Origin of the sequence: Paenibacillus sp. FSL R10-2734, from assembly GCF_037963865.1 — a bacterium.
Lineage (GTDB): Bacteria > Bacillota > Bacilli > Paenibacillales > Paenibacillaceae > Paenibacillus_AQ.
Genome location: NZ_CP150170.1, coordinates 3,459,993 through 3,517,663 on the forward strand (window position 1 = coordinate 3,459,993; position 57,671 = coordinate 3,517,663).

Consider the following 57,671-nt stretch of genomic DNA (forward strand, 5'->3'; position numbering starts at 1 on the left):
TGGTAGATCTGCTAGCTTCTTGAGTAACTGTCCACCCCACATTCCGGGAGCGAAGAAAGGCTTCACGCGCATAGGCGCTTGAGCAATGTCAGCGATTATAAGTCGAAGCGTCCAAGTTGTTGTTAGCTTCGGTTCGTCGTGGTTATTCATATCGATATAAAAATGGATGGAGTCTAGTACTTGCTTCCGGTAGGTTTCTAGAATCGGCCATTCAACGAACAGACAAATCTTATATTTCTCGACCTCATCCAAATTAGAAGCGAGTCCGAAGTTCAACAGATGAGATTTATGCTCAGCTTGTTGATATTCACGAGATACATCAAGAAAATAGCTGACATCATAGGCATGATTACCAAGCCAGAATGCACCAGGCCCGTAGGTTAGAATGACGGTTGTACGATCTTCAGCGATTGTGATTTGATCCACGTATTGTGAGGCCTGATCTTGAGCATCAGGGGAGAAATAATCGGTGATGGTTGCATCGGTAAAATATCCAAACGCACGATTATCGGTAATATTTCGATCAAAGAAGGTTCGTAATTCTGCATCGGATTTCAAATATTGACGGGTAGGGATGATCACCACCTGGTGATCATGCTGTTCAAGTTCTTGCTGTAGTCTATCCACAAGATCTGCAAAATGAGCACCGTGCGCACCGTCTAACGCAACACGAATGATAGCTTGAGGATTGTGATTTACGTATTGAAGAAGAGGGGGAATAATCGCTTCGTACCCTATTTGAATACCTGGTTGCGTGAATGGAGCAGCGGTACCTGGGTCAAAATATGAATGGAAGCGAACGGGATTTGTAGGACGTTTCTCGAACATGAATGGGTCACTCCTATACATATGAATTATATTCATTGTAAGGATTAATCCATGGGATTTCTTTAGAAAAAGCCCCCTCATTTTTGCACAAATCGGACATGCACAATAAATTAATCTACCTTTTCCCGTCCATTACTGAATTGGGATTTACGGAACTCCGCAGGGGATACGCCTAATAATTTGGTGAATACACGTGTAAAGTAATGCACTGTATCGAATCCAGTACGATTAACAATGTCTTTAATTGTATAAATACTATGCAGGAGTAAGTCTTTGGCTAGTTGAACACGTCGTTCCTGAATATAATGAATAACAGTCTGTCCGAGCTGCGCTTGAAAGATCCGGGACAAGTGACGAGTGGATAGATTCATCTCAAGTGCAATTTGATCGATCGGATCGGTGACATCATATTATCTTCAACATAGCGCTTAGCACGATTTAAATGTCGTAGCTGTTCATTCTCTTCTTCCGTACTCACGCTAGATTCTTTCGTGAATATTTGAAGGAATGAGTAAAATAATGATAGGGATATATAGTAACATGCCTGTTGATTAACCATTCCTAAAGCTCTCAATAAACTTGGAGGCTAGTGATGACAGGTATTTATCCTTAATCCAGACAGCGGCCACCCGAGTGCGCAGTGACTCACTACTGATTTCTTTATAGATCAAATTACTATTACTAGTTAATTCGAAAGCAGATTTGGGGATGATTCCGATGCCAAGGCCAGCATTAGCCCAGAGCAAAGTTGTTCTTGCATCATCGTTCATACAAAAGATTAGTGGATCAAAGCCATTCTCAAGACATGTCTCTCGGATGAGCTGTTCGAATCGGCGGTAGATTATTAGTGGTTTATCTTTTAACTCACCGATTTCAACAAAGGTTTCATCCGTATTCCAATCATAGTCTGGTGTCATTACGGCAATCATTGGCTCAGCTTGAGTGTAAAGGCATTCTAAATTTGTTGCGTTAAAGGGAGTACGGACGATACCGACTTCAACAATTCCCTTGTTCAATAGGTCGATGATTCTGAAGGTATTCCCTTCATGAATCTCAAACTTAACACCTTGATATGTTTTGTGGAACTCACATAGTCGATCTTGGAGCAGGGTAGCTCCGGAGGAAGAAACGGTGCCAATGGCGAGAGTGCCTTTTAAGCCTTTGACATAATCATTGAGTTCACGGGCGGTGGAGTCTGCCAGCTCCAGAATTTGCTGTGCTCTGTCGCGTAGAATGGCTCCAGCTTCGGTAAGCTGCACACTGCGCGGACCTCGTTCTACTAGCTTTACGCCAAGCTCTTCTTCTAGTAGCTTCAGCTGCTGGCTGAGCGGAGGCTGAGCCATTTGCAGCTTTCGAGCTGCAGAAGTGATCTGTCCTTCCTCAGCAATGGCCATAAAATATTTAAGCTGTCTAATATCCATTAAATAATCCTCCGAAATTGAGATATGTTAATCGTATGGGAGCGATACGAATCCAATATTATTAATATGCGAGTACATATGCCATAATCATAACTGTTCTTATACATATTTCAAGTGGTTAAATATTTCTTATGTTGGGTGTGGATGACGTTGTTCAAAATTGCAGTTTATTTAAAACCATACAAAAAAGAAGCAATTATCGGTCCGATCTTTAAACTAATGGAAGCGATACTGGAGCTGATTCTACCTACCATTGTTGCGTTAATCATCAACAACGGTGTTGGAAATCATGACAGTGCTTATGTTTACCGCATGGGTGGCCTTATGGTGCTGATGTCACTCCTTGGCTTCGGTTGCTCCATGGTATGCCAATACTATGCGGCCCGAGCATCTCAGGGGTTTGGAACGACACTTCGTAATAAGATGTTCCAACATATTACATCCTTATCGTTCGCAGAGCTGGACACTTTTGGTACGCCTACGCTGATTAATCGGATTACTAATGACGTAAATCAGCTGCAGATTGCAGTTGCCATGCTGATTCGTTTGGTTGTTCGTGCGCCGTTTATCTGCATCGGAGCTATCTTAATGTCCATGATCTTGGATTTCAGGTTATCGCTAATTCTAATAGCAGCAACGCCGATTTTTGGGATTATTTTATATTTTATTATTACTCGTAGTGCGCCTCTGTACCGATTGTATCAACAGAAGCTGGATGCACTTGCGCTCGTGCTTAGTGAGAATTTGTCGGGGATTCGCGTTATTCGTGCCTTTGCCAAAAGACGTACGGAAAAAGAACGCTTTGATGTCTCATCTGATGATTTGACGTTAACAGCGATCCGGGTCTCGCGGATATCCGCTTTGCTTGGGCCTATGACGACACTTGTAGTCAACGCCGCGATCATAGCTATTTTATGGGTAGGCGGAATTCATATCGATGGTGGTCGATTGTCTCAGGGGGAGATCATTGCCTTCATCAATTACATCACTCAAATTTTGCTTGCACTTATAGTGGTCTCCAACTTGGTCATTATTTTTACAAAAGCATCATCTTCTGCCAATCGTGTGAATGAAGTGCTGAGTGTGCAGGTATCCGTGTCCGAGGAAGGAAATGCTGTGATTGCTGAACCCGATCATACTGTTCCTGTCATATCATTCGATCATGTATCGTTTGGATATAATACGACAGGCGAATCAGCATTAGAGAATATATCGGTAGTCATTAACCGCGGAGAGACTGTGGGGCTGATTGGCAGTACGGGTTCTGGTAAATCTACTTTTGTAAATCTGATTCCACGTTTTTATGATGCGCTTCTAGGTGAAGTTAAGGTGGATGGAGTGAATGTCAGAGATTATAAGCTGCATCAGCTTCGCGAGAAAATAGGGATTGTGCCGCAAAAGGCAGTGTTGTTTACAGGAACAATCGCTGAAAATATTCGTTGGGGCAAGGAAGATGCAACCGAGGAAGAAATCATGCAGGCAGCCTCAGTTGCGCAGGCGGAAGAGTTCATACGTAAATTACCCGAGGGCTTAAATACGCAGGTATCTCGTGGTGGACTGAATTTATCCGGGGGACAAAAGCAACGCTTGACCATTGCTCGTGCAGTGGTAGGTAAGCCTTCAATACTAATTCTGGATGACTCCTCAAGTGCGCTGGATTTCGCTACTGATGCGGCACTACGCAAGGCACTCAAAGAGAGCAGCCAGGAAATGACTGTACTCGTCGTCTCGCAGAGGGTTAGCACTGTAAGGCAAGCGGATAAAATTATGGTATTTGAGGATGGGCGGATCGCCGGTGTCGGAACCCATGAGGAGCTGATGCGTGGTTGTGTAGAGTATAAAGAAATTTGCCTGTCCCAGCTATCTAGTGAGGAGTCGGGCCAATGAACAACAATATTTGGAAAAGACTATTTGTATACACAGGACATTATAGAAAAATAGCTATAGGTGCGGTTATATGCGTTTTTCTAAGTGTGATTGCGAGTCTGATCGGGCCGCTGCTCATCGGTAGAGCTGTCGATTTTATGATAGGACCGGGACAGGTAGATTTTAACGCTGTTCTTAGACTGCTTTTAATTCTGGCAGTAGTGTATATCGTCGGCAGCTTTTTTGGATGGCTCCTTACTTATTTAACGAATCGAATTGCATACCGGACTGTTTATGACTTACGTCGGGAGCTTTTTGATAAATTAAATGTTCTACCGTTAAAATTTCACGACAATCACCCGCAAGGGGACAGCATCAGCCGGTTTGTGAATGACATGGATGCGGTCTCTGACGGTCTGCTGCAGGGCTTCTCCACACTCCTTACGGGGATAATCACCATTGTTGGGGCAATTGTGCTAATGCTGTACATTAGTCCTCTGATGACCTTGGTAGTTCTCCTGTCAGCACCTGCTACATTTTTTGTGGCAAGATTTATTACGATGCGCTCTCAGAAGATGTTTAAAGAGCAAGCCAAGATTCTGGGTGGTCTCAACGGATATGTGGAGGAGATGATCGGCGGACAAAAAGTGGTCACCGCTTATCATTATGAAGAACGTGCAATGTCTCAGTTTGAAGAACGTAACGAGACGTTGTATCAGACTGGGGTGAAGTCACAATTTTACGGTTCCTTGTCCAATCCGACAACACGTCTGGTCAATAATGTTACATTCTCTGTTATTGCAATGATCGGAAGTATTATGGTAATTCGGGGTCATTTTACGGTAGGGGATCTGTCCAGTTTCTTGATCTTTTCCAACTTGTTCGCTAAGCCGTTTAATGAAATTACAGGTGTGATTACACAGCTTCAATCGGCAACTGCCTCTGCGCAGCGGATCTTCGCCATTCTTGATCTAACGCCAGAACAACCCGATAATACAGACGCGAAGGTTATGCATACAAGCCAAGGTACCATCACGTTTGAAAAGGTATCCTTTGCTTATAGTCCAGAACGTCCTTTGATTAACGATTTCAGTCTAGAAGTGAAACCAGGTACCCGAGTCGCGATTGTAGGACAGACTGGTGCCGGTAAGACGACGCTGGTAAATCTGCTCATGCGTTTCTATGATGTGGACCAAGGTTCAATCAAGATTGATGGTGTGGATATCAAGTTGATTACCCGTGACAGTCTACGACGTAATTTTGGGATGGTGCTGCAGGATACTTGGCTTTTTGGAGGCACGATCAGGGAAAATATCGCTTACGGTAAACCTGAGGCTACAGAGGAAGAGGTCATCGCCGCCGCTAAAGCTGCGAATGCCCATGGCTTTATTAAACGCCTGCCTGAGGGGTATGACACGAAGATCAGTGGCTCAGGGGATAACCTATCACAAGGACAGAAGCAGCTGCTTACAATAGCACGAGTAATGCTCGTAGATCCGCCGATGCTTATCTTAGATGAAGCTACTAGTAGTATTGATACGTTAACTGAAGTGCGGATTCAGAAAGCTTTTCTGACTATGATCGCTGGTCGAACCAGCTTTGTGATTGCCCATCGATTGTCAACGATTCGAGAGTCGGATCTCATTCTTTTCATGAAGGATGGAGATATTGTGGAGAGTGGTACCCATGAGGGGCTACTAGCCGGCGGTGGATATTACGCCAGATTATATAATAGTCAGTTTGCGACAGCGTAGACCTAGGATTATAAAATAAGAAGTATTCAAACCTAGTATTAGGGGCGAGTGCTTCTTTTTTAGTTGTCATGGCATTTACTGTCCCGAAAATGAAACCTTAGGTGGTTCCCTTCGTATCCTTAAATATGCAAATATTAGGGAGGGAATTCATTACAATGTCAATGTTTAAACGAATGCTCGCGAGTGCCGGAATTGGAGCGGCTAAGGTAGATCTCATGCTCCATCAAGATTTCGTGAACGCAGGTGATACGATCAGTGGTGTCGTCCGAATTCAAGGTGGCCGAGTGGATCAGCAGGTCGATGACGTCTACGCATTCGTTAAGACGCGTTACTTGAAAGAGCTGAACGATAAGAAGATGGAAGTGGAAGCGACGGTATCCAAATTCCTGTTAGCAAGTAAATTTAAAGTAGTGGCGGAGCAGGTCTATGAATTTCCCGTCTCATTCCAGCTTCCGGCGATAACGCCAGTGACCTTAGGTAGATCGCCGGTTTGGATTCAAACCGGACTTGATATTAAAGAGGCAATTGATCCAAAGGATCAGGATTATCTTCAAGTAGGCCCTCATCCATATTCCGCTATTATTCTGGATGCGATGAATCAGCTTGGGTTCCGTATTCGTGAAGTGACTTGTGAATATGCACCTCGTTATGGCAGGATCAATGGCTTAGATTTCGTTCAAGAATTTGAATTTGTTCCTCCCTCACAGTTCCGAAATCAACTAGACGAATTAGAAATCGTTTTCTTTCCAGATGAGGATGGCATTGAATTGCTTTTGCAGATCGATCGCAAGGCACGTGGTTTAGCTGGTTTGTTCGCCGATGCGCTTGATACAGATGAGAGTTTTATGAAAATACGATTCGATCACAATCAGCTTGCTGACGGAGCTGGCTATGTTGCAGATCAACTACTCGAAACGATTCGTAAGTACGTATAAACGAATAGAGTTACATTACTGTAAAAGAGGGACTCACCCCTCTTTTTTTTGTTTTTTTATAAGAGAAAATTATTTATTTGAGAAAATGAACGTTATGGACAGGTTAAGCGTATTATAGGTAAACTTTCACGGAAAACCACAAGCTTCTATTATGAAGAACGGAAAGGGAGTACCAAGATGTTGACTATAAAACATTTTACCAAGAGCTATAAGGGCGGTAAGAAAGCAGTGAATGATTTGAATTTAGTAGTTGAGAAGGGCGATATTTATGGCTTCATTGGTCATAACGGCGCAGGGAAAACAACGACTATCCGGGCAGTTGTAGGTGTTCTTGACTTTGAGGAGGGGGATATTGAAATAGGTGGGTTCTCCATAAAAAAAGATCCTTTAGCCTGCAAAGCGATTACTGCGTATATTCCGGATAATCCGGATCTGTATGATCATCTTACGGGTATCCAGTATTTGAATTTTATTGGTGACCTCTTTAGTGTATCGAAAGCGGATCGGGAGTTATTAATTAAGAAATACGGTGATGAATTTGAGATTACATCGCATTTGGGGGATTTGATCTCCTCGTATTCGCATGGTATGAAGCAGAAGCTCGCTATCATCTCTGCGCTTATCCACCAACCTAAGTTGTTAGTTCTGGATGAACCCTTTGTTGGACTTGATCCAAAAGCCGCACACACGCTTAAAAGAATCATGACGGAGATTTGCAGTCAGGGCAGTGCGATCTTTTTTTCGACGCATGTACTGGATGTGGCCGAAAAGCTCTGCAATAAGATTGCCATTATTAAAGCGGGAGAGCTGGTCACCCACGGCAAGACAGAAGAGGTAAAGGGAGATAGCAGTCTTGAAGATGTATTCTTGGAGTTGATTAAGCATGATTAATATATGGAGATTAACTAAGATACAGCTGATCTCATCCTTTGGATTAAACAAAGCTTTGCATACGCGTGATGTTAAAGAAAAACGCAAAATGCTTTTGCTTCGCATCGGTATTCTAATTGGTATTGTTGTGATGGCAGTGGCTTCATTTGGATATAGCTTCATGATCGCGATGACCCTTGAACAGATCGGCCGGCCAGAGCTGCTGCTTGCGATTATGATGGCTGTTACTAGCCTAATTGGTTTTTTTACAACGATCTATAAGGCGAGTGGTGTATTATTTGGCTCCAAAGATTACGATCTCATTATGTCTTTGCCTATCAAAACGAGCCATATAGTAGCAAGCCGAGTGGCTCAGCTCTATGTGTTAAACCTATTCTTCTCTTTGATGGTGATGGTACCTGCAGGCGTTGTATATGCTATAAAGGTGAATCCCGGTGTATTATATTATTTGTATTTCATGTTTACTCTGTTATTTATTCCGTTAGTACCGATCATTGCTGCAACGATTATAGGGGCATTGATCAGCTGGATTTCCTCACGATTTAAAGGAAGTCGCATAATAACCCTCATCCTAACATTTGTTGTGATTATCGGTATGATTGTTGGATCAGGTCAAATAAATGGAAATAATCCACAATTACTTGTGGATTTGAGCACACAAATTGCTGATCAGATATACAGCTTATATCCTTTGACGCTTATGTATGTAAATGCGGTTTGCTCGTATCAGCTGGACGCCTTAATACTGTTTATTGGGCTTTCGCTGATTTCTTTTATGCTGTTTACCGTGGTATTAGGCAGCAAATATAAAGCGATACACACAGGTCTAACGACCTCTTTTTCCAGCAATAAGTATCAAATGAAGTCGCTTGAAGTATCATCACCACTGTACACATTGTATAAAAAAGAGCTGCGTCGCTATTTCAGTTCTTCTTTATATGTGCTTAACACGAGTATTGGTATGGTGATGTTACTTGTGATGGCGGTCGCCTTGCTGTTCGTTAGTGCAGAGCAACTAGGACAACTTGTTGAGATCCCAGAGCTTTCAAATTATCTGAATCGACTGGCTCCACTGTTTGTTTCCTTTTTTGTAGCTATAAGCTGTACGACATCAAGTTCTATTTCGCTTGAAGGTAATAATATTTGGATTTTAAAAAGCGCACCTGTGCCGACATTAACGATATTGTTAAGTAAAATAGCAGTGAATCTTACGATTACTGTCCCGATTGTGGTTGTCAGCAGTGTGCTCCTCATGATTTCCCTAGGTACGGGATGGATGGAAAGCTTGCTATTACTGGTTATTCCCGTCCTATATGCTTGTCTTACAGCCATGATAGGTGTGATCGTTAACTTAAAACTGCCTAAACTAGAGTGGACAAATGAAGTAACGGTAGTCAAGCAAAGCGCATCTGTTTTAGTGACGATATTGTTAGGCTTTATAAGCTTATTAATTCCATTTGGTTTGAGTCTACTTCTAGCCGATCTAAATGGTAATCTCGTATTGTTAGGTATTGGAGTGTTGATATTAGTGGTGTGTAGTGCGATTTATCGATATATTCAATCCAAAGGGGAGCTTTTGTTTCGGGCTCTATAAATAGCTAAGCTGTCCCAAAAGCCATAGAGATGGCTACTTGGGACAGCTTTGTTTTTAACTAGAATTAACGTCGCCGCTGAGTAACACGCTCCGCTTTTCCACAATCAGTCCGTTCTCTCCACTGTTTAGGAGGAAATAGTCTCTTCAATCTAAAAAAACAAAAAATCGCCCGTTTTGGTAAAGTGGAGGTAGCAGATATTAATCTAAATCTGCCCCACAACTCGCAGATTTGTGCATGAAAAGAGAGGACAAACTATTCCGCAAAAAATATACTTATTTTAAGGAGCTGATTTTATGGAATGGATTGAAAGGCTAAATAAGGCTATTAACTACATAGAAGAACACATCACGGAGGAGATTGATTACGAACAAGTTGCAAAAGTAGCGTGTTGCTCGACTTATCATTTTCAAAGAATGTTTGCGTATATGGTAAATGTTCCTCTTTCCGAATATATTCGCCGCAGACGTATATCATTGGCAGCCGTCGATTTGCAGGATGGTAAGAAAAAAATCATCGATGTAGCTCTTAAATATGGTTATACTTCCCCGACTGCATTCAATCGGGCGTTTCAAAGTATACATGGCGTTGCCCCATCCGTTGTAAAAGATGAAGGCGTTTCATTAAGGGCATTTCCGCCTATCAGCTTCAAAATTACAATTAAAGGAGTGGATGAAATGAATTATCGAATTGAACAGAAAGAATCCTTTCGCATTGTTGGAGTAGCAGAACCGCTTCATAAAGAGATCGAGAAGAATTTTGAAATCGTGCCGCAAATGTGGGAAAAGGCCGCTATGAATGGAACTATCGAAAAATTAGTATCCATGATGGACAGCTCACCTATGGGGGTGTTAGGGGTAAGTCTTTGCAATGATTTTGAGGATTGGCGGCACTTCATCGCTGTTGCCAGTACAAAGACGATAGATAACACACTGGAAGAATATATTGTCCCGTCTTTTACATGGGCGATATTCCCCGGAGAAGGCAAGGCTCCGCAAGCTATACAGGAGTTAGAAAAACGAATTGTGACCGAATGGCTTCCCACTTCCGGATATGAATATGATAACGGACCAGATATTGAAGTTTATATAAGTCCTGACCCGCAGAATGCGAAATTTGAAGTATGGATACCGGTAAAGAAAGTGAAATGAATGATAAACACGACCTGTAGTAAGGTACCCTGTTATTCTTGATAAGAAAAGGAGGGATCGAATGAGTTACAAAAAAATAAAAGAACAATAGCAACATTTGTGTCAAGGAAAAGCGGAATGAAACTGCGCATTTACCCCGAACATATCAGCCAATATACCGAATTTTTGTGTGCTTTACCCAATGAGATAAAAAAGGAGATAAAAAAATCGTCCGTGTGTAAGCGGTTAATAAATTCAAATGATTGCAACCCCAAGTGTGTTATGGGATATGATTTTTTTATGGATAATGAGCATTATCAAAAATGTCGCTATATGGCATTTATGCCAACTTTAAGTGAGGAAAGCAATCAATACATTAAATCTTTTTTAGAGCATGAGATTAACGCACAGTAAAGAAACGTTGTAACTGATAATTTCGAATATGAATGGGCTTCAGAAAGTTAATCTTATATCATTCTACCAATATTTTGGCAATGTTTATTGATTCTATCCTTGGTATAATTCGAAGATTATATCCGAGGAGGATCATCTCGTGAACAATAGATTTGGTAGGTTTGCAGTCATAATAATCGTTATAGTGCTTGTAGCTGGAATATTTATTCAGCATATATCGGCCGATGACGAGGCGCCTTTTAAGGATATAAAGACTAGTTATGCTAAAAAAGAAATCATAGATTTATATCACAGGAACATATTAACTGGCACAACGTCGACAAGCTTTTCACCTACTCAATCGATTACTAGAGCGGAATTCATTACGGTACTTGACCGTCTGCTAAAGCTTGATCCGGCAGTTAGTCCAGTCTCTCCATATACCGACGTAGCTAAGAGTGCTTGGTACTACGGCTGGATACAGGCGGCTGTTCAGCTTGAACTGGCTAACGGCACGTCGGCAACTACCTTTGCCCCAGCAAAAGCTGTTACTAGGCAGGAAGCGGCCATCTGGATGACTAAGGCTTTAAAGCAAACTAGCCATATTGCCGCTCTAACCTCGTTCAATGATCGAAATGAAATTGCTAGTTGGGCAAGATCAGCTGTTGCTACTGTAAATGATCTAGGTTTAATGAAGGGGGATAATAGTAAAAATTTTCGCCCATCCGATCCTATAACTAGACAGGAAACAGCGGTCCTCATTGACCGGGTGCTGCAGCATGATGGCTGGGCAGCAGAGCTTGAAGACGAGCCGGAGAATCACATCGTTATAGGCTGGCAATATGGTCAAACGAGGGCACAATACGAGAACACTGTTCTGAAATCCAACGTCAACACGTTATCGCCACGGTGGTACTATGTAGGAGCAAAAGGTGCAGTAACAGATTCGACGGACGCCTCTCTTATAACATGGGCAAAGAAAAATAACAAAAAAATATGGGCGATGGTTGGCAATCGTTCGGATCAAGAAGCGACTCATCAAATGTTGTCGAGTACAACCACAAGGAATACAGCAGTAAATCAACTAGCAGCTGTAGTGAGCAAGTATGGATTAAATGGACTAAATATTGATTTTGAAAATGTAGCGCCTAATGACCGTGAGTATTTGACCTCGTTCATTACACTATTAGCTGCGAAAATGCATGCCCTTAACGCTACGCTGTCGATAGACGTATCTCCCGATCTAGGAACGGATTGGACGGAAGCTTTTGACTACGCTGCACTAGGGAAGCAAGTGAATTATTTGGTGATGATGGGTTATGATGAGCATTATGATGGAAGTAAGCTTCCGGGGCCTAATGCTTCGATTCCTTATGATCAACATGCTGTGAGTACAGTACTAAAAGTCGTACCTAGCCAGAAGGTTATATTGGCACTGCCTTTATATAATCGTGATTGGACGTTGAACCCGAATAGTACGGTTTCATCTTCAAAGTATATCTCGCTCTCGGAGCAAAATCAGATTATTAGTAACTACGCAACGAAGCCCGTATGGAATGAATCTTTAGGACAATATGTTGCTAACTATTGGAAGCAGTCTATAAAGCATACGATCTGGATTGAAGATGGGCGTTCATTAATAGCTAAATATGACTTGACCGTTAAGAACAATCTAGCTGGGGTTGCTTATTGGTATATAGGTGGGGAAAGCTCAGATATATGGCCTAGCCTTAGAAATGCAGAGGAATTTTATGATTATACCTTTTAAAAAAAGAAAGACTGGATGCTGATAGCCACATAGCTATGTTGCTTTCCAGTCTTTTTTATTTGGTTAATATCGCCAAAATGGCAGGTATCACATTCGAGTGACGTATTTTTTGAAGTTTTTCACTTTAATAACTTTGACATTTTTGGCTAAAAGCTTCTTGTCGCTAACGATCCAGGTGTGATCTTTAGAGTTTTTTCTGCGAATTGCAGCGAAGTTATACTTATTTCCTGCGTAAATTTTAAAGCCATGAGCTGCGCAATCAGCACAAAATTTAACGCATTCACCTCTGTTCCGATCTGGAAAAGAAATTTGATCGAACACCTTGCGTTTAACGAGTAAGGTCGCACCTTGAACATTGGTTACATATTTATTCTCCATACGGAGGTAACGAAGCAAAAGTAACTTCTTATCATTCAAATACATATAGTGAGCCCGTTTTCCAACGATATCTGCTTTAGTCTTATGGAGTATTTGCATACTATCAGTTAAGTAATTGGTAGCGTAGTAGTCGTCATCATCAAATTTAGCAATATAACTATAATTCGCTAGTTGTACACCAAAATTCAAACAATAACCGAGGGAATGATGTTCCGGTACTTTAAAAACCCACACATTCTTATGTTTTTTTGCAGCAGCTGTATAGTCATCTATCTTCAAGCTATCATTATTTATGATCACGATAAGCTCTTTAAGCTTGAAATTTTGTCGTCGATAGTTATCAAACAGTGTATTTATACAGTCAGCTCGTTTCGTACAAGTTAGTATAGATATACCAGATGGGGTGGATTCAGCTGCCCTTTTCATACCTTGATCTTTGGACTGCGTCCAACAAATGCCTTGTAATTTTTAATATTGCGGATGATTTTATGGTTTGCTATTAAAGTTTTATCACTGATGATCCAAGTGTGCTTTGAAGAGTTCTTTCTACGAATAGCGACGAAGTTATTCTTACTCGCAGAGTAAACCTTATAACCTTTCTTTCTACTTCTGCTGCAAAAAAGATCATCCTCACCCACGTTTTTATTAGGGAATTTTACTTGTTCGAATACTCTGCGTTTGAAGACGAGTGTAGCGCCAGGGAGATGAGTAACCGTTTGATGTTCATCATGTGGGAACCGAAGAATCAAAGTCTTAGAACCACTTAAATACATATAATGAGCCCGTTTTCCAAGAATATCAGCATTCGTTCTATTTAATGTCTGGAGACTTTCTGTCAAATAATGAGGGGCATAATAATCATCGTCATCGAATTTGGCGATTGTAGGGTATTTGCATTTCGTAACGGCAAAGTTTAAGCATGAACCCAGAGTTTGATGTTCAGGTTTGCGAAATATCTTTATATTTTTGTGTTTTTTAGCTAAGTGTTGGTAGGGGAGTAGTGGGATTGTATTATTATTGATAACGATGATGAGCTCTTTTTGGGCATATCGTTGTCTGCTGTAATTCTGAAGTAGGTTGTTTAAATAATTTTGACGATTCGTACAGGTGATAATGGAAACACCGTTCATTTAACCAACCCCCATATGCGTTTTTTGGGAAAAGTATAATAATACGATATGTCCAAGTTAGGATAGAGTAACGGCATATCCACCTCATGGATGCAAAAATGGATTTCTTTGAAGAATAGAAAACCCACAGTTATTGCTGTGCTCGTATTACCGTAGAAGCCCTCTGCATATTATTCGATTACGGGGTGATTTAACTAACTCACAGGAGAGTATAAACTGATTGCCGAATTACAATTAAAGAAGTTATCGATATTTAGTAGTGATTGGAGGAAATATGAAGAAAAATGACTGGATTAAAGTACTTTTGATAGTGTCCCTATTGGGGAATTTCACCTTACTTATGAATAATCAACGTACGAACAGACATCAAGATTTAGAAAAAAAATATTTGAAAACTTATATTTACCGAGATCTAGCTCAGCTTGAAGCAACTATACAGTATCAAATAGATAACAATTGGAAAAGTGAAACTCTTGTCATCCAGAAACTAGATGATGCCATTGAATCAGTTCTCCTAAACATAGGAACGGAAAAAGATGATGATAAGGACGCTCTCCTTTGGAGTTTGCTTGATTACATTAATAAATTCAAGGTTGGTGACGAAATTTTGGATGTTAGACTAAACGATGAGCAACGTACCAATTACATCTTTTTAGGCGAGAAGCTGCGCTCTAACGGGTGGACGTTTGATAAAGGATTTGACACGAACTGGAATGCATTTGCATCCAAAGTAAAGAAGCTTATAACGGAGTCGACGATTCAAGATTCATAAAGACAATGAAACAGATCCGGATATTTGGATTCTGGATTAACCGACGAATGGACTCGACCCTGTGGGGATTGAAGAAACGCGGGGAACTTTATTGGAGATTAATCGCGAACGTAATACTACAATCGTGCTTTCAAGCCATATTTTATCCGAACTGGAGCAGATCACGACCAAGATCCTATTCATCGACAACGAGAAAATCATTCAGCTGAAATCGTTTTTATTCTAGGAAGAAGAAAGCTTGACATATACGTCTCACAATTGACAAGTTTAATAAGATTTATTAAAAAAAACGAGTAGGAGGGGGCGATTAGCCCCTTACTACTCGTTTGGCCGTTTAAACTTCGACTTTTCCAATCCCTTATGTTCACGCATCGCTCTCATCTGCCTTGCATGTCTTACATTACGCCGACGTTCTCTCGTTTTGAGTTGGCTCAACATAATGAGCAACCCCAAGGTGCCTAGCACATAAGAAACCATATGATTCGCTTCATTCCACATGTTTGCAGCAGTCAGAAAAGATACCGCTCCAATGATTGTGGCAATAATTCGCTTTGTATTCTTATTTTGCGTATCTATCAATTTTTGCTCAAAGGAGCTCGATAACTTTACCCGTAAATTTCCGCTGTCCATTTTATCTACTGCAGAAATAAACTTCTTTGTCGTAGGAAGGATTTCTTTGAGAAGATTCTTGCCTTCATCTACAACAGTGGAAAAGACAGTTCCGCTTAGATCGTCAAGCACAACCTCTTGGATGTAAGGCTTAGCGATCCCAATCAAATCAAGCTTAGGGTCCAGTCCTAAACAAAGTCCATACACCGTGACCATTGCTTTTCCCAAAAATGTTGTATTTGCCGGTAACTGAAAGGGCTGAGAATAGAGAAAATCACGTAACTCTTCAGCATTGTCACCTGAGGTCACGAAACTAAGGTCAAACTTATCACCGTTGATTTGTGCAAATAATAACGTAAGATTCCTTGAGAACACCTCTAAATCTGCATTTCGTCTTAAAAATCTCAAACGAGTAAGGGCGTCGATGGCGCCGTGAGCATCTTTTAAATACACTGCCATTAAAAGTGCTACCATTTGCGCCTTCATATCATCAGCAATTCGTCCGACCATTCCATAATCGATTAATGCTATGGTGCCATCAGGCTGCACGAGAACATTTCCTGGGTGTGGGTCTGCGTGAAAGAAGCCTTCTACTAGAATCTGTTCTACGAAAATTTCCAGCAATGACTGCGCTAATTTAGTCCGATTTACACCCCAAGCATCAAGCTGGGCAAAATCGTTAATTTTTACACCTTCCAAAAACTCCATGGTTAACACTTTTGAAGTTGTATATGACCAATGAATGCCTGGAACAACGATATCATCCCGATGGATAAACTGCATTTGAAATTGTTCGGCATTTCGCCCCTCTTTTTGATAATCGAGCTCGTCCATAACGGTATCGTGAAACTCATCATACACAGCATCGAGGTCCATGAAGTCTGCAATCTTTGTGCGGCGTTTTAATAATCGAATAGCAATTTGTATGGATTTAGAATCAATGGCGATAATATCCTCGACCCCAGGACGCATAACTTTGACTGCGACTTCTTCACCTGTTCGTAATGTCGCCCGATGTACCTGTCCTAAGGAAGCCGCTGCGATAGGGGTTGTGCTAAATTCAGCAAAAATCTCGCTAATGGATACACTAAGTTCTTTCTCTACCTTTTGCTTTATCTCGGAAAAATCTACTGAATCTACTGAATCCTGCAGCTTTGACAATTCATCAATAATTTCCTTCGGCAAAATATCTACTTGCGCACTAACATGCTGCCCAAGCTTGATAATTAATCCACCCATATCCATAGCGGTATTCGTAAAATACGTAGCCTGTTTTCGATATAATGCTTTTGTTTTCGCTTCAAAGCGCCGCCCTGAAATAAAATGCTTTTGCTTGCCCAGCCACCAGAAATCCCAAGCAAACTTAAAAATCATTCGCATGGTTCTTCTGAATCGGGAATCCTTCATCAATTTTAAAAATTCACTCATTCTTTTTCATCTACCGCAGGACCTTTATCATCGACCTCAGGTTCATTATAATTATCGTCATCTTCAGAAATAGTAGTGTTTTTATCAAAGATCGCTTGGGCCATACTTTCAAACTTTTTCGAAGCACCCATAAAGAAATCCGCAAATTTGTTGAACATTTCTGCTTTGACTAGAATTACAGCACCCTTGCGCTTATTCCCGAAAACTATAAATTTCTCACCTGGCTTGATATCAAGTTCTTCCCTTGCTTCTCTAGGAATAACAATTTGACCTCTCTCACCCATTGATGTTGTTCCTAGCACTTTACCATGCCCAAATCCATGACTATTTTCCTTTTTATGATGCATCTTAAATCTCTCCTTTAATAAGTAATCTACATATTAGTATGATATTTCATACTAATCATATTTTCAGTGATGTTTATCCTCTCATTTGTTATATATAGGGAGAAGAAAATAATAGAATAGTGTTGAATAATGGAAAGTATCGTTGTATTATATTCATATCGAAAAACTAGGAATTAAAGGTGGGATAGATTTTGTTACAAATGACTATTACAGGTATTATCTGTGGTGCCTTACTCGGATTTGTGATGCAGCGTGGTCGTTTCTGCTTAACTGGCGGATTCCGAGATATGTATCTAGCGAAAGATAATCGCATATTTTATGCTCTTCTTATTGCAATTGCCGTGCAGAGTGTTGGCGTATTTGCATTAATTGGTGCTGGTGCATTTGAATATTCGGCAAGTCAATTGCCATTATTTTCTGTTATCATTGGTGCGTTTATTTTCGGAATTGGAATTATTTTAGCGGGCGGCTGTGCGACCGGAACTTGGTATCGTGCAGGTGAAGGGTTAATCGGAAGTTGGATCGCGTTAGCTATGTATATGTTAATGGCAGCTATCATGAAATCAGGTCCCTTAGCTAGCTTTACAACAGCAGTGCGTAAGCCAGTCGTTGGAACGGATTCCATAGCGGATACATTCGGCATTAACGTTTGGTTTATAGTGATTCCATTTGTTGCGCTAGTGGCGTTTATTATTTACCGTGAGCTGAAAAAACCAAAAGTGAAAATCCCACAATTAAAACCAAAGAAAACAGGATTAGCGCATATTTTATTTGAAAAACGTTGGAACCCATTTGTTACAGCGCTTCTAATCGGTTTAATTGCTACGTTAGCTTGGCCGTTAAGTGCAGCTTCTGGCCGTATATTTGGTTTAGGGATCACAACACCGTCGGCGAACATTCTACAGTACTTAGTATCAGGGAATGTTGATTTGATCAATTGGGGTGTATTTTTAGTACTTGGTATTTTCTTAGGTTCATTATTTGGTGCAAAAATGAGCGGCGAATTCCGTGTACGTGTGCCTGATGCAAAAACGAGCGTACGTAGTGCCTTAGGTGGTTTATTAATGGGCTTCGGTGCAAGCTTAGCGGGCGGATGCTCAATCGGTAATGGACTAGTTATGACAGCGATGATGACATGGTCAGGTTGGATCGCATTAGTGTTTATGATTTTAGGTACTTGGACAGCATCATACTTTGTGTTTGTTCGTCCAGGAAAACAGCGCGCAGCAGCATCAACAGCTGTAAATGCATAAAAAGGAGATTTTATCATGAAAAAGACAATAGAAGTATTGGGTATGGTATGCCCATTCCCATTAATCGAAGCAAAAGAAGCCATAAAACAATTAAACTCCGGTGATGAGTTAGAAGTACAATTCGATTGTACACAAGGGACAGAATCAATTCCTCGCTGGGCAGTTGAAGAAGGTCACGAAGTAGTTACGTATGAACAATTAGGCGAAGCTTCTTGGACGATTACAGTTAAGAAAAAATAATGTTCATTGCTCATTCGTAGAAATGCGGGTGAGTTTTTTTATATTGGTTGAGAAAGATCTTTTGTCATGAACCCAGATTCGGTGAAGATTTATTTATGAAAAAGTCGTATGAGTGTTGAGTTCAGTAGCCAGTTTTTAAAAAGATCAAGCGGATAACTATGCTTGAGCTTTTCTTTATGCATATTATTTATGAAAAAATCGAATCATTGCCGAGATTTCCTCTAAAGGTTCTTTTTGACCATTTTTTATCCACATCCCCCAAATCTCAAAAACACCAGTACTCATAAAATCAATCCATTGGCTTCGTTTAGCACCTGTCCAGTCTGGAAAGAGAACGATCTTATCGTATAGTAGAGTGATATGGCGTTGAATATTTTATACAGCAACTGTATATACTCACTTTCAATCGCCGTTTGGAAATCATCCGAAAGAATCCGATGATGGTAGAACGCTCTGCACATGTGTATTCCGAGGCGAATGATCTTCAATAATTCCCTCATATGATCATGGAATCGTATTCTTGTTCAGAGTTAAAGAGGTCAATGAATCGAGCTACGAGACATAGTGTGGAGACCGTTGCGGAGTTCTTGGCTGGATTCTCAGAGGGGGCTTATGGTGCTACGGTTGATCCGGCTAGTCAAATTTTAGCGGCAGAGGCAATCATTGAAACAGGTAATTTATATCTCTGGTTTGTCGATAGTCCCCCTGTTTCAATGGCTAACATTGCACATCGTTCTCCTAGACATGCTAGAATCAATGCAGTGTATACTCCGGCTATTTTTCGTAAGAAAGGTTATGCAAGTGCAATTGTAGCAGAATTATGTTCGCTCCTTGAATCGGAGTGTTTAGAACCGATGTTGTATGCCGATTTGAAGAACCCAGATTCGAATAAGGTTTACCAAAATATTGGTTTTGTAGGAAGAGGCAAAGTTATTGACATCAAATTCAAGTAAAGTGAAGAGAAGTTGTACTTAACTTGCCGTTCCAGACAGCGCGGAGAACCGTATCATAAGTAGGGCGAAATTTGCGAGTCACGATACCGGCTCAAGAAGCCGGCTACAGGAGATGCAGTCCCCTTTTATTTCTTCAATTGAACGCTTTGTACAGTTGACATATCATGGACCAATTTACGCTGCCAATGGTTTGTCTTTAAGCTCCTATCCCTTCAGTGAGCCGGACGTGATGCCGTTAATGATATATTTTTGCATGAAAATGTAGAACAGAATGAGTGGTGCAACCGCTAGGAGCATCATCGGGAAGAAATTCGTCCAGTCGGTTGAGAATTGCCCAATATTGCGGAACACTTCTAAGAGTAATACCCCCTTTGAGCGAGATTGTAAGAACAACAAGGGCGTCATGAAATCATTCCACACACCAAGCGTATTCACAATCGCTACAGTGGCAATCACCGGCATAAGCAGCGGGAACACAATCTGCAAGAATGTTCTCCAAACCCCACAGCCGTCTACTTTTGCTGCTTCTTCCAGTTCCAATGGAACGGTAGCGCCGATAAAGCTTTTAATTAAAAAGATAGAGAGCGGGAGGTTGTAACAAATTTCTATTAGAATAACGCCTGTGTGGGAATTCATAAGCCCAAGCTGGGATACCTGTTTATAAAGTGCCAAGATCCCCATTTGGTACGGTACCATCATTCCAACCATGAATAAAAGGAACACGAGGCGATTGAAGTGGTTCGTGCGTCGTACCAAGCTGTATGCAGCCATCGCAGAAAACATGACAATACCCGCAACGGAGAAAATCGTAATGAGAAGGTTGTTTCCCAACACATGAAAGTAATTCATTGCCTTGAAAGCGCGAACGTAGTTGTCAAACGTGATGTTAACTGGAAGGCCCATCGGATGAGAGACTGCATCAGCTGGGGTCTTAAAAGTCGTGATGATCAAATAGTAAATAGGGATCAAAAAAATCGCAGCTAAAACGATCAAGAGAATTTCCGTAACGGCAGACCCTTTTGTATATCGATTCATGATTACCGCCGCTCCCACATTTTGATTAGTGTAAAGTGAAGAAAGGTAATGAAGCCAACTAGGATCACGAAGACGATACCGAATGCGGCTCCGTAACTATAGAAACCTTCACTGAGCCCTTTTTTGATCATGAGTGATACGATCGTTTCCGTAGAATACCCCGGGCCACCTCCAGTCAAGGCATAAACAATATCAAATACCTTCATACCGTTTATCATCCCCATAACCGTATTGAAAGTGATCGCTGGAAGCAGTAGAGGAAGCGTGATATAACAGAACAATTGCCACCCGTTCGCTCTGTCTATCTTCGCCGCCTCATAATAATCTGTTGAGATGCTCTGCAAGTTGGCCAAATAAATAACCATTGTGTAACCCACCCACTGCCATACGGAGGCGATGATGACTGAGTAGAGTGCAAGACGCGGATCTCCGAGAAAATTGATGCGTTCAAAGCCAAGAGAAACTACAAGTTGATTAATTAAGCCGAAGTCGGAAGGTGAGTACATGAAATTCCAGAGAAAACCGATAACCAATACGCTGAACACCGCAGGAAGGAAGAACGCCGCCCGCAGCAGATTTTTTGTTTTTAATTTTTTATTGAGAAATACCGCTAATGGAATGGCTAGCAAATTCTGTCCGAGCATCGCGAGTACTGCATAGATTAAAGTGTTGCTAATACCTGTTAAATAGATTGAATCTTTAAATAGAGCGATATAATTGTTTAAACCAACAAACTTAACAACAACGGGATGCACGTCCGACCAATTTGTAAAGCTGTATATAGCGGTCTTTATCGTCGGATATATGAAAAAGGTACAATAAATAAGTAAGGCAGGAAGCAGAAGCAGAACATAATTGATTTCTCGTTTGAAAATGTTTGGTTTGTTCATGCGCAACAACCTTTAGCTTATAGGATGTACAAGGGGCAAATCGCTTTGCCCCTTGTAATGTATACGAACTATTTAGATTTCTCCAGCAGTTCAACTGCTTTCTTGTCTACCGCTTCAAGCACTTGACGAGGCGTTTTAGTACCTGCTATGATTTCTTGAATACCTTTTCCTAGATCTGAGAAAGCAGGACCAGCAACGCCCCAATTATTAACAGGGTACATGACATTACCTGCTTTGAAAGCTTCTTGAGCGCCGTTGTACTCTGCTGGCATTTCAAAAGTAACCCCTTTCAAGAAAGATGAACCTCCCTTATTATCGACCCAGTAAGCATTCTGACCTTCTGGTGTGGATAACAGATCAAGCACCTTGTACGCAGCATCCTTGACTTTGGACTTCGCATTCAAACCAAACGATACCCCTGGACCACCGACCATCCAACCCGGGCCGCCTTTTGTACCTAAGTTCGGGAACATATCAATCTTCATGTCAGGCGCCTTTTGCTTAAAGGTTTCCATATACCAAGGTCCTGCTTGGAACATAGCGGCCTTGCCACTTGTAAATTCGTCAATCGCTTGTTCTTCCTCAAGCCCAAGCATTTCCTTGGTAAAGACACCGCGTTTCAAGTATTCGGTCCATGTCGTCAAAGCAGGCTCCAGCGCATCGACCATCTTTGAGTTTCCTTTACCAAAATCATCGTTCCATTGTTTTCCTTCTGTTGTGCCGATAAAATCATTGAGTGCCAAACCAAGGAAGGACTGACCTGCTACGTTAGGATTTTTTAGACCAATAGCTTGGGGTTTAATTCCATTTTTCTTCAGCACCTCCGCTACTTGGAAGTACTCATCAAGCGTTGTTGGTACTTTTAGGTCATATTTGGCAAATAGATCAACATTATAGTAAACCCCGTTAAACCAACTAGCTTGCGGTAACCCATACAGTTTATTATCAAATGTTGCGGTGGACGTGCCGGTTTCATAATACTTGCTAGCATAACGTTCTGTTAAATCTTCGAAATACCCTGTCTTGACGGTATTTGCGTCGATTACTCCACCGATAATGTCAGGACCTTCGCCTGCTGCAAGTTGTGTCTTGATGACATCTACGTAAGTCTTGTTATCGATGAACTGATACTCCACATCTATATCGGGAAGTTTATCTTTGAATAATTGCAGAAGTGTCTTTACACTGTCTTCTTTATTCCAATACGATAATCTGACCTTCACTTTTTTTACCGGTTCGGGAGCCTTTGATTCTTTCGGCGCTGCCGTTGTATCATTTGGTGTTGTACTTTCCTTTGTGCTGCTGTTGTTTGAACTGTTGGAACTGCAGCCTGTTATGAGGATTGACAAGGCGAGTAAGGCGGTAGAGGGAACTATCCACGTTCTCTTCATACAAAGACCTCCCAAATTTAGTGAATTTGATTTGCGGTATAGTTATCATTGTAATGTAAATACCATTTCCATCGAAATAACAGATTTTTGTGAAATCTAACAGAATCCATCTAACAATAGATTCCAAATCATGTGGTTAATGTAACATGGTAGGAATTGGAATGCCTAGTGTGCTATGCTTTGGTTTGTAGTGAGTATCCTCTGGAAGCGAGTAATACCGCCCGATGAACGGATAGGAGGAAAATATGTATCATATTCTAGTAGTCGATGATCAACAAGCTGAAATCGATGCGATTGAATGGCTTATTCAAAAGCATGCTCTACCCTTTTCTGTTGCTCAGGCCAACGATGGGGAAGCAGCGCTGGAATATATAAGGGGCCATCAAGTAGATCTGTTATTCACGGATATTCGCATGCCATTCATGGACGGTCTAGAGTTAATCAAGCAGGCAAAGCTAGTCATTCCGGACCTTAAGGTGCTTATTTATAGTGCTTATGGGGAATTTGAATATGCACAAAAAGCGATTCAACTGGGTACGGTTAGTTATATGTTGAAGCCGCTCGATGTGAAGGAATTCCTCAAAACCTTCCAATCTATAATCGTTATACTAGAGGACGAACGACTTCAGAAAGAGAAAGTCGAGCTACTGATCAAAGGCTTTCATAAAGGAGTGGCGTATGAGAAAGAGAAGCTCCTTTTTGATCTCCTTCAAGGTCGTGAAAGTGATGCCGATTATGAGGAAAGGGCAGCTTTTGCGGGCTTAAATGATCTGGCAAATAAGCGGTTGTATATGATTATGATGGGATTGCAAAATCATTTTTTCGATCAACATCATACAGAAGCGACTGAATTCCTTCAATCGACTTGTAAACATGAGATGTTGTTATTAAACATGAATGAGTACCAAAGCGTCATGCTCGTCGTTATTGATCCCGCTTCAAAGAACAACGATAACCAGCATGAGCTTATGAGTTATGGGGAAGAGGTTAAAGAATGGCTGGAGACCCGCTTCGACCGGCGAAGCTTCATTATTGTGGGTAGTCCGGTAGATAAGCTAGAGGGGCTTCATGACGAGTTCATCCAAATGGAAGAGTTAATGAATTTTCGATTTTTTATGGATAGAAGTGTCGTTTGTTCCAAAGATGACGAAAGCATTCATGACCATATAGATGACGAATCATTAGATCTTATGCTTAAGGAAATTTATACTACCATAACACGTAAAGAATATCATACACTCGAGTATCAAATAGAGTTTCTCATTGGGAGTATGCGCAATAGTAAGCGTTTTAGTTCTATGTATGCCAAACTATTATTTACAGAAATATTCAAAAAAATAGTAGAGCCTCAAGGCAAAAAAAACAGCAGTTTACTAAAGGACGGCTTGGAGCGAATCGCACTTTGCAATTCAATTGCTGAGCTCAGGCAAGTTATTTTATCCGTTTTTCAGGAGTATTTGCTGCGAATTGAAACTGCGCCAGATGATCAAAGCCGCAAAGTGATTGAAGATGTACAGACTCTCATCCAGATGGAGTACGGAAGTGATATTGGAGTTGACTATTTAGCGAATCGCGTCTTTTTATCGCCAAGTTATTTAAGTTTTCTGTTTAAAAAAAGTACAGGTCAAAGCCTAATCAAATATATTACCGCTGTACGTATGGAGCGAGCGAAGGAGCTGCTGCGAGAGTCAACGATTAAAGTTGTTGATATTGCCAGTATAGTTGGATTTGCGAATACTTCCTATTTTAATTTAATGTTTAAGCAACATAACGGCCTGACTCCTATTCAATATCGGGAGGGTGGCGGCAGGAGATGAGTCTGCTCAAATTTATTCGTAATATCCGCCTGCGTCAGAAATTATTGCTTTCTTATGTGATTGTCATCTTCTTGCCAACGATTGTACTGGGTTTGTATGCCTACCAAAGTTCCAAAACTTCATTGAAAAACCAGGTTCAACAAAGCGCGGACAACGAGGCGAGGAGGCTTGCACTAGAGATCAGTTACCGTCTTCAGAGACAGGATGTATCTATGAAATCGATTGTATTCCATCCTGCGCTTCTTGATTTAATGAGTAATCCTGATCAGGATTTGTATGCTCAATTTAAGACGTTGAATGATAAGATTGAACCTATTTTTTTTAACTTGATGTATATGGTTGGGGATATGACTGAGATTATGTTGTATTCCGAGAATCGGCAATCTGAATTAGGAAACTTCATTTCGCCTTCTTCAGCAGTTAAGGATAAGGATTGGTATGTAGCGACAAAGGGTAGCGAGACCACCAAATGGTGGTTCGAAGATGGAGAATTGTTTGCCACACGAGTCATTCGCAATATCGATCTACAAATCGTGAGCGCTGAACTTTATGTCCGGTTTGATTACAATAAAATTTTTGGCGATTTCATTGGTAAGATGAATGAAGGGAAGGGCATCATTATTACCGATCAAAAGAATCAGCCCGTGCTAACAGAGCATGTGGAGCAAATGAATGATGTTCAGCTTCAATCCCTTTCAAGGAGTGGCACTTCAAAAGTAAGCTTAGGCGGCGAATCCTACCTAGTTATAAACAAAGATATTCCTCAAACCGATTGGGTCTTGCATTATTTAGTTTCCGATGATCAATACAATACAGGAATTCGTAATATATTAAGCGCCACGGGTATCATTGTGCTCATCTGTATGGTTTTCCTTAGTATCATTATCTTCTTGTTCTCAGAAACGCTATTAAGAGGAATCGAGAAACTTAACACCAAAATGAAAATGGTGGAAAATGGTGATCTTACGGTTGTAGTATCCACGAATTCCAAAGATGAAATCGGTCAGCTTACCGATCGTTTCGGTTCTATGCTTAAACAAATTAATCAACTCATTTCGGAAGTATATCAAACAAAAGTCACGCAAAAGTCGGCCGAACTCAAAGCGCTGCAAGCTCAGATCAATCCCCACTTTCTATATAATTCTTTATCTTTAATTAATTCCAAAGCGCTGCGAATCGATGCTCAAGAAATTAGTGACTTGGTAAATAACCTTTCTAGTTATTACAGAACGACTTTAAATAAAGGGAAGCAGATTATAGCGATTCAAGATGAATGGACTAACGTTCAAGCATACATACATATTCAATTAGCTATGCACAATTCAAGATTTGACGTAGAATTCGATGCGGACAACAAGGTATTTGAATTTGAAATGATTCATTTGATTTTACAGCCGATTGTTGAAAATGCGATTATGCATGGCATCGATCTGAAGCGGGAGGGGCGAGGTAAACTCATCCTGCGGGCAAGTCTCGACGGTGAGGATATTGTTTTTGTCGTGGAGGATAATGGCGTCGGTATGGAACCGTATATGATTGCGCGTATTCTTGAACATGAAAGTTCCGGCTATGGGATTAAAAATGTGCAAGAAAGATTACAGCTCTTATTTGGATCCCAGTACGGGATCAATATTAATAGTCAACCTGGGATTGGCACTTCCGTTATCGTACGCATACCGCAGTATCGTCACATAAGTGACGAAGATTTATGATCGCAAAAGGGTCGATGCTTATATAAAAGCATGGCCCTTTTTTTGTTAATAATCGAAATCTGTTAGATTTCAAATAATACTTTTATTTAGTAGGATTTCAATCGAGATTATAATGCATAATGAGAGCGCTTTAATTGTGTTCTGGTATTCAATAAAGAATGAGAGGATGGCTGACTATGTTCAAACGAGCAATGTATACAAGTATCTGTTTCATGATTCTAGTAAGTACATTTTTCCAAGGTAATGCACCTAGTGTCCATGCTGACAGTAACAACCTGGACGTGTGGGTGGAAAATGCATTAAAAGCCGTATATAGGACCAGCACGATTCCCGCAAATGCTGGAACCACCATTGATCTTGTTTCAGCCAAAAACGAATACGAAAGTGAGCAAATTGTTGTAAGAGGCGCAAGCGATTTTGAGATTACGGGAATTGAATTTTCCGATCTAGAATCACCTGGCAATACGATCTCAAACAGCAACTTAAGCTATCATTTTGAAGAATACGTGCTTGAGGATACCGTGAAACCCAATCAATACCGACCGGATTTGGTAGGCACGGAAATCTACCCCTTATCCGAAATTCCCGACCCGCTTTCGAACGATACCTCTATAAATGTGGCGGCAAACTCAACTCAGCCCATCTTAATAACGAATTATGTCCCAGCCGATGCTGTTCCTGGCTTCTATAACGGTATAGTTACGGTGAAAACGACTTTGGGCGATTATCAAGTACCTAATAACGTTGAAGTAGCTAACGCTGAAATCCCTCAAACCTCTGAAGCTAATTTCGTTAATTATCAATGGTCGATGACGAATGGTTTTATGATTGGAGGTAATCCACCTGAGATTGTAGATGATCCTTTAACTCAGTCTAGTTATGACGTTGGCGAGAACTATTATGGAGTGGAGACGTATAGCGATAAGTGGTTTGAGCTTATGGATAATTTCGCCAAGACAATGACCGATTATCGCCAGAATATGATTTGGGTTCGTACAGACTTATTATTAAACGAAAAGGGTACTAAAATGGTATCTTTTAAAGACGGGATACCGGAAAATATCGACTGGTCTTTGTTCGATCGATATGTTCAAACCTTTATGGATAGAGGAATTACTCATTTTGCGAACATTCACTTGATCCATGCGTTAGAACAAATGCCACAAAGTGAGAGACCAAACAATAATAATCCACAAGATCCGTGGAAAACGTCAGTACCTGAATTCGATTCACTACCTGTTACAGACGCTTATCTTACGAACTACTTGACAGCATTGCACGATCATTTAGAGGAAAAAGGTTGGCTTAATGGTTTCACTTGGTATCAGCATACTAAGGACGAACCGAATGGAGCTAGCATTACAAACTATATGACGTATATTGCTAGAAAAATAAAAGAGATCGTTCCGGATTTCAAGACTTTGGATGCTGATGCGGGCGGTACTCTAATGAACGAAACCATCAAACCCTATGTGGATGTGTGGGTCCCGTTAACACCGGTTTTCCAGGACAAGAAAAATCTCTATAAAGCGGAGCAGGCGGCAGGCAAAGACTTATGGGTGTATACTTGCGATGCCAATCCGGCTCCGTGGTTGAACAGATTCTGGACGCAGCCCATATTGACTGGCAGACTGTTATTCTGGAATCTTAGTCAGGAAGGTGTACAAGGACACTTACATTGGGGATGGAACGTATGGTACGTCCCACATTATGGCGATTCTACGATCGTATATCCGGATAAGGAACATATGACAGTTAAGAGCTCACTTCGTTACGAGGCCCAAAGAGACGGACTTGAGGAATACGAATTGATGCACCAGCTCAAGCAAACCAATCCAGGACTTGCTAAACGTATAGCCGACAGCGCGGTTAACCCTTCTGATCCGAGAAAATATACCCTTGATCCTAAATATATCAGCAAGCTTCATGATTATCTGGTTAAAGCAGCAGCCGGAGAAACTATGGGTGATATTCCTGTGCCAAGTAGTCCCTACGATGGGCAGGATGTACCCATGACCTATATGACCGATAACGCGACTGGGGAGATCATATTTGGCGGTGAATGGTTTGCAAAAAGCCGGAAGTATGCTTATATGGGCGGTGTTCAAGGCACGTTAAAAGCAGATGATGAATTGACCTATACTTTTACAGGATCCGGTATCGATCTTATTGCTGAGAAAAATGAAGGCTCCGGCAAAATCGCTGTATCCATCGACGATTCTGCTCCGGTGATTATAGACCTATATGAGAAAGTTCAACTCGATTCGATATCGGTCTACAGCAATCATAATCTGTCAGCAGGCAAGCATACGATCAAGGTAGTGAACCTGGAGAACAAAAACTTATTCGTTGACGGCTTCAGAGTAAGCATGTTTGAAGGACAGGAGATCTATGACGGAACGCTGCAAAGTTTGGAACTGACTAACGTGCCTTCGGTTGTTTTTAATAAGAACAATATCAATTACCAGGCCATTATTCCGAGCGACGTAGATGTGATAACGATTACGCCAACACTTACGGATGCAAATGGCACCCTTGATATCAACGGGTTACCTTATCGAAGCGGTGAGAGGCTTACATTCAACATCCCTACAGGCAAAAGTAAGATCCTTATTCGCTCTACCGCAAGTGATGGGGAAACCTCGAGACTTTATACGTTGAACTTTCTCAAAGGCAATATAAATCAACCGATCACCAATATTGCGAGAAGTTATTCAGCAATTACAGCAACAGCTGACAGGGGAGTCAGTAGTGGCTATGGTGTGGCTAATATGGTTGACGGCAGTTACGGTTCCATGTTCGCTAGCATTAGCGGGTATACGAACACCGTTCCGTTCCCACATGAGATCAATCTGACTTGGAATCAACAGAAGACCTTTAATACGATTGTCATGGCCACGCCATCAGGGTTATTACAGGGGATAACAGATATTGATGTTGAGGCTACTTCAGATGGAACGAATTGGACCACCATTGCCAAGAGGGTTCCGATTGAATGGTCAAGCAGCACAGACGATAACAAAATGGAATACACATATGCGAATATCCCTACCGTTACTGACGCGCTGAAGCTGAGGTTACGGGTCAATGATGCTAACAATACGTATTGGGGCATATACGCTTTATATGAGCTTGAGCTTTATAAACTTCCAGACAACGGTGAGATTCACCCTACAGCAGACGGAACGCTTAGTAATTTAACCATCCCTAATGTTCCTTCTTTTACGTTTGACAATAGTACGACGACATACTCCGTAATGATCCCGAATGATGTAAACGCCATCGAGATTACGCCAACACTTTCGGACGGAGCGGGTACCTTGCAGATCAACGGAAAGACTGTAGCCAATAACACAGCACAGACTTTTGACATTCCAATTGGGAAAAGCGTAATTCATATCAGATCTACTGCAAGCGACGGGACCACAACAAAGCTCTACACATTGAATTTTATCAAAGGAAATGAGGATGGGCTAGGCATCAATATTGCTAGTAGCTATTCTGAAATTACAGCAACAGCTGCCAGAGATGAAAGTACCGGCTATGGTGTTTCGAAAATGGTTGACGGTATTTTCTATACAATGTTTGCTAGTGCTAGTGGGTATGTAAACAACCATCCGCTCCCACATGAAATCAACCTTACTTGGGAACAACCTCAAACCTTTAACACGATTGTCATGGCCACAACGTCTGGACTAATTCAGGGAATTACTAATATTAATGTTGAGGCTTCTACTGACGGAGTAAACTTTGAAACCATAGCAGAAGGGGTGCCGTTCCAATGGAAAAGCAACGTAGATGACGGCATAATGGAGTACACTTTTGCAAATATTCCTGCAGTTAAAGATGCAACGAAGCTGAGAATTCTGATCAACGATGCGAACTATGCGACATGGGGCATGTATGCTGTGTATGAGCTTGAGCTCTATAATCTCGCAGAGAACGGAGAAATTGGTGAGAACAGTAATACGATTACGGCTAGCGCGGGGGACAACGGAACAATTAGCCCGAAAGGCGTGGTTGAAGTCAATGAGGGTGAAGATCAAACCTTCACATTCCAACCGAACAATGGATACGAAGTCGATGAGGTGTTGGTAGACGGTACCGCTGTGACGGTGACCGAAAACGTGTATACGGTTACTAACATAACTGGTGACCATACGATTAATGTTACGTTCAAGCAAAAGATGACAGGTGGCGAGAACAGCAACACAATCACGGCGAGCGCGGGGGACAACGGAACGATCAGTCCGAACGGCGCCGTAGTAGTTAATGAGGGTGAAGATCAAACCTTTACATTCCATCCGAACAATGGATACGAGGTCGATGAGGTGTCGTTAGACGGTACCGCCGTGACGGTGACTGAAAATGTGTACACGGTTACTAACATAACTGCCGATCATATAATCAATGTTACATTTAAGAAAACGGTGACAGGTGGCGAGAACACTAAGACGATTACTTCTAGCGCGGGGGAAAATGGAGCGATCAGTCCGAACGGCGCGGTTGTAGTTAATGAGGGTGAAGATCAAACCTTTACATTCCATCCGAACGATGGATACGAAATCGGCAAGGTGTTGGTAGATGGTAACGCCGTGACAGTGACCGGAAACGTATATACGGTTGCTAACATAACTGCCGACCATACGATCAATGTTACGTTCAAGCAAACGGTGACAGGTGGCGAGAGTAGTAACCCTCCGACGGGTGGTGGGTATAGCGGTATCCCTACAATCGGTGGTCCAGTCAATGGGAATACCGATATTCATACACTTGTAGTGAAATCGGAAGACCTAACTACTCCAGCCTCCGACGGAGTCGTGAGGATCGTTGCCAAAGATAAGGAGAAAATTGTACTTCCTGCCAATGCAGCCGAACTACTTGGACAACATCCATTAGTCATTCAAACGGGTCCATTCTCGTTAGAGGTGCCCGCTGAATTACTTAAACAGCTCTCGGATAAATGGTCCGCAGAAGATCAAAGAAACAGTATTATTGAGTTGATCATGACTCCCTTAACCGAATCCGATGCTAACAACCTACTTGCGATAAAGCAGTCTTCCGCGAATGCACAAATTAAAATTTCCGGTCATGTGATCAATTTTAGTCTATCCATTGTCGGGAAGGATGGTAAAGTAACAAGCTTGAACAGCTTCGATAAACCGATAACGATTCGATTCAAAGCGGAATCTTCCTTTAATCCGAAGTTGACTGGGATTTATTATTTGGCAGACAACGGTACGCTGGAGTATGTGCGTGGCATGTTTATTAACGGAGAATGGGTGGCAGATATTCACCATTTCAGCAAATATGCGGTGCTCGAATTCAAGAAATTATTTACCGATGTTAAGACCACTCACTGGGCGGCCAATGACATCGAACAGCTAGCGGCGAAGCAATTTATTGAAGGCACTAGTGCAGCCATGTTCGAACCAGAGCGTTCTATAACGCGGGCCGAATTTACGACGATGCTTGTCAAAGTGTTGAACCTGAGTTCAGTTGGCGAATCGATATTCACGGATGTATCGAAGGATGCCTGGTACGAGGAAGCTGTCTCCATAGCGGTCAAAGCAGGCATTATTAAAGGAACTAGCAACACGACTTTCAATCCTGATGTTAGAATCACACGCGAAGAAATGGTCACGATGATGATGCGGGCGTATGTTATCTTGAATGATGTCAAGTTGAATGAAAATACGGCTTCTTCCTTTACTGACGAATCTACTGTGGCAACCTGGGCGCTTGAGTCCGTAAGAGCGGCGGCAGCACTTCATTTGATTAATGGTCGAGAAGCAAATAAATTCGTTCCGAGCGGGATCACTTCCCGCGCAGAAGCAGCAGCTATGCTCAATAGAGTAATACAGTAACCGGGTAATCGCGTAAACCCCCAGTTTCTAGTTGGGGGTTTACAAGTAATGAACCGAAGGAGGTAACCCGATGAACGATATGGAAATCAAGGAGCTTCAGCAAGAAGATGCGCCGGAACTGATAGAAGGCGTCCACGGTTACAGCAGCGAGACGAATTGGGTGAAACCGGAAAATCCAATTACGCTGGAAAGATTAGAATGGTTCAAGGATCAGAAATTGGCCCTAATGATGCATTGGGGACCTTATTCGCAGATCGAGGCCGAGTCCTGGATTCTCAGCGACGAAGACGGTGATTGGGCTCGTAAAGATGTCGACTGGACGAGCGACTACTTAGAGATGAAGCGTGAATATTTTGGACTCAACCGCACGTTTAATCCTTTTCGCTTTCAGCCTGAGATCTGGGCAGATATCGCTGTCGAAGGCGGGTTCAAATATTTGATTTTTACGACAAAACATCATGATGGATATTGCATGTGGGACACACATACGACGAATTACCGAATAACTGGCTCCGAAACTCCGTTTCATGCGCATCGCTATGCCGACGTTTGTAAGCATGTGTTTGACGCTTTCCGCAGCAAGGGGCTTGCGATCGCCGCATATTTCTCGAAGGCCGATTGGCAATCGCCGTATTACTGGGCACCAGGAATGGAGCGGGGCAGAAATACATGGAGAGGACCTTCTTACTCCCCCGAGGAATATCCGTGGCTGTGGGAGCAATTCGTCGCTTTCACCCATGAGCAAATCATGGAGCTGATGAGCCGTTACGGCCGGATCGATATTTTGTGGCTGGATGCGGGCTGGGTAAAAGAAAGTGAACAGGTAAAGCAGGACATTCGGTTGGGCGAGGTCGTTGAGCGCGCCCGTCAAACGCAGCCGTGGCTGCTATCCGCGGACCGTACAGTTGGAGGGCCTTACGAAAATTACGTAACGCCGGAGCAAACGATTCCGGAACGTCCGCTGAATGTACCGTGGGAAAGCTGCATTACGATCGGCACACAGTGGGCTTTTAAATACGATGACCAGTATAAATCGGGGAGAGAGCTCGTTCGTATTCTGATGGAAGTCGTATCAAAAGGCGGCAATTTAGCGCTTAACGTAGGTCCTCAGCCTGACGGACGATTGCCGACTGGTGCGGTCAAGAGCATCAAGGAGTTGGGCGAATGGATGAAGGTTTACGGAGAAGCGGTATACGGTACACGCGTGTGCGAACCGTATTTTTCTGGTTCCTGTGCGTTCACCTCGAAAGGAGATACCGTATACTGCACGTACATGTATGAAAGCGCAAATGAAGCTGTCTCCAAGCTCGTTCATATTCCTTATCAGGAACCCGTTTCAAGCATCGAGCTTGTCGGAAGCGACGTTTTGCTGCAGGTTGAGCGTACGCCGGAAGGAGTCTCGATCACTCTTCCGGACTCTGAACTGATCGGACAGGCGCCGATCGCCTATGTTTTCCGGATGCAGAAGGGCGAGGAGGCAAAGTGAATATGTTTGAACTCCTACCCGCGTAAATCGCGGGTTTTTTCCTTTGTCAGCGTATATTCTTGTCAGAACTCATTGTCAAGAATATGTACCGATTGCCGATTCTCGAATGTTAAACACCAACATGAGCCAAACGGCTGGGGCCTGACTTAAGTTGGAAATTATTTTCACTTTTTAATTGCATCTCCTTCGTTTTTTTGTTATATTTGATATTAACAAAATGTTAATATCAAAATGTTACTAACAACGAACTGAATGGTGAAGGTTCGGAAATGTAATGAAAGGGAGGCGATGAAAGTGGAAAAAACATGGGGTGGCTGGAATCTGTTTGAAATCGTCTGGCTAGTTTTGTTTACCTCTATTGCTGTTGCGTTTACGGTTATTTCTAAAGATTCCTTATTCGGTTTTACGGTCTTTATCACCGGGGTGCTGTGTGTGGTGCTCGCGGCGAAAGGAAACCTGATGAGTTATGTTTTCGGAATGTACAATACCATTGGTTACGCGTACTTGGCTTACATTAACGGTTTGTTTGGAGAGGTCATGCTGAATTTGTTATTCTTTGTTCCTATGAATGTCGTTGGCTTCTATATGTGGAAAAACAACCGCCAAGACGGCAAACTATCCATGCGACAGATGAATCTTAAGTGGCTGTTCCTTGTCGGAGTGGTCTGCGTAATAGGCTGCCTGCTACTGGGGATCGGGCTATCGTTCATCCCAGGGCAGAACTCGCCTTATATCGATGCTATTACGACGGTATTATCCATCGTGGCTACCTTTTTAATGGTCAGAAGATTCAAGGAACAATGGCTGGTCTATATTGTTTTGAATATGTTTACGGTGCTGTTGTGGGTAATTCGAATGCTGGAAGGCAGTGGCGAGGGTTTGCTGATGATCGTCATGTGGAGTGCTTATCTGGTTAACGCGGCATACGGCTATTACAATTGGAATAAAGGGGCTAAGGAGGTGTCGGCATGAAGACGCTTGGATTAACGCTGGGGAAGTTTGCCCCGTTGCATAAAGGACATCAATTCATGATCGAGACGGCGTTGCAAGAGGTCGACGAATTGATTGTGGTAATCTACGAAACGACGGTGTCCCCAATTCCGCTTCATATCCGAGCGAACTGGATCCGCAAGCTCTATCCGACGGTCCGGGTAATCGAAGCTTGGGACGGTCCAGACGGGTATTCGAATGATCGGGAGCATGAGATTCGAGAGGAGCAGTATATTCTGGGGCTGCTGAAGGGCGAGCAAGTGACGCATTTTTACTCCAGTGAGTTTTACGGCGTGCATATGAGTGTCGCTTTAGGCGCGGCGAACCGGCGGGTGGATGAAGCACGTGAGCGGGTGCCGATTTCGGCCACGATGGTACGTGCCGACCCTTATAAATACCGCGAATTTGTAAGTGATGTTGTGTATAGGGATTTAATCACGAAAGTGGTTTTTGTGGGAGCAATGTCGACTGGAAAATCTACAATCACCGAAGCGCTGGCGCGGCGATATCGCACAACCTTTGCGAGCGAATATGGGCGTGATTACTGGACCGAGCATCAAGTAGATCGTAGAATCAGCATTGAAGCGTTCGATGAGATCGCTTTGGGCCATATCGAACGTGAGGAGCAGGCGCTTCTGGAAGCTAACCGTTATCTCTTTGTCGATACCAATGCCATTACCACATATATGTTTGCCTTGGATTACCACGGTCGGGCTCCTGAGTGCTTAGCTCGGATCGCATTAGAAAACGCGCAGCGTTACGATCTATTTTTCCTATGTGACGATGATATTGCTTACGAGGATACATGGGACCGTAGCGGGGATCAGAAGCGGCATATTTTTCATAAGCAAATTATTGCGGATTTGAAAGAGCGGCGGATTCCCTATATCACGTTGCGAGGAAACCTGGAGGAACGAATGCACAAAGTAAGCGAGGTCTTGGCAAAGTTCGAGCCCTACCGGAACTTTTTTGGAGCGTTGCATGGCTAGAATAAAGAACAAAGGAGGCAAGAACACATGAATTTATTGGATCGTGATGGACTTACGGAACGTCAATTTTTAGAGCAGTACCGTGCGGGGGATTTCGAGCGGCCTTCGGTGGCGGCGGACATGGTCATTTTCACTGTTACGAACACGGAGGCGGACAGCTACCGCAAGCTTCCGGAAAAAGAGCTGCGAATTCTGCTCATTCGGCGGGGAGGTCACCCATTCCTGGGCAATTGGGCGCTTCCGGGCGGTTTCGTTAGGCCGGACGAGACAACGGAGCAAGCGGCTGTGAGGGAGCTGCGTGAGGAAACCGGCGTGGATGACGTATATTTGGAGCAGTTGTACACCTTCAGCGATGTTGGAAGGGACCCTCGTACCTGGGTGATAAGCTGCAGCTACATGGCCTTAATCAACAGTGATCAGGTACAGCTGAAAGCAGGAGATGACGCTGACCTAGCTGCCTGGTTCAAGGTATCCTATCGGCTTCTGCGCGAGAGTAAAGAGCTTATTGAGGATGGGTATGTGAAAACGAAGGAATACGAGCTCAAGCTAAGCAGCGTTGAAGAAGAGTTTACGGCAGTTGTGGGGCGGACGATGACGTCAAAATCGGCCTCTTCGTCAACCACATACTCCATCGTATCAAATGATGGATTGGCTTTTGATCATGCGAAGATTATCGCTTACGCTATTGAGAGACTGCGGGGAAAAGTGAATTACACCGATATTGCGCTACACTTGATGCCGCCTTTCTTCACTTTGACGGATCTGCAGCAGGTTTACGAGGTGATAATGGACAAAGAGCTGCTGAAAGCCGCATTCCGGCGTAAAGTAGCGGATCTCGTAGCGGAGACCGATCATTATACTGAAAATGCGGGACACCGTCCTTCACGCTTGTATCGGAGAAATATGGAGGAATATCGATGATATACAATATCGAGCAGTTAAGAAAAGCTTATATCGCGGGCAAAACGTTCAAGTTTGTGTTCTTCTGGGGCCATACACCGCCAAAGCACAACGGCGTCGACAAAAGCTGCTTCAGCCAATGGTGGATGAGTCCTTTCGTGGTAGAGGGGATCGAGTATTCCTGTGTCGAGCAGTTTATGATGGCCGAGAAAGCCAGACTATTTGGAGATGACGAAATGTTGGACGCGATCCTTAAAGCTAAGCATCCCAAGGAGATGAAAGCCTACGGGCGTGCAGTAAGAAACTTCGATAATGACATTTGGGATAAAGAATGCTATGACATTGTCAAAAGAGGAAATATAGCCAAATTTTCGCAGAATCCGCAGCTTGGCGAATATCTCAAGTCAACGAAAAACCGTATTCTCGTCGAAGCTAGCCCACAGGATCGTATTTGGGGAATAGGCATGAGCCAGTCCAATCCGGATGCGGAGAATCCCGTAAAATGGCGGGGGAGGAACCTACTTGGATTCGTGCTGACCGAAGTGAGGGACGAATTGCTGAGGGATTAACTTCTAACGGAATTGTTATTGATGAGAGTAGGAGGGCCTGACATGACTCAAAACGGAATTGTGTTGGTTGCAAGTGTTTCGATTATACGTGAAGAAAAGGTATTGATGATCAAAGAAAACAAAGCATCTGTTAAGAATAAGTGGAACTTCCCGTCCGGCAGAATCGAGTGTGGCGAAGATATTCTAGATGCAGCGCGTAGAGAAGCAAAAGAAGAAACCGGTTATGATGTGAGACTTACAAGCACAACAGGCATTTATAATTTCATTAGCAGTTCAAATGACCAGGTTATTTTATTTCATTTTATTGGTGAAATTATTGGGGGCTCCCTTCTTCTGGATACAAGAGAGATAATTGATTCTAAGTGGTCATCACTGCGGGATTTGCTAATTCCAGAATTAATTGAGTTACGTGATAAAGAAGTTATTAAACAAATAGTTGAAAATCTTATCTCTGAAAAAGAGTTCCCGTTAACACTATTCAATAATAAATTTAGAGATTAGGTCTTAGCTTTAATGATGTTACAATATTAAAAAGGTAAACTTTGGAGGCACACCACTGCAATAAGACTTATAACGAAATTAAGTTCTTGATATATCCCATTAAGGACATATTATGAAACAGTGCTTTAATAAAGGAGTTGTATAAATTGAATGAAAATAAAGGTACAGAAATAAAGCGTTCTTCAAAAGCAGAAAAGATTTTACCTCAGATCAATAGTAAAACTAAGCTAGGCGACTTACGAAAAATCGCAAAGGACATTAAAAAAGATCACGAACTAGCTATGGAACTTTGGTCAACCGAAGAGTTTTTGCCCAGACTATTGGCAATCTTAATTATGGATAAAAAACTTCTTTCACAAGAAGTGCTAAATAAGCTTGATAAGGATATGCAGACTTACACTTTTGATGAGCGAAATAACTTAATGGATTGGTTAATGGCTAATCAGCTCACCAAAGACAAAAAGACAATTTCATTGATGGAGTCATGGGAAAATAGCCCTTCTGCTCTTCAAAGGCGAGCTTTCTGGTATTATCAAGCGCGATTGAGATGGACTGGACAAACACCGCCTGATAACACCGCAGACTTACTATCTACATTAGAAGCTAATATTACGCAGGAAGAACCAGAAGTTCAATGGGTTATGAATTTCACCGCAGGCTGGATAGGCGTTTATGATGAAAAGAATCGTGCACGTTGTATTAAACTTGGTGAGAAAACGGGTCTTTACAAAGATGAAATAGTAGCAAAAGGATGTACTCCCAGCTATTTACCGCAGTTTATTACGATTGAAGTTAACAAACGACAAAATAATTAGTTACCTTAACCGAAAATATAGTTTTAGCTACATACAAACTATTTAATGAAGAAATAAAGCAACATACGCTACGTAGTTCGATTTGGAAATATGAAGATTTAAAATGGAAAATGGTATTCCATCAAGGAACACCAATCATTTAAGCTAACGAGACACGTTTGTTCAATAGAAGACAAGAAGGCAACAGGTAACTTGATCGGCGGCCTTTGTTCAACTAAAGGGCAGTTTTGTACAACTATGCCATTCCAACCAAATGGAGGACTAAAGACATTGTTACTGGCTATATCAGCTTTTGGGATGGAGATTGGTATTACCATTTTTCAGAAGGTGGCTACAAAGTTATCGAGTGGTTAGAAATTCATGCTGAAGATGACTCGATAAAAACTGATTTAATTCAAATTCTGAAAAAAATACATGTGCCAGGTGAAATAATTACCGACTCCATCAAAATTTATGGATATACCAAAACTAATGAATTCGTTGATTATATTTGAGTAATTACGCTAACGTGAAACGATAGCTCAATAAACACGAAAAGGCAGCAGATCAATCAACGAGATCGGCTGCCTTTTCTCAATTAAAGCGAGAGCTGGGCAGTATGATCAATAGAACCAAAATTGAAGGAGGATTAACTAGGATGCTTTACGATTTACAAGGTGAAGCAAATATGTCACCAATTGTGGGAATGTTATATTCCGCTGTGTAAGAAAATAGCCAAAGACTACAATTAATCACTGATAGCATGACGTAAGTAGAAGTAGATTACAAGAGTCCAAAATAATAGGCTCCGATGGTCAAAGGTAAGTCTTTGAATACACTAATGTCTGACTATGAAAGTGTGTTGATAATCGTGAAAGATACATGCACACAATTGAAGGATGCTGATCTAGATAAAGTTGTGAATTTCGGCCATGAAAATGAAAAACAAGCAACTATTCGCTGGGGATTATGGCATATGGCTGACCATAGTCGCTATCATCAAGCGCATATTAATCTGCTGAGGAAGTGGCACAAAACCTGCGAATGTGCAGGAATATTACTCATTTATGAATAGTAAGTTTCGTCTAAGTAAGGATACCTGTAGATTCGTCTTTACGATAAGCAGGTTGGATATTGCTTCATAGAACCCCCTTTCTTTTATGATCTAGTACCGCAAGAAACTTCCCTGATACTCCGGAATATTATCCTTAACGTGATAAAGTTAACCGCTTACAATTCCAAGGGCAAGTATAATTTCATAAAATGAGTTTTTGCTCATAAGCAGAACAAATACCAGAAGTATTCTTATGGAGAAATACGGATGGTTCTGAAATCGTTGTTCAGTATAGTAAAGATTATGGTTCTTCCTTCCAGATAGATGGACTGAAAGATGTATTATATTTTGCACATACTCATGATAATCATGGGCCTTCATCCGTTGACCAAATTGAGCAGCAATTCAAGGAGCTCAGAGCAATCTATCCCAATGCGGTTATTGAAGCATCGACTTTGGATCGTTATGCCGAAAAAATATGGGAACATCGGAGTTCTCTCCCCGTAGTGGAACAGGAAATTGGGGACAGTTGAATTCATGGCGTAGCCTCTGATCCTTACAAAATCGCTTGTTATCGAGAACTGCTGCGACTCCGAAACAAATGGCTGTCAGATGGTACATGGACGATTGGGGATGAAGTGTATAAAGCATTCTGCGATGGGCTTATCATGATCCCTGAGCATACTTGGGGCATAGATATAAAACGTTATTTATCTGACTATGCTCATTTTGAGAAAAAGGATTTCCAAGCTGCCCGTAACCTAGATAAGGTGGATACTACATTGAATCCGATGGAGTATCAATATCAGGAACAATATGTGAATACTGAAATTATAGACATGTTTCATGAAACAGCAGAAGCGAAGTATACTTCACGTTCGTATAGCTTAATGGAGCGTTCCTGGAATGAACAAAGAGAATACTTGCAGCAGGCGATATCCGCACTCCATCCGGAGCGGAAACTTGAAGCGGAAGCTGTTATAAGGCAGATCAAACCTATTCGTTCATCAGAATTCACTGGAACAACGGAATTATTCGCCGATGAACCTTATCAGCTTGGTAAATTCCAGGTTGTTTTTACAATTGAAGGTTCAATAAGTGGTCTTAAAGATCCCACGGGGAGAGAATGGGCAGGCACTGCAAATCCGATCGGGCTGTTCACCTCTGAAACCTTCTCGCAGGAAGACTATGATCGTTGGTTCCGTGAATATCATGTTCGATGGAACAGACGCATTTTTGGGCAGTTGGAGATTTTGGCAAACCCGGCATGGAGCTGACATCAGAGTGGATTACCCATCAGTCGATTACACCCAGACTAGTATCTATCTTCCATCGGCATACAGATGTAGGCGATATTGTATACCTGAAGCTGAAGATGCCGAAGAAAGTAGTCGTGGAGATGGGAGCACCAAGAGAACTTAACCTTGAATATCTCTTCTATACGGACTCCAATACGATAGAAGTAAATTTGAAAGGGTTTGATAAGGATGCACACCGTCTGCCTGAAGCTTCTTAGTTTACGATCAATCCTGCTGTAGATAATCCGAATCAGTGGAAGCTAGACAAATTAGGACAGCTTCTGTCTCCACTTGAGGTAGTTAAAGGTGGCAATCGAAATATGCATGCGGTTAACGAAGGCATGTTCTACCAAGGTGCGGATGGAGAAGTTTCAATAGAAACGTTGGATGCGACATTGGTATGCCCGGGAGAGCGCAAATTATTACAATTTGACCATACATTTTCGTCACTTGAGGGCGGAATGCATATGAATTTGCATAACAATATATGGGGAACCAATTTCCGCGCATGGTACGAAGAAGATGCACAATTTAGATTCAAATTGAAATTTTTGTCTTATCTTTAGCCAGTTGAACATGGGAGTTGTGCTAAATGAATGAACATTGGATGAAGAAGGCAACTGATTGTATCGGATGCCAAATCTGGATCGAGCCCGATGAAACAAGAGAGCGCGTAGAAGCTTTATTTCAAGAGGCACAGAAGAGTGGGATTGGCTGGGTTCGTATTTTTTTGATGTGGCCGTGGATAGAAGAAGTGCCTGGTATGTGGAACTTTGATTTGTTCGATTATGTATTCGATGCAGCTAACAAGTATGGGTTACGGATCAAAGCAACATTAACCGCAAATTCCGGCCCTTGGCATATCGGTACGCCTTCTCTTCTTCATTCGCATACGGGATTTTTATCACCAGAGCAGAGAGTCCCTATGCGAAATTATATTGTTCAGTGTATCAGCCGATATAAGGATCACCCTGCTCTTGGTCAATGGATCGTATGGAACGAGCCGACTTCAGGCAATGATCGAACGGAAGAAGCGTTACAGCATTGGCAAGCCTGGTTAAGCCTGTACTATAATCGTGATATTCATAAACTAAATAAACGTTGGCGAACAGGATATTCATCATTCAATGATGTTCCTTTTCCAGAGGATATTTTGCATCCAGATCATAAAAATCAAGCCTGGAACAGTTACGGACCGTGGTTATTGGATTGGCAAAGCAGGGCGTCTTGGCTACAGAGCGAACTGCAATGGATTTGTGATGTTATTCGTGAATTAGATAAAAAAACAGAAACTTGCATGAATCCAATTCCATTAATGGACAATCAAGCTGCTGGGGGCATTCAATTGGATAAGATGGCCCAAATTGTAGACGTGGTTGGTGCCAGCTATCACCCAGCATGGAACTTTACATTCGCGAACAGGGCACATTTTCCAGCACTGATGTCAATTGGGGTGCGCAAGCAAGCTGCGACTTTACATGTGCAAAGGGTGGAGGTAACCGAGGTACAGACCGGCAATACGTTAGTATCATCGAACCGTCCTTGTGAAGCATCTGCTGGCGAGATTGCCCGATATTTTTTAGCCAATTTGGCTGCAGGAGCGGAAACCGTAACAGGCTGGCTTTTGAATACGAGGAGCTGTGATTTTGAGGCTGGGGATTGGGGTTTGTTAGATGATATCGATCAACAATCCCCGCGAAGTGAAATGTTATGCAAAGTCCGCGACCGATTGGCGTATTCATTCTCCCACACAGGTGCATGGCAGGGCTCGCAGCCGCGTGCTTGGGTTGGATATTCTGCGTATTCACAGGCGATTGAATGGACTGAAAGTTTATTTATGCCGAAGGTTCCAGGAAGATCGAGTAATGATAACGCACATGGCTCGGCACTTTTGACGGCCCAATTGATGGAATGCGGCGTTGACACCATTATGTCGCGAATTGAGGATCTCCCTTTGGAGGGCAAGGAAGGAGGATTAATTGTACTTTCTCATGTCGTAGCACTTGAACAGGAGCAAGCTGATCGGCTTCTGGACTTTGTCCAGACTGGCGGGACACTTATCTTCGATGCTACAACAGGTAGGAAAGATCACGATGCTAGATTACAACGCCCATGGCCTGGCGGTTTGTCAGAACAAATAGGAATGCGAGCAATGGATTTGCATACAATACCTTCGGGTTATAAAGTATTGTTCGAAGGACAGGTGGAGCTTGGAACATGGATTGCCGTACGAAACAGGCCCCTATTTGTCGAAGGCATGGGATGGAAACCATGGAGAGAACTTCGTTTTGAAATGGATGACGAGCCCTGTATATGGGACAGACCTTATGGGCTTGGTAAAATCATCTTTGTTAACGGACTGTTAGGACCATCCTTAATTTACAATCAAGAATCATCGAATATAGCAAAATACATTTTTAACCGAGCAGCAACATCAATTATCCACAATATAAGACCGATTCCAAATGAGTACCCAACTTATATTATTCCAGTTCAAGTTGAGAACGGAGAGCTTACAGCGATCTTTTCCAGTGATTTACTTGAAAGAAAAGGTAAATTAATACGTTTGCAAGCGGAATCGGGTACGTATTTGGATTTATGGACGGGCGAAGAAATTGAAGTTAACGGTTTTGGAGAAGTTGCACTACCAGCACATGAAGGTGTTGTTCTTTTGTGGAAAAAATGACTCTGTGACCAGAATTTATAGAAGAAATTACCCGAGCTCAAAAAGATTTTTCTTTGTATATAATGGGGAATTAGTATTTTACGAAAGTGCAGATTTGTTTAAAAATTCTTTATTGAATTTCCCTATTCTTATTGTTAATCTAATCAATAGAGATGCATTTATTATGAGATCGAAGTTAGTCTTGATTGAGGGATTGCCAGGATCCGGAAAAACAACAACTGCCCAACTCGTTCATGAAATTCTTACTGAAATGAACATTCCATCCCAGCTGTTTTTAGAAGAGGATCTGGAACATCCTGCTGATTATGATGGAGTCGCTTTTTTTAAGAAAAATGAGTGGGATGAATTATTAAGTACACATGAAAATGGCAGCATCAGCGTATTGTCATAGCGAGGGCGCTGATCGGCAATCCGCGTATTCTAATCTTCGACGAAGCGACAAGTGCGCTCGATAACGAATCCGAGAAGACGATTCAGCGAAATATGAGCACGATACTCAAAGATCGAACGACACTCATCATTGCTAACCGACTGGGCACGATTCGTCAGGCTGACCGTATTCTCGTACTTGAACAAGGTGTTATTGCAGAGTCAGGTACTCATGAGCAAATGGTGAATAAAGGACTTTATTACATGCTGGTTAGTCAGCCGTTAGAATAACCAAAACTTAGACCCATCAGCACACTGCTGAGGGTCTCTTTGTGCTATGAACTGAACGCTAGCGCGTATTATTTAAATTATGGTGGTGCAGCAGGTGGGGTGCTTTATATTGTCGAGGTTGAACAAATTCAGACTGGTGATAAGATAAAGGTATATTCAAGTGAACATAAAGATGATTTTTCGTTATCTTGGAAATCTTCTGATATCCTTTCTATAAAAAATGAAACTCCAAAATATAATGAATATCGAAACATTGAATTAAATGTAAATACGGATATATATGAAGAATCAGGAGCTGCCTGCCGAAGTCTATTGCTTAAAGAGAAATTCGAAAATTGCTACTATGCGGAGGATATTAAGGTGCCTCTTATTTATAAGCTACTTGGTTTTTGAACTAAGGAATAATTATTGGGAAAGTTTCCCTAATAATGTGAGATTTATCGTGCTCCAAGTGATAATTAGGGAAAATCTCCCTCATTATCGAGGCAATTCATTCATAAAGAGGGTATCTTCGTATATATTAGGGAGGATTTCCCTAATCCGCAAAGTGTGTAGATTCTAAGTCTAAAACCTCCCACCAGAAGCAAACTAGAATTATTTACTCTGTTACGAGGTTTTCTAATACTGTTATTTTCCTTGCGTGCCTTCTAAAAGTCGCATCTTCATAACCCCAGGCGTACAGCCATAAGTATTTCGGAAAATTCTTATAAAATAATTCGTCTCCATACCAAGCTGAAGCGCAATATCCTGAACGAGAATATCATCATTCTCCGTCATTAACTGTATCGCACGCTCTAGCCGCAAATTCTGCAGATACTTATGTGGAGTTACGGCATATTCCTGTACGAACAGACGCTGAAAATGCTGCACGGAATAACCCACAGCAGTAGCGAGATTGGAGATAAGTAGTGGCTCAGTATAATGCTCGTTAATAAGTTCAACGGCTTTAGTCAACGCTTCATTACGAACAGATTCAAGCTCCAAGCGGCTCCCTATGGTGTGAGTAGTTTCGTTACGACGTAGCATTAAAAGTAATCGATACAAGGTAATGGATAGATCCTCCATCCCGTGGTCATCTTGTCGAATAGCCGTCTGAGCGTTAACCGTATGCCAGATCTGAGCGATTTCCTCCCAACATTGATCAAAACGTGCAAGACGATAGGGTACAGAAGGGAGGAGCCCGATGCTCTCCAGCATTCCTTGCGACTGACTCCCTTCGATTCCGATGAAACCCACATGCCATGGTTCAAGAGAAGTAGGGAAATATTCATGTCCGCGATCTGGGGGGAAGGCGAATGCCATTCCAGGCTCTAGAATTATTTCATTGCCGCTCTCCAGATCACGAAATAAACCAGTTCCGGTGCGGATCAGAAAGATCTGGTGTACAGGGAATCCAGTAGGGCGCACATGATAAAATTGTATATGACGACCTACGGAGTAGGGATATAAGGGAAGCGTCCCAGTGTCGCGCGGCAGTTCTACTAGAGAAAAAGGAAGCAGTATAATTCACCTCATATTCATTTTGTGCTATCACCTTGAGACTATATTCCTAACGATAGATATGAATTTTCTACTATTATGAATAGTATAAATGATGATTCGTGATATAGATAGCTTAAGCATCTAGCGTTTCATCAGAGAATAGTCCCATTCAATATATGGGCTGAACTGAGAGGATGATCTTACACAATGAGTAAAAAACATTCCCCGATTAGTAGCAAAGCTCCAGTGATGCTGCACGGTGCTGATTATAATCCTGAACAATGGCTGAAATATCCAGAAATTTTGCGCGAGGATATTCGTCTGATGAAGCTTGCGAACTGCAATGTGATGTCCGTCGGAATTTTTTCTTGGGTATCCCTAGAGCCTGAAGAGGGTGTGTTCACATTCGATTGGCTGGATGGTGTGCTTGATTCTTTTGCTGAGAATGGAATTTACGCTTTCTTGGCAACGCCTAGTGGAGCTCGCCCAGCTTGGATGTCTGATAAGTACCCAGAGGTTCTAAGAGTAGAACGTAATCGTGTTCATAATTTGCATGGCTTCCGTCACAATCACTGCTTTACTTCTCCTGTCTACCGTGAGAAAACAGCGATCTTAAATACGAAGCTAGCGGAACGTTATAGTCAGCATCCTGCTGTGATCGGTTGGCATATTTCAAATGAATTCGGTGGCGAGTGTCATTGTGATCTTTGTCAGAATGCTTTTAGAGATTGGCTAAAGGTGAAATATAATAATAGTCTTGATGAGGTAAACCATGCTTGGTGGGCTACGTTCTGGAGTCATACGTACACTTCATGGACACAGATTGAATCACCTGCCCCACATGGTGAGACACAGGTTCACGGCTTGAATCTCGACTGGAGACGATTTGTGAGTGAACAGACGATTGATTTCTGTCAGCATGAGAGCAATACGGTTCGCCCTTACAATCCAGCGCTGCCAATAACGACGAATATGCATATGATCGATGGGATCGATTATCGCAAAATGGCTAAAATGCTGGATGTTGTCTCTTGGGATGCTTATCCAGACTGGCATTACACTGAAGATGGGGACGATGTTAGACTAGCGGCCTCAACAGCGATGCACTACGATCTCATGCGTTCATTTAAAAATAAGCCATTCCTGCTCATGGAGAGTACGCCTTCACTTACGAACTGGCAATCGGTTAGTAAGCTGAAACGTCCAGGAATGCATAAGCTGTCATCCCTTCAAGCGGTAGCGCATGGTTCGGATTCTGTACAGTATTTTCAGTGGCGTAAAAGCAGAGGCTCCAGTGAGAAATTCCATGGAGCGGTAGTTGATCATAGCGGTCACTCTGAGACACGCGTGTTTCAGGATGTAACAGAGGTAGGGAAGACACTAGCGGAAATGACTGAAGTAGTGGGTACGTCAACTCCAGCACAAACAGCGATTATTTTCGATTGGGACAACCGCTGGGCAATAAAGGATGCGCAAGGGATTCGCAATTCTGGATTGCGTTATGAAGAAACCGTACAACAGCATTATCAAGCCCTTTGGCAGCTAGGTGTCCCTGTGGACATCATCGGCTCGGGTGACGATTTATCAGCTTACAAGCTAGTTATCGCTCCGATGTTATATCTGATCAGCGAAGAGAATGGGAAGCGAATTGAGAAGTATGTTGAGCAGGGCGGTACATTCCTAGCGACCTATTGGTCTGGTGTAGTGAATGAAACTGATTTATGTCATCTAGGAGGATTCCCTGGTCCACTACGCAGAACACTCGGCATTTGGGCAGAGGAGACAGAAGGACTGCATAGCCGTGATTTGAATGGTGTTGTTATGCAGGCGAGCAATGCACTTAATCTTAGTGGAGATTATGATGCACATGAAATTGCTGAGTTGATCCATCTGGAGGGCGCCGAGGCTCTGGGCAATTATCGCAGTGATTTCTATGCTGGACGTCCAGCGCTTACTATAAATCGTTTTGGCAAAGGAAATGCGTACCATCTAGCTACTCGTGTCAAAGACGCATCATTCTACGTTGAGTTGTATGCTGCAATCACTTCTAAAGCAGGGATTACTCGTGCGCTTGATAGTGAGCTTCCTGTAGGTGTGACCGCGCAGATTCGGACGGATGGAGAGAGCGATTATATTTTTGTGCAGAACTTCAGTGGCAGTCCGCAAAGCGTCGAATTAGATGGAAAAGAATACACAGATCTGAAGTCAGGTGCTGCTGCACCGGCAGTATTGAATCTAGCAGTGAATGATCTCGCAATGTTGAAACGTAAATCGTTGGTATAAAAAGAAGGCAGGACCTGAGATGTTCAGGTTCTGCCTTTTTTACGAAATATAAGAGTTTATATGTCGTCCCATCATAATGGTGTTATAGAATTTACCGTCAGAAAGAATCTTGTCATTCTTTAATATTCCCTCAATCTCAAAGCCGAGCTTTTGATAAAGTTTAATAGCCTTGTCATTCGTTTCTAGGACACTCAAAGTGATCTTTAGAATTCCGTTAGCGTCGGACCAAGCAATCGATTCTGCTAGAAGATTCTTTCCGATTCCATACCCCCAATAATCCTGTAACACACATACTCCAAACTCTACTTTATGAGCGAATCTTTTTAAAGTAAGGCCTTCGCATCTAGAGAACCCAACGATTAGATCATCAACTACTGCGACTAGAAATAAGTTTCTTGGTTTATCCGAATCAGTTTGAATAAGCTGTTGAAACCCTATTTCGTCTATAAAAGTCTCACCTGGTTCTCTGTCTAAATTCTCGGTCTCGCCATCGATCTGTATTCTTAATTCAGACAGTGACTTGGCATCCGTAGGGATTGCTGATCTAAGGGTGTATTCGATTCCATTCACTACAAATGTTCGCTGATTAACGATCATATGCCTTCCGCTCCTATTGATGAGGTGAGAAGGATAGCTTCGACACCATTAATAATACGAGTATAATAATCCGCATCATGGGGCACAAAATGCGTCATATCTACATCCTGCTGAATGGTAATTCTATGCCCGTGCGGATCAACTTGGAAACCGTTGACTTGTAGACTATGTATTTCTCCCTGCCAAAATCTGCGGAAATCAACAAACTTAACTTTAACGATTCCTGCGACCTCTTCTTTTTGTAACTGAAAATCTTCTAGCTGATAAGGATTGTGATAAACAAAGACATGCGCTCGCTCATTATCGATAAGGGTATCTTTTCTCATACTGTAAGGTATTGTTCCCAGTGGGATCAGGTCTTCAAAAGAAAGCTCCAGTCCCAGTTCCTCTTGAACCTCACGTATCCCATCCTCTACAGTTTCGTGTGCTAGCAAATGTCCGGCGGCCGTGATATCCAGTAGTCCCGCATAATCTTGTTTCTGTTCACTGCGAAGCTGTAAATAGATATAGAGGGTTTCCTGATCTTTGCTTATGAACCAGCAGTGGAAAGTTTCATGCCAATGTCCTAGCCGGTGTACTACTTCACGTGGAGCCGTACCCGTTCGGTTGCCTGCCTCATCAAATATGGTAAGTATCTCATTATGCATAGGAAAGCTCCTTTGTGATGATTTCTTCTGCCTAAAGCCTATCATAAAAACGTTGGAATTGCCCTAAATGTTAGATGGTTCTTATTGACATTAGCAAGAATGATATGTATATTTTTGGATGTTAATCAAAGGAGGAGTTAAATGGATTTAGTGGCTATGAAGCAGAAAGACTTGGACACTTTAAGTGATGAAAGATTAGGATGGGCCTGTACGGAGCCTACCTTTCAACTGATTCGCGGAAAATCTCCATCGATTAAATCCGAGGTGATCTCAAAGCTCACAGATGGACAGAGGGCATTATGTATGTTCAGGGTGATGTATGACCACAGCTGTAATTCTGAAGGGGAGTATTATGCTTGGATTTCCTACTTGCAAGACCTGCCGGGTTATTGGACAGGAGTGATGGGAGGGATACGATTTTTTGGCGATGAGGAAATGTTCTTTTTGCTTCAGGAAACAAAGTCATTTCTCGAAGAAAGAAACGATAGATTGGGAAAAGAGTGGGGGGATGCTGCCATCACGGATCTCGATCATGACCCTGAGTTGTTTAGTGAGATGAGTGGTTTATTTGAACGATTTCAGAACATTGCTGCAGATAGCCACAGGTTGATTGGTGAGTATATTCGGTCACATCCGGGAGAATTTGTGGAGATAGAGGGCTCATCTTAATGAAAAAACCTAATCCATACTTCGTGTTTCTTGCAGTATTCATTATTGGCTATTGGAGTATTACGTTATATCACAGTTATAATTCATTCGAAAATATTATTCTGGATCGAATCAATACAACAGAAATCACGTCCATCCAAATTCTTAAATCTTCCAATGAAGAAGAAATAAAGATTGATGATCCGGCAGAAATTGAGAAAATCATACATGAATTTGCTGATGTGAAATTAAGAAGAACTAATGCCTCAGATAAACCTGCGAAGACCTATTGGATCAGTATATTTGTTAATAAAGGTCTGCGGTTTGGAATGAGCCTCACTGACACGAATTACTTGCATATCACAGATCTGGATAGTAAGAGTAAATACCACTCTGGCGGTTTTAAAATTACTAGTAAGTTTGATTCGGAGTTCATTGCAAAAATGTTCAACAAATAACCTGCTGCATATCAAGCAGCAGGTTTATTATTTTGTAAAGTGGTTATGGACATGATACGATTCTAATATCTTAATCAAACTAATTTATGAGGTGTATAAATGAACATCAGAGAGCAGCTACATAATGGCAGCTTGTATTTGCCTGGAGATGAGCAACTGGTTCAAGAGCAAACGATTTGCCTTAATCGACAATATGATTACAATCAGACACGTCCAATGGATCATGAAAAAAGATTTGCATTATTGAAGGAAATGTTTGCGGAGATTGGAGAGGGATGCTACATTGAGCCACCGATACATTCCAATTGGGGCGGTAAGCACGTACATTTTGGTAAAAACATTTATGCGAACTTTAATTTGACGTTAGTTGATGATACGCATATCTTTGTTGGAGATTACACCATGTTTGGACCGAATGTTACCGTGGCAACAGCAGGGCATCCGATTGTACCAGAACTACGAGAAAAGGCATATCAATATAATGCTCCTGTTACAATTGGGAGGAATTGCTGGATTGGCGCGGGTGCTATTTTGCTTCCAGGTGTTATGATTGGCGATAATACCGTTATCGGAGCAGGAAGCATTGTAACAAAAGACATTCCGTCTAACGTAATCGCTGTTGGGAATCCATGCAAGGTTCTCCGAGAAGTTTCTGATCATGATAAAGAGTATTATTTTAAGGATCGTAAAATTGATTATTCTGCTTTGGGTCAATAGTGACTTCGATTCGTTCAACAAATAACCCGCTGCCTGCTGGCAGCGGGTTTAGTATATCAATGAAGATTATCTAGCCAACCATCCGCCGTCAACATTAAGAATATGACCATTTAGATAGTCGGAAGCTGCGGAAGCCAAGAATACAGCAGGGCCCTTAAGATCTTCAGGTGTTCCCCAACGTGCAGCTGGAATACGATCTAGGATAGCGTCCGAACGACTTTGGTCGGCACGGATCGGAGCTGTATTTTCAGTAGCCATGTAGCCTGGTGCAATCGCATTGATGTTCAGACCGGAGCCTGCCCATTCATTGGCAAAAGCTTTAGTAAGACCTGCAACCCCGTGCTTACTCGCGGTGTAGCCAGGGACATTGATTCCGCCTTGATAGGAGAGCATGGAGGCGATGTTAATGATTTTGCCGGATCCTCTTTCGAGGAAGTGGCGACCAGCGATTTGAGACAGAAGGAACACGGTGTTCAGGTTCAGGTTGATTACATCGAACCAGTCTTTTTCGCTATGGTCTTTCGCCGGAGTACGGCGGATCATCCCTGCACAGTTTACGAGAATGTCGACATGACCAGTTAGTTGAAGTGCTTGATCAAATGTATTTTGCAGGTTGCTATGGTCACTTAAATCTGATTCGATGCTAACCGCTTTTACGCCAAAAGCTTTTGCTGCGTTTACAGTTTCTTCACTTGTATTAAGAGATACAGATGCGATATCTGCACCTGCTTCTGCGAAGGCAAGGGCAATCCCTTGTCCAAGACCTTGAGCTGCACCGGTTACGAGTGCTGTTTTACCTGCCAAGCTGAATAATGATGATGACATATAAATTACGCCCCTTTATTAGGTAGATTCATATTCTAGATTTATTCGCATTCAATAGCCACGCCTGCACTGCGGAATTGCTCGACTGTATCTGGAGAGAGTCCTTTATCTGTCAAGATAACGTCTACCTCCTGTAGTGATGCGAATGTACGCAGTGCAGTTTGGCCGAATTTATGATGATCCACAACCGCGAACACCTTACGGGCTGTAGATACAAGGGCTTGCTTGAACTCTATTAAATCTCCTGTATAAATGGAAAGTCCATGTTCAATATGAACAGCTGTCGAGGACAGAAATGCTTTTTGAATATTAAGTTGTTGTACATAGGAGACAGCTTCAGGACCGGCCAACATATTGCGGACACGGTAACCCCCGGGAACGACCAGACGAATGTTATCTTTCGTAACCAGTTCGCTGATGATGTATACATCATTGGTGACTACCGTTAGAGGCATATTGTCCAGGCGTCGAGCAATTTCAAGCGTCGTACTCCCGCCGTCAAGAGCTATAATATCATCCTGTTCAATATGAGCAAGCGCGCGCAAGGCGATCTCCGTTTTCTCGTCGGAATACTTATCCAGGGGATCCTTTGAGGGCAAAATACCAAATTGGTCGCTTTGTGCCAGCACAGCTCCGCCATGTACACGTACGATTAGGCCTTGCTCCTCCAGCTTGCTTAAATCCTCTCGAATCGTTTTTCCTGTGACCTGTAGCTTATCGCTCAGTTCATTCACCGTTACATCTTTTTGGTTCAGCATAACTTCCATAATCATCTCGTGTCGTCGTATCGGGTTCATCCGCTTGCCTCAGCTTTCCGTAATTGATTTATCTCTATTGTAGTTCTTTCATGGATACGGGGTCCATATCATCATATCTTTTATTATCGCCAGCCATACTCCAGATAAAAGTATAGTTATGAGTGCCAACACCACTGTGGATGGACCAGCTTGGAGAAATAACTGCTTGATCGTTATGCATTACGATATGACGAGTTTCATTAGGTTCGCCCATCAAATGGAATACAACGGAATCGTCCGGAAGATCAAAATAGAAATAGGCTTCCATCCGGCGTGGATGGGTATGAGCCGGCATCGTATTCCACATGCTACCTGGCTTCAGTTGGGTCATTCCCATAACTAGCTGAGCACTTTGTACACCATTGGTGTGAATGAAGCGGTGAATTGTACGCTCGTTGGAGTTCTCCAAACCGCCCATCGCACCGGATTCGGATTCAGCCAATGTGGTTTTGGTAGTTGGATAGGACTGGTGAGCAGGCGCAGAATTCAAATAGAATTTGGCGGGCTTGGAAGCGTCTGCACTTTTGAAGATTACATCCTTAGAGCCTTGGCCTACATAAAGACATTCTTTAAAATCTACTTCATATTCTGTACCATCCACAACAACCGATCCTTTACCGCCAACATTGATGATTCCCAGCTCACGGCGTTCCAAGAAGTAAGTAACCCCAAGCTCTTTAAGGTCTGTTGTAAGTACAACTTCTTCCTTAACAGGATTAGCGCCACCAACGATCATGCGATCCTCATGGGTAAGGACAAGCTTTAACTCATCTGGTGCAAAAATGACAGGAATGTGGAATTCCTTACGGAGGCGTTCAGTGTCAAACTGCTTAACTTCATTAGGGTGGGAAGCGAAACGTCTTTCCATGGAATATTCAATCTCCTTAACAAGCATATTTTTGGTTCGTATAGGTACAATTTACTCCATATATGTTCATTTTACAAGTGTTTATTTTTATTTAATGGTTCATTTTAGTTTATTTTATTGTTTTGACAATTGCAAAATGAACGAAAAGTGTGCACAATAGAGCTGAAATGCTTAGTTCTCATTTATTGGATTGTAATCATACTATTAAAAATTGAGATGTGGGAGGTTGAACTTGAATGTTGGAGTCGAATGGTATTCAGAGTACTTATCAGGACCGTCAACAAGAAATCATTGTAAGAATTGCGCTGGAAGCACAGAGACGGCCTCTGCTTGAGAGTGGACTCTGGTTCCATGATGATGTGCGAAATAACTTTTATTATGCCTCATATCTTTTTGCAGCTGCAGTAGATGATTCGCTCGCGCTACCTTTTGATCGTGAACAAGCGAAGCAGAAGGCACAGGATGTGCTGCTAGAGACAGTAATGCTGCAGAATCGGCAACCCGGCTCGGAGCTATATGGTCATTGGCCACTCGGCTTGAATCCGGTTCCACGAGAAGCGTCACCTCATGAGTTGCCTGTGGAAATAATGGGCAGTTTGATGGCCTACTTTTGCAAAAGATATGGTGGAGCACTAAACGCTCAACTTCGTATTGTCCTGAATACAGCATTTGGGCACATTTATCGGAGTGATTTCTTCCGTAAACCAGTTCTAACTTTTGGACATCATGAAGCGAAATATACAGCAGCAAAGCTGATTTTTGGCACTATGTTCGCAGATGATGTGCTCGTTGAGGATGGTCGGCAAAGTCTGAAGGATACACTCGCATATATCCGCTCTAAGGGAATGCCAGAATACGGCAGTCTCCCGTGGTTCTGGCATTGGGTTCAGGCATTTACCTGCGCTTTGGAGCTAGTCCCAGCAGAGGATACAGATCTAATCACTACCCTTAAAGAAATGCTTGACCATCTTTGGAAGGTGCGAGCAGAGTTTTATCTTCAGGGAGCTTGGGTGGGTGCACATTCTAGAGGATGGCCGCATGATGTACCAGGAGACGCAAATGTGCTTCATGACTATATTCAATTTGGGGACTTCAAACTCCCAGAGGCAATGCCGCGTACGGAGTATGCTGGATTCCTGTTCTATAAAGCACCTGATGAGGTATTAATAGCTGCAATGAATCGACAGACGCCAGTGGAAGCTACCAAGATTACACAGAAGGTAGTCCCAGCAGATCCGAACGCTCAACCACTTCTTCATTCCTATGCTTATATTACAGAGCATTTTGCAGCAGGTGGGATGTGGGAGCGAGTAGAGGAGTTCGATAATGAACAGCTCCGTTGGGCATTTTCCCTACCTGTGAACGGAGAGGGAGGAGCCAATCAGCTGTACTTCTTCCACCCAGGTCAAGGATACAACGAAGGTGATCCTCGCCATCAGAGTCGTTATATGGAGGTCCTCTATCATAAGAATGCCATTATTTCTTTATTTCCTATTCCTCAGGATGAAAAGGATACGATCATCGGTGTTCTCCCCCATGGTGAATGGATGCAAGACCCGAATGCACTGTTCGGTCAGGTTGGCGATGTCTATTTCGCAATCTATCTATCTCATCCATATCAACTGCAGGAACGTCCGGGATACATTGAGGTATCAGCTACGGGAATGCCGGGTGGGGTAATCGTTGAGGCGATCGGCGTTAAGGAGTCAGCTGAGCGTGGCATAATCGGACTGGATGCATTCGTAATAGCTATGGCCCATAATGAACCACAGTTCGAGATAGTGGACGGATTAGCGGCACATTATATCACTAGTGATGGCGATAGATTGCATTTAAGTAAGAAGAGTGAGTCAGCGCTGCCGCAAGCCCTGCTGAATGGTGTGAAGATTTCCTTGGAGAATTATACGGTTTAATGGGAACGCATAATAGTTGTGAGTAAGGTTAGGAAAGAGTCGATCTCTAAGGTCGGCTTTTTTTATATGTAAATATGCTTTATGATCCGATGACATTCTAATGTATTTACTGCAATAGAATTAAGCGGAATTTCCTCACAAAAGCAATCCAGTGTATTTTGTACAACAGAATCGAGCATTTATGTGTCATATAGGCCGATCAATAAGATTCTAATGCACTGAGTGCAATAGAACTATAAATTGAGGTTATTACACCAAATTTGATTGTATGAAATGCAATAGAATCTGATTAGTACGGATACTATGCTACAGCTTCATTTGGAAATTCGCTCCTAATAATAATCAGGTTTCCTTTAAGGGCAAGGCTTTCGCGAAGTCATTAGTAATTAATTACATTAATCCCTAATTTTCTGAGAGACATTTATCACAATAAAGGTTAATATCTAAGTGAGACAAATGAATGAATGCGCTTTCTTAAATACAACCAAACCTAACTCAAAGAATGCGAGGGATTTACTGTGACAGGAACTGAATTTCGTGTAGAAAATGATTTTCTAGGTAGCAAACAAGTAGATAAGAACGCATACTATGGGATTCAGACATTACGCGCAGTAGAGAATTTTCCAATTACGGGTTATAGAGTACACAATGAGTTAATCAAAGCGATGGGGATCGTAAAGAAAGCCGCTGCGCTTGCAAATATGGAAATTGGCAGGCTCTATCGTGGGCTTGGTGAAGTTGTTGTTAAAGCAGCAGATGAGATCATCGAAGGCCAATGGCACGAGCAATTTATTGTTGACCCTATTCAGGGTGGTGCAGGTACCTCGTTAAATATGAATGCGAATGAAGTCATTGCTAACCGAGCACTAGAACTGCTTGGTCATGAGAAAGGCGACTATCGCCATTTGAGTCCCAACTCTCATGTGAATATGGCGCAGTCTACAAATGATGCATTCCCGACGGCCATTCATATTGCCACGCTTTCTCTTTTGGAACAACTGCTTGTGACGATGCGAAGAATGCATGAGGTGTTTGCAGTTAAAGCCAAGGAATTCGATCCAGTTATAAAAATGGGACGCACGCATCTACAAGATGCAGTGCCGATTCGTCTGGGCCAAGAGTTCGAGGCTTATCGCAGAGTACTTGAGAGAGATATCAAACGTATCGAACATACACGCCATCATTTGTATGAAGTAAATATGGGCGCAACCGCTGTAGGAACTGGATTAAACGCTGACCCTCGTTATATCGAAGTGGTTGTAGAGTATTTGGCTGATATAAGTGGACTGCCGCTAGTTACGGCAGATCATCTTGTGGATGCCACGCAAAATACGGACGCATACACAGAAGTATCTGCTGCCCTAAAAGTCTGCATGATGAACATGTCTAAGATCGCTAATGATCTTCGGCTCATGGCCTCCGGCCCGCGGACAGGGTTTAATGAGATTTCACTGCCTGCTCGCCAGCCTGGTTCCTCCATTATGCCAGGTAAAGTCAATCCGGTTATGGCTGAGGTCATCAATCAGGTGGCTTTTCAAGTCATAGGGAATGACCATACGATCTGTTTGGCTTCCCAAGCAGGTCAGCTGGAGCTAAATGTTATGGAGCCTGTGCTTGTGTTCAATCTCATTCAGTCCATCAGTATCATGAACAATTCATTCCAAGTCTTCACAGACTTCTGTCTGGCTGGAATTGAAGCCAATAAAGAGAAGCTAGAGCGGGATGTGGAACGGAGTGTCGGAATCATTACCGCAGTCAACCCGCATCTGGGTTATGAAGTGGTATCGCGTATTGCTCGTGAAGCGATTTTGACGGGGGAGTCTGTACGGGAATTGTGCATTAAGTATAATGTGCTATCCGAAGAAGAGTTGAATCTGATTCTGGACCCTTATGAAATGACGCATCCGGGGATTGCAGGAGCTAGTTTATTGCATAAAGAGTAGAGTAGTATCCCCGCTTAACGTTTTGAGTGGAAGGAGAGATTTCAATTTACTAGTCTTTTAAAAGAACCTACTTCACGATGGTTAGAAGTAGGTTCTTTTGCGTTTCAGACTTACAGGAAAAAGAAAGAGCGCAATAAGCCACGTTTCCTTGGCGGAGAGGGTAACC

General features: G+C 42.4%; 53 protein-coding genes and 2 pseudogenes (2 of these 55 cut by a window edge). 37 read left to right on the forward strand and 18 right to left on the reverse strand.

The features are described 5' to 3' along the window. The 3 genes from NSS67_RS15140 to NSS67_RS15150 form a co-directional block, all read right to left on the reverse strand. A protein-coding gene (locus NSS67_RS15140; RefSeq protein ID WP_339320285.1) for a class I mannose-6-phosphate isomerase crosses the window boundary here: on the reverse strand, window positions 1-828 show its start. 996 nt of this gene lie to the left of the window's left edge; only the first 828 of its 1,824 coding nucleotides appear in the window; its start codon is at window positions 826-828; its stop codon lies beyond the left edge, outside the window. A 110-nt stretch (window positions 829-938) separates the two neighbouring features. Further along, a complete protein-coding gene (locus NSS67_RS15145) occupies window positions 939-1,199 on the reverse strand; it encodes a helix-turn-helix transcriptional regulator (protein ID WP_339320286.1) in 261 nt (86 codons plus the stop codon). 180 nt (window positions 1,200-1,379) lie between these two features. Then, window positions 1,380-2,249 carry a LysR family transcriptional regulator gene (locus tag NSS67_RS15150; protein WP_339320287.1) on the reverse strand — a complete coding sequence of 290 codons (870 nt, stop codon included), beginning with the start codon at window positions 2,247-2,249 and terminating at the stop codon, window positions 1,380-1,382. Window positions 2,250-2,399: 150 nt separating this feature from the next. On the opposite strand from NSS67_RS15150, the gene NSS67_RS15155 reads away from it, so the two are divergent. The 8 genes from NSS67_RS15155 to NSS67_RS15190 all read left to right on the forward strand — a co-directional run bounded on the left by NSS67_RS15155 (window position 2,400) and on the right by NSS67_RS15190 (window position 12,578). After that, window positions 2,400-4,136: an ABC transporter ATP-binding protein gene (locus NSS67_RS15155; RefSeq protein ID WP_339320608.1), complete on the forward strand. Its 1,737-nt coding sequence runs from the start codon at window positions 2,400-2,402 to the stop codon at window positions 4,134-4,136. Next, complete coding sequence (locus tag NSS67_RS15160; protein WP_339320288.1) at window positions 4,133-5,869, forward strand: ABC transporter ATP-binding protein; 1,737 nt, start codon at window positions 4,133-4,135, stop codon at window positions 5,867-5,869. The genes NSS67_RS15155 and NSS67_RS15160 overlap by 4 nt, the downstream gene beginning before the upstream one ends. A 155-nt stretch (window positions 5,870-6,024) precedes the next feature. Further along, entirely contained in the window at window positions 6,025-6,804 is a 780-nt protein-coding gene (locus NSS67_RS15165) for a sporulation protein (protein ID WP_339320289.1), read from the forward strand. 177 nt (window positions 6,805-6,981) lie between these two features. Next, entirely contained in the window at window positions 6,982-7,695 is a 714-nt protein-coding gene (locus NSS67_RS15170) for an ABC transporter ATP-binding protein (RefSeq protein ID WP_339320290.1), read from the forward strand. Then, window positions 7,688-9,289 carry a hypothetical protein gene (locus NSS67_RS15175; RefSeq protein ID WP_339320291.1) on the forward strand — a complete coding sequence of 534 codons (1,602 nt, stop codon included), beginning with the start codon at window positions 7,688-7,690 and terminating at the stop codon, window positions 9,287-9,289. The genes NSS67_RS15170 and NSS67_RS15175 overlap by 8 nt, the downstream gene beginning before the upstream one ends. Window positions 9,290-9,583: 294 nt before the next feature. Continuing rightward, complete coding sequence (locus tag NSS67_RS15180) at window positions 9,584-10,438, forward strand: AraC family transcriptional regulator (RefSeq protein WP_339320292.1); 855 nt, start codon at window positions 9,584-9,586, stop codon at window positions 10,436-10,438. Window positions 10,439-10,555: 117 nt separating this feature from the next. Continuing rightward, window positions 10,556-10,831 (forward strand): hypothetical protein, encoded by a 276-nt coding sequence (locus NSS67_RS15185; protein WP_339320293.1) that lies wholly within the window; start codon window positions 10,556-10,558, stop codon window positions 10,829-10,831. A 139-nt stretch (window positions 10,832-10,970) separates the two neighbouring features. After that, entirely contained in the window at window positions 10,971-12,578 is a 1,608-nt protein-coding gene (locus tag NSS67_RS15190; RefSeq protein ID WP_339320294.1) for an S-layer homology domain-containing protein, read from the forward strand. An 87-nt stretch (window positions 12,579-12,665) separates the two neighbouring features. Here the strand turns inward: NSS67_RS15190 and NSS67_RS15195 are convergent, their stop codons facing one another. Both NSS67_RS15195 and NSS67_RS15200 read right to left on the reverse strand, forming a co-directional pair. After that, a complete protein-coding gene (locus tag NSS67_RS15195) occupies window positions 12,666-13,382 on the reverse strand; it encodes a glycosyltransferase family A protein (protein WP_339320295.1) in 717 nt (238 codons plus the stop codon). Continuing rightward, a complete protein-coding gene (locus NSS67_RS15200; RefSeq protein ID WP_339320296.1) occupies window positions 13,379-14,086 on the reverse strand; it encodes a glycosyltransferase in 708 nt (235 codons plus the stop codon). The genes NSS67_RS15195 and NSS67_RS15200 overlap by 4 nt, the downstream gene beginning before the upstream one ends. A gap of 340 nt (window positions 14,087-14,426) precedes the next feature. On the opposite strand from NSS67_RS15200, the gene NSS67_RS15205 reads away from it, so the two are divergent. Beyond that, a complete protein-coding gene (locus tag NSS67_RS15205; RefSeq protein WP_339320297.1) occupies window positions 14,427-14,858 on the forward strand; it encodes a hypothetical protein in 432 nt (143 codons plus the stop codon). Between the two features lie 61 nt (window positions 14,859-14,919). Beyond that, window positions 14,920-15,084, forward strand: a complete 165-nt coding sequence (locus tag NSS67_RS15210; protein WP_339320298.1) for a hypothetical protein — start codon at window positions 14,920-14,922, stop codon at window positions 15,082-15,084. 92 nt (window positions 15,085-15,176) lie between these two features. On the opposite strand, the gene NSS67_RS15215 is transcribed toward NSS67_RS15210, so the two are convergent. Together NSS67_RS15215 and NSS67_RS15220 are read right to left on the reverse strand one after the other, a co-directional pair. Continuing rightward, the gene (locus tag NSS67_RS15215; RefSeq protein WP_339320299.1) at window positions 15,177-16,847 is read right to left on the reverse strand and encodes an AarF/ABC1/UbiB kinase family protein; all 1,671 of its coding nucleotides are present in this window, start codon (window positions 16,845-16,847) and stop codon (window positions 15,177-15,179) included. Between the two features lie 44 nt (window positions 16,848-16,891). Next, window positions 16,892-17,242 (reverse strand): AbrB/MazE/SpoVT family DNA-binding domain-containing protein, encoded by a 351-nt coding sequence (locus tag NSS67_RS15220; protein WP_339320300.1) that lies wholly within the window; start codon window positions 17,240-17,242, stop codon window positions 16,892-16,894. A 200-nt stretch (window positions 17,243-17,442) separates the two neighbouring features. On the opposite strand from NSS67_RS15220, the gene NSS67_RS15225 reads away from it, so the two are divergent. Both NSS67_RS15225 and NSS67_RS15230 read left to right on the forward strand, forming a co-directional pair. Then, window positions 17,443-18,495, forward strand: a complete 1,053-nt coding sequence (locus tag NSS67_RS15225; RefSeq protein ID WP_339320609.1) for a YeeE/YedE family protein — start codon at window positions 17,443-17,445, stop codon at window positions 18,493-18,495. 15 nt (window positions 18,496-18,510) lie between these two features. Further along, window positions 18,511-18,735: a sulfurtransferase TusA family protein gene (locus NSS67_RS15230; RefSeq protein WP_339320301.1), complete on the forward strand. Its 225-nt coding sequence runs from the start codon at window positions 18,511-18,513 to the stop codon at window positions 18,733-18,735. Between the two features lie 281 nt (window positions 18,736-19,016). On the opposite strand, the gene NSS67_RS15235 is transcribed toward NSS67_RS15230, so the two are convergent. Continuing rightward, window positions 19,017-19,223 (reverse strand): hypothetical protein, encoded by a 207-nt coding sequence (locus NSS67_RS15235; RefSeq protein ID WP_339320302.1) that lies wholly within the window; start codon window positions 19,221-19,223, stop codon window positions 19,017-19,019. 54 nt (window positions 19,224-19,277) lie between these two features. Between NSS67_RS15235 and NSS67_RS15240 the strand changes: the two genes are divergently transcribed. Further along, window positions 19,278-19,688 (forward strand): GNAT family N-acetyltransferase, encoded by a 411-nt coding sequence (locus NSS67_RS15240; RefSeq protein ID WP_339320303.1) that lies wholly within the window; start codon window positions 19,278-19,280, stop codon window positions 19,686-19,688. Between the two features lie 204 nt (window positions 19,689-19,892). On the opposite strand, the gene NSS67_RS15245 is transcribed toward NSS67_RS15240, so the two are convergent. The 3 genes from NSS67_RS15245 to NSS67_RS15255 all read right to left on the reverse strand — a co-directional run bounded on the left by NSS67_RS15245 (window position 19,893) and on the right by NSS67_RS15255 (window position 23,004). Next, window positions 19,893-20,723, reverse strand: a complete 831-nt coding sequence (locus NSS67_RS15245) for a carbohydrate ABC transporter permease (protein WP_339320304.1) — start codon at window positions 20,721-20,723, stop codon at window positions 19,893-19,895. 2 nt (window positions 20,724-20,725) lie between these two features. After that, entirely contained in the window at window positions 20,726-21,613 is an 888-nt protein-coding gene (locus tag NSS67_RS15250) for a sugar ABC transporter permease (protein WP_339320305.1), read from the reverse strand. A 68-nt stretch (window positions 21,614-21,681) separates the two neighbouring features. Then, window positions 21,682-23,004: an extracellular solute-binding protein gene (locus NSS67_RS15255; RefSeq protein ID WP_339320306.1), complete on the reverse strand. Its 1,323-nt coding sequence runs from the start codon at window positions 23,002-23,004 to the stop codon at window positions 21,682-21,684. 245 nt (window positions 23,005-23,249) lie between these two features. Here NSS67_RS15255 and NSS67_RS15260 point away from each other — a divergent pair, with 245 nt between their 5' ends. The 18 genes and pseudogenes from NSS67_RS15260 to NSS67_RS15345 all read left to right on the forward strand — a co-directional run bounded on the left by NSS67_RS15260 (window position 23,250) and on the right by NSS67_RS15345 (window position 44,720). Continuing rightward, entirely contained in the window at window positions 23,250-24,821 is a 1,572-nt protein-coding gene (locus NSS67_RS15260; protein ID WP_339320307.1) for a response regulator, read from the forward strand. After that, the gene (locus NSS67_RS15265) at window positions 24,818-26,533 is read left to right on the forward strand and encodes a histidine kinase (RefSeq protein WP_339320308.1); all 1,716 of its coding nucleotides are present in this window, start codon (window positions 24,818-24,820) and stop codon (window positions 26,531-26,533) included. Before NSS67_RS15260 ends, NSS67_RS15265 begins: the two co-directional genes overlap by 4 nt. A gap of 176 nt (window positions 26,534-26,709) precedes the next feature. Beyond that, entirely contained in the window at window positions 26,710-32,400 is a 5,691-nt protein-coding gene (locus tag NSS67_RS15270; protein ID WP_339320309.1) for a glycoside hydrolase domain-containing protein, read from the forward strand. Between the two features lie 70 nt (window positions 32,401-32,470). Further along, complete coding sequence (locus NSS67_RS15275) at window positions 32,471-33,886, forward strand: alpha-L-fucosidase (RefSeq protein ID WP_339320310.1); 1,416 nt, start codon at window positions 32,471-32,473, stop codon at window positions 33,884-33,886. Between the two features lie 288 nt (window positions 33,887-34,174). After that, on the forward strand, window positions 34,175-34,858 hold the full coding sequence (pnuC, locus tag NSS67_RS15280; protein WP_339320311.1) for a nicotinamide riboside transporter PnuC: 684 nt from the start codon (window positions 34,175-34,177) through the stop codon (window positions 34,856-34,858). Then, window positions 34,855-35,865, forward strand: a complete 1,011-nt coding sequence (locus NSS67_RS15285; protein ID WP_339320312.1) for an AAA family ATPase — start codon at window positions 34,855-34,857, stop codon at window positions 35,863-35,865. The genes pnuC and NSS67_RS15285 overlap by 4 nt, the downstream gene beginning before the upstream one ends. A gap of 27 nt (window positions 35,866-35,892) precedes the next feature. Next, the gene (locus tag NSS67_RS15290) at window positions 35,893-36,786 is read left to right on the forward strand and encodes an NUDIX domain-containing protein (RefSeq protein WP_339320313.1); all 894 of its coding nucleotides are present in this window, start codon (window positions 35,893-35,895) and stop codon (window positions 36,784-36,786) included. Next, window positions 36,783-37,334 carry an NADAR family protein gene (locus NSS67_RS15295; protein ID WP_339320314.1) on the forward strand — a complete coding sequence of 184 codons (552 nt, stop codon included), beginning with the start codon at window positions 36,783-36,785 and terminating at the stop codon, window positions 37,332-37,334. The genes NSS67_RS15290 and NSS67_RS15295 overlap by 4 nt, the downstream gene beginning before the upstream one ends. 42 nt (window positions 37,335-37,376) lie before the next feature. Further along, window positions 37,377-37,835 (forward strand): NUDIX domain-containing protein, encoded by a 459-nt coding sequence (locus NSS67_RS15300; RefSeq protein ID WP_339320315.1) that lies wholly within the window; start codon window positions 37,377-37,379, stop codon window positions 37,833-37,835. Window positions 37,836-37,981: 146 nt separating this feature from the next. Next, window positions 37,982-38,650: a DNA alkylation repair protein gene (locus NSS67_RS15305; protein ID WP_339320316.1), complete on the forward strand. Its 669-nt coding sequence runs from the start codon at window positions 37,982-37,984 to the stop codon at window positions 38,648-38,650. Between the two features lie 227 nt (window positions 38,651-38,877). Beyond that, on the forward strand, window positions 38,878-39,144 hold the full coding sequence (locus NSS67_RS15310) for a DUF6678 family protein (protein WP_339320317.1): 267 nt from the start codon (window positions 38,878-38,880) through the stop codon (window positions 39,142-39,144). 143 nt (window positions 39,145-39,287) lie between these two features. Beyond that, window positions 39,288-39,704: pseudogene (locus NSS67_RS15315) on the forward strand (DUF664 domain-containing protein). Window positions 39,705-40,267: 563 nt separating this feature from the next. Continuing rightward, window positions 40,268-41,199 (forward strand): annotated as a pseudogene (locus tag NSS67_RS15320) (DUF5054 domain-containing protein). 102 nt (window positions 41,200-41,301) lie between these two features. Beyond that, a complete protein-coding gene (locus tag NSS67_RS15325) occupies window positions 41,302-41,547 on the forward strand; it encodes a hypothetical protein (RefSeq protein ID WP_339320318.1) in 246 nt (81 codons plus the stop codon). Between the two features lie 26 nt (window positions 41,548-41,573). After that, on the forward strand, window positions 41,574-43,667 hold the full coding sequence (locus NSS67_RS15330) for a beta-galactosidase (RefSeq protein ID WP_339320319.1): 2,094 nt from the start codon (window positions 41,574-41,576) through the stop codon (window positions 43,665-43,667). A 163-nt stretch (window positions 43,668-43,830) separates the two neighbouring features. After that, the gene (locus tag NSS67_RS15335) at window positions 43,831-44,058 is read left to right on the forward strand and encodes a hypothetical protein (protein WP_339320320.1); all 228 of its coding nucleotides are present in this window, start codon (window positions 43,831-43,833) and stop codon (window positions 44,056-44,058) included. Between the two features lie 92 nt (window positions 44,059-44,150). Next, window positions 44,151-44,327, forward strand: a complete 177-nt coding sequence (locus NSS67_RS15340) for a hypothetical protein (RefSeq protein ID WP_339320321.1) — start codon at window positions 44,151-44,153, stop codon at window positions 44,325-44,327. 39 nt (window positions 44,328-44,366) lie between these two features. Further along, a complete protein-coding gene (locus tag NSS67_RS15345) occupies window positions 44,367-44,720 on the forward strand; it encodes a hypothetical protein (protein ID WP_339320322.1) in 354 nt (117 codons plus the stop codon). Window positions 44,721-44,954: 234 nt separating this feature from the next. Here NSS67_RS15345 and NSS67_RS15350 read toward each other — a convergent pair whose 3' ends face one another. After that, window positions 44,955-45,734 carry an AraC family transcriptional regulator gene (locus NSS67_RS15350; RefSeq protein ID WP_339320323.1) on the reverse strand — a complete coding sequence of 260 codons (780 nt, stop codon included), beginning with the start codon at window positions 45,732-45,734 and terminating at the stop codon, window positions 44,955-44,957. Between the two features lie 282 nt (window positions 45,735-46,016). On the opposite strand from NSS67_RS15350, the gene NSS67_RS15355 reads away from it, so the two are divergent. Next, on the forward strand, window positions 46,017-48,092 hold the full coding sequence (locus NSS67_RS15355; RefSeq protein ID WP_339320324.1) for a beta-galactosidase: 2,076 nt from the start codon (window positions 46,017-46,019) through the stop codon (window positions 48,090-48,092). 39 nt (window positions 48,093-48,131) lie between these two features. Here the strand turns inward: NSS67_RS15355 and NSS67_RS15360 are convergent, their stop codons facing one another. Both NSS67_RS15360 and NSS67_RS15365 read right to left on the reverse strand, forming a co-directional pair. Then, entirely contained in the window at window positions 48,132-48,689 is a 558-nt protein-coding gene (locus NSS67_RS15360) for a GNAT family N-acetyltransferase (RefSeq protein WP_339320325.1), read from the reverse strand. Beyond that, window positions 48,686-49,336 carry an NUDIX domain-containing protein gene (locus NSS67_RS15365; protein ID WP_339320326.1) on the reverse strand — a complete coding sequence of 217 codons (651 nt, stop codon included), beginning with the start codon at window positions 49,334-49,336 and terminating at the stop codon, window positions 48,686-48,688. The genes NSS67_RS15360 and NSS67_RS15365 overlap by 4 nt, the downstream gene beginning before the upstream one ends. Before the next feature lie 141 nt (window positions 49,337-49,477). Here NSS67_RS15365 and NSS67_RS15370 point away from each other — a divergent pair, with 141 nt between their 5' ends. The 3 genes from NSS67_RS15370 (at window position 49,478) to NSS67_RS15380 (ending at window position 51,159) form a co-directional block, all read left to right on the forward strand. Further along, on the forward strand, window positions 49,478-50,005 hold the full coding sequence (locus tag NSS67_RS15370; RefSeq protein ID WP_339320327.1) for a hypothetical protein: 528 nt from the start codon (window positions 49,478-49,480) through the stop codon (window positions 50,003-50,005). Next, window positions 50,005-50,442, forward strand: a complete 438-nt coding sequence (locus tag NSS67_RS15375; RefSeq protein WP_339320328.1) for a DUF5301 domain-containing protein — start codon at window positions 50,005-50,007, stop codon at window positions 50,440-50,442. Before NSS67_RS15370 ends, NSS67_RS15375 begins: the two co-directional genes overlap by 1 nt. 99 nt (window positions 50,443-50,541) lie before the next feature. Then, window positions 50,542-51,159 carry a sugar O-acetyltransferase gene (locus NSS67_RS15380; RefSeq protein WP_339320329.1) on the forward strand — a complete coding sequence of 206 codons (618 nt, stop codon included), beginning with the start codon at window positions 50,542-50,544 and terminating at the stop codon, window positions 51,157-51,159. A 66-nt stretch (window positions 51,160-51,225) separates the two neighbouring features. Here the strand turns inward: NSS67_RS15380 and kduD are convergent, their stop codons facing one another. The 3 genes from kduD to kduI are packed head-to-tail and all read right to left on the reverse strand — an operon-like array spanning window position 51,226 to window position 53,649. After that, window positions 51,226-51,984, reverse strand: a complete 759-nt coding sequence (kduD, locus tag NSS67_RS15385) for a 2-dehydro-3-deoxy-D-gluconate 5-dehydrogenase KduD (protein ID WP_339320330.1) — start codon at window positions 51,982-51,984, stop codon at window positions 51,226-51,228. A gap of 41 nt (window positions 51,985-52,025) precedes the next feature. Beyond that, the gene (locus NSS67_RS15390) at window positions 52,026-52,781 is read right to left on the reverse strand and encodes a DeoR/GlpR family DNA-binding transcription regulator (RefSeq protein WP_339320331.1); all 756 of its coding nucleotides are present in this window, start codon (window positions 52,779-52,781) and stop codon (window positions 52,026-52,028) included. A 34-nt stretch (window positions 52,782-52,815) separates the two neighbouring features. Continuing rightward, a complete protein-coding gene (gene kduI / locus NSS67_RS15395; RefSeq protein WP_339320332.1) occupies window positions 52,816-53,649 on the reverse strand; it encodes a 5-dehydro-4-deoxy-D-glucuronate isomerase in 834 nt (277 codons plus the stop codon). A gap of 236 nt (window positions 53,650-53,885) precedes the next feature. Here kduI and NSS67_RS15400 point away from each other — a divergent pair, with 236 nt between their 5' ends. Next, the gene (locus NSS67_RS15400; RefSeq protein ID WP_339320333.1) at window positions 53,886-55,562 is read left to right on the forward strand and encodes a hypothetical protein; all 1,677 of its coding nucleotides are present in this window, start codon (window positions 53,886-53,888) and stop codon (window positions 55,560-55,562) included. 518 nt (window positions 55,563-56,080) lie between these two features. Beyond that, window positions 56,081-57,505, forward strand: coding sequence for an aspartate ammonia-lyase (gene aspA, locus NSS67_RS15405; RefSeq protein WP_339320334.1), 1,425 nt, complete (start codon window positions 56,081-56,083; stop codon window positions 57,503-57,505). A gap of 110 nt (window positions 57,506-57,615) precedes the next feature. Here the strand turns inward: aspA and NSS67_RS15410 are convergent, their stop codons facing one another. Further along, window positions 57,616-57,671, reverse strand: the end of a protein-coding gene (locus tag NSS67_RS15410) for a MerR family transcriptional regulator (RefSeq protein ID WP_339320335.1). Its footprint extends 484 nt past the window's final position; only the last 56 of its 540 coding nucleotides appear in the window; its start codon lies off the right edge, out of view — the gene reads right to left on this strand; its stop codon occupies window positions 57,616-57,618.

What these genes read in the sequence shown, in the direction of transcription:
- NSS67_RS15230 (WP_339320301.1), top strand. Translation starts at nt 18,511, where the DNA reads ATGAAAAAGACAATAGAAGTATTGGGTATGGTATGCCCATTCCCATTA.
- NSS67_RS15390 (WP_339320331.1), bottom strand. Translation starts at nt 52,781, where the DNA reads ATGAACCCGATACGACGACACGAGATGATTATGGAAGTTATGCTGAAC.
- NSS67_RS15375 (WP_339320328.1), top strand. Translation starts at nt 50,005, where the DNA reads ATGAAAAAACCTAATCCATACTTCGTGTTTCTTGCAGTATTCATTATT.
- NSS67_RS15360 (WP_339320325.1), bottom strand. Translation starts at nt 48,689, where the DNA reads ATGATCGTTAATCAGCGAACATTTGTAGTGAATGGAATCGAATACACC.
- NSS67_RS15355 (WP_339320324.1), top strand. Translation starts at nt 46,017, where the DNA reads ATGAGTAAAAAACATTCCCCGATTAGTAGCAAAGCTCCAGTGATGCTG.
- NSS67_RS15290 (WP_339320313.1), top strand. Translation starts at nt 35,893, where the DNA reads ATGAATTTATTGGATCGTGATGGACTTACGGAACGTCAATTTTTAGAG.
- NSS67_RS15145 (WP_339320286.1), bottom strand. Translation starts at nt 1,199, where the DNA reads ATGAATCTATCCACTCGTCACTTGTCCCGGATCTTTCAAGCGCAGCTC.
- NSS67_RS15195 (WP_339320295.1), bottom strand. Translation starts at nt 13,382, where the DNA reads ATGAAAAGGGCAGCTGAATCCACCCCATCTGGTATATCTATACTAACT.
- NSS67_RS15335 (WP_339320320.1), top strand. Translation starts at nt 43,831, where the DNA reads ATGAGATCGAAGTTAGTCTTGATTGAGGGATTGCCAGGATCCGGAAAA.
- NSS67_RS15215 (WP_339320299.1), bottom strand. Translation starts at nt 16,847, where the DNA reads ATGCGAATGATTTTTAAGTTTGCTTGGGATTTCTGGTGGCTGGGCAAG.
- NSS67_RS15400 (WP_339320333.1), top strand. Translation starts at nt 53,886, where the DNA reads ATGTTGGAGTCGAATGGTATTCAGAGTACTTATCAGGACCGTCAACAA.
- NSS67_RS15160 (WP_339320288.1), top strand. Translation starts at nt 4,133, where the DNA reads ATGAACAACAATATTTGGAAAAGACTATTTGTATACACAGGACATTAT.
- NSS67_RS15380 (WP_339320329.1), top strand. Translation starts at nt 50,542, where the DNA reads ATGAACATCAGAGAGCAGCTACATAATGGCAGCTTGTATTTGCCTGGA.
- NSS67_RS15255 (WP_339320306.1), bottom strand. Translation starts at nt 23,004, where the DNA reads ATGAAGAGAACGTGGATAGTTCCCTCTACCGCCTTACTCGCCTTGTCA.
- NSS67_RS15200 (WP_339320296.1), bottom strand. Translation starts at nt 14,086, where the DNA reads ATGAACGGTGTTTCCATTATCACCTGTACGAATCGTCAAAATTATTTA.
- NSS67_RS15205 (WP_339320297.1), top strand. Translation starts at nt 14,427, where the DNA reads ATGAATAATCAACGTACGAACAGACATCAAGATTTAGAAAAAAAATAT.
- NSS67_RS15285 (WP_339320312.1), top strand. Translation starts at nt 34,855, where the DNA reads ATGAAGACGCTTGGATTAACGCTGGGGAAGTTTGCCCCGTTGCATAAA.
- NSS67_RS15330 (WP_339320319.1), top strand. Translation starts at nt 41,574, where the DNA reads ATGAATGAACATTGGATGAAGAAGGCAACTGATTGTATCGGATGCCAA.
- pnuC (WP_339320311.1), top strand. Translation starts at nt 34,175, where the DNA reads ATGAAAGTGGAAAAAACATGGGGTGGCTGGAATCTGTTTGAAATCGTC.
- NSS67_RS15245 (WP_339320304.1), bottom strand. Translation starts at nt 20,723, where the DNA reads ATGAATCGATATACAAAAGGGTCTGCCGTTACGGAAATTCTCTTGATC.
- NSS67_RS15240 (WP_339320303.1), top strand. Translation starts at nt 19,278, where the DNA reads ATGAATCGAGCTACGAGACATAGTGTGGAGACCGTTGCGGAGTTCTTG.
- NSS67_RS15220 (WP_339320300.1), bottom strand. Translation starts at nt 17,242, where the DNA reads ATGCATCATAAAAAGGAAAATAGTCATGGATTTGGGCATGGTAAAGTG.
- NSS67_RS15275 (WP_339320310.1), top strand. Translation starts at nt 32,471, where the DNA reads ATGAACGATATGGAAATCAAGGAGCTTCAGCAAGAAGATGCGCCGGAA.
- NSS67_RS15150 (WP_339320287.1), bottom strand. Translation starts at nt 2,249, where the DNA reads ATGGATATTAGACAGCTTAAATATTTTATGGCCATTGCTGAGGAAGGA.
- NSS67_RS15250 (WP_339320305.1), bottom strand. Translation starts at nt 21,613, where the DNA reads ATGAACAAACCAAACATTTTCAAACGAGAAATCAATTATGTTCTGCTT.
- NSS67_RS15300 (WP_339320315.1), top strand. Translation starts at nt 37,377, where the DNA reads ATGACTCAAAACGGAATTGTGTTGGTTGCAAGTGTTTCGATTATACGT.
- NSS67_RS15270 (WP_339320309.1), top strand. Translation starts at nt 26,710, where the DNA reads ATGTTCAAACGAGCAATGTATACAAGTATCTGTTTCATGATTCTAGTA.
- NSS67_RS15165 (WP_339320289.1), top strand. Translation starts at nt 6,025, where the DNA reads ATGTCAATGTTTAAACGAATGCTCGCGAGTGCCGGAATTGGAGCGGCT.
- NSS67_RS15370 (WP_339320327.1), top strand. Translation starts at nt 49,478, where the DNA reads ATGGATTTAGTGGCTATGAAGCAGAAAGACTTGGACACTTTAAGTGAT.
- kduI (WP_339320332.1), bottom strand. Translation starts at nt 53,649, where the DNA reads ATGGAAAGACGTTTCGCTTCCCACCCTAATGAAGTTAAGCAGTTTGAC.
- NSS67_RS15225 (WP_339320609.1), top strand. Translation starts at nt 17,443, where the DNA reads ATGACTATTACAGGTATTATCTGTGGTGCCTTACTCGGATTTGTGATG.
- NSS67_RS15260 (WP_339320307.1), top strand. Translation starts at nt 23,250, where the DNA reads ATGTATCATATTCTAGTAGTCGATGATCAACAAGCTGAAATCGATGCG.
- NSS67_RS15175 (WP_339320291.1), top strand. Translation starts at nt 7,688, where the DNA reads ATGATTAATATATGGAGATTAACTAAGATACAGCTGATCTCATCCTTT.
- NSS67_RS15340 (WP_339320321.1), top strand. Translation starts at nt 44,151, where the DNA reads ATGAGCACGATACTCAAAGATCGAACGACACTCATCATTGCTAACCGA.
- NSS67_RS15180 (WP_339320292.1), top strand. Translation starts at nt 9,584, where the DNA reads ATGGAATGGATTGAAAGGCTAAATAAGGCTATTAACTACATAGAAGAA.
- kduD (WP_339320330.1), bottom strand. Translation starts at nt 51,984, where the DNA reads ATGTCATCATCATTATTCAGCTTGGCAGGTAAAACAGCACTCGTAACC.
- NSS67_RS15170 (WP_339320290.1), top strand. Translation starts at nt 6,982, where the DNA reads ATGTTGACTATAAAACATTTTACCAAGAGCTATAAGGGCGGTAAGAAA.
- NSS67_RS15365 (WP_339320326.1), bottom strand. Translation starts at nt 49,336, where the DNA reads ATGCATAATGAGATACTTACCATATTTGATGAGGCAGGCAACCGAACG.
- NSS67_RS15295 (WP_339320314.1), top strand. Translation starts at nt 36,783, where the DNA reads ATGATATACAATATCGAGCAGTTAAGAAAAGCTTATATCGCGGGCAAA.
- NSS67_RS15265 (WP_339320308.1), top strand. Translation starts at nt 24,818, where the DNA reads ATGAGTCTGCTCAAATTTATTCGTAATATCCGCCTGCGTCAGAAATTA.
- NSS67_RS15325 (WP_339320318.1), top strand. Translation starts at nt 41,302, where the DNA reads ATGCATGCGGTTAACGAAGGCATGTTCTACCAAGGTGCGGATGGAGAA.
- NSS67_RS15185 (WP_339320293.1), top strand. Translation starts at nt 10,556, where the DNA reads ATGAAACTGCGCATTTACCCCGAACATATCAGCCAATATACCGAATTT.